The sequence below is a fragment of the Hyphomicrobium sp. MC8b genome, assembly GCF_905067615.1.
GTDB lineage: Bacteria > Pseudomonadota > Alphaproteobacteria > Rhizobiales > Hyphomicrobiaceae > Hyphomicrobium_B.
Genome location: NZ_LR898465.1, coordinates 2,547,918 through 2,603,965, shown reverse-complemented (window position 1 = coordinate 2,603,965; position 56,048 = coordinate 2,547,918). Strand labels below are relative to the sequence as shown.

Annotated in this window: 59 protein-coding genes (2 of these 59 cut by a window edge); 47 read left to right on the top strand and 12 right to left on the bottom strand. The window is 61.1% G+C overall.

From position 1 onward, the window contains the following. Both ACLB1Z_RS12480 and ACLB1Z_RS12475 read right to left on the bottom strand, forming a co-directional pair. Nucleotides 1–811: the 5' portion of a hypothetical protein gene (locus ACLB1Z_RS12480; RefSeq protein ID WP_409560151.1), read on the bottom strand. 263 nt of this gene lie to the left of the window's left edge; the window shows 811 of its 1,074 coding nt (coding positions 1–811); it begins with the start codon at nt 809–811; its stop codon lies beyond the left edge, outside the window. Further along, a complete protein-coding gene (locus ACLB1Z_RS12475) occupies nt 808–2,748 on the bottom strand; it encodes a vWA domain-containing protein (RefSeq protein WP_409560150.1) in 1,941 nt (646 codons plus the stop codon). The genes ACLB1Z_RS12480 and ACLB1Z_RS12475 overlap by 4 nt, the downstream gene beginning before the upstream one ends. Nucleotides 2,749–2,862: 114 nt before the next feature. Between ACLB1Z_RS12475 and ACLB1Z_RS12470 the strand changes: the two genes are divergently transcribed. Both ACLB1Z_RS12470 and ACLB1Z_RS12465 read left to right on the top strand, forming a co-directional pair. After that, complete coding sequence (locus ACLB1Z_RS12470) at nt 2,863–3,438, top strand: nitroreductase (RefSeq protein ID WP_409560149.1); 576 nt, start codon at nt 2,863–2,865, stop codon at nt 3,436–3,438. A gap of 287 nt (nt 3,439–3,725) precedes the next feature. Continuing rightward, complete coding sequence (locus tag ACLB1Z_RS12465; protein ID WP_409560148.1) at nt 3,726–4,229, top strand: hypothetical protein; 504 nt, start codon at nt 3,726–3,728, stop codon at nt 4,227–4,229. A gap of 3 nt (nt 4,230–4,232) precedes the next feature. Here ACLB1Z_RS12465 and ACLB1Z_RS12460 read toward each other — a convergent pair whose 3' ends face one another. Beyond that, entirely contained in the window at nt 4,233–5,015 is a 783-nt protein-coding gene (locus tag ACLB1Z_RS12460) for an NAD kinase (protein ID WP_409560147.1), read from the bottom strand. Between the two features lie 133 nt (nt 5,016–5,148). On the opposite strand from ACLB1Z_RS12460, the gene cutA reads away from it, so the two are divergent. Beyond that, nucleotides 5,149–5,475: a divalent-cation tolerance protein CutA gene (gene cutA / locus ACLB1Z_RS12455; RefSeq protein ID WP_409560146.1), complete on the top strand. Its 327-nt coding sequence runs from the start codon at nt 5,149–5,151 to the stop codon at nt 5,473–5,475. Between the two features lie 5 nt (nt 5,476–5,480). Here the strand turns inward: cutA and ACLB1Z_RS12450 are convergent, their stop codons facing one another. Then, nucleotides 5,481–6,620, bottom strand: coding sequence for a hypothetical protein (locus ACLB1Z_RS12450; protein ID WP_409560145.1), 1,140 nt, complete (start codon nt 6,618–6,620; stop codon nt 5,481–5,483). Between the two features lie 792 nt (nt 6,621–7,412). On the opposite strand from ACLB1Z_RS12450, the gene ACLB1Z_RS12445 reads away from it, so the two are divergent. From ACLB1Z_RS12445 to ACLB1Z_RS12435, 3 genes are all read left to right on the top strand, one after another. Beyond that, a complete protein-coding gene (locus ACLB1Z_RS12445; RefSeq protein ID WP_409560144.1) occupies nt 7,413–8,744 on the top strand; it encodes a hypothetical protein in 1,332 nt (443 codons plus the stop codon). An 84-nt stretch (nt 8,745–8,828) separates the two neighbouring features. Then, a complete protein-coding gene (locus tag ACLB1Z_RS12440) occupies nt 8,829–9,161 on the top strand; it encodes a hypothetical protein (RefSeq protein ID WP_409560143.1) in 333 nt (110 codons plus the stop codon). A 206-nt stretch (nt 9,162–9,367) separates the two neighbouring features. After that, on the top strand, nt 9,368–10,153 hold the full coding sequence (locus ACLB1Z_RS12435) for a pentapeptide repeat-containing protein (RefSeq protein ID WP_409560142.1): 786 nt from the start codon (nt 9,368–9,370) through the stop codon (nt 10,151–10,153). A gap of 510 nt (nt 10,154–10,663) precedes the next feature. Here the strand turns inward: ACLB1Z_RS12435 and ACLB1Z_RS12430 are convergent. From ACLB1Z_RS12430 to ACLB1Z_RS12420, 3 genes are all read right to left on the bottom strand, one after another. Then, nucleotides 10,664–11,248 carry a cytochrome P460 family protein gene (locus ACLB1Z_RS12430; protein WP_409560141.1) on the bottom strand — a complete coding sequence of 195 codons (585 nt, stop codon included), beginning with the start codon at nt 11,246–11,248 and terminating at the stop codon, nt 10,664–10,666. A gap of 164 nt (nt 11,249–11,412) precedes the next feature. After that, on the bottom strand, nt 11,413–11,724 hold the full coding sequence (locus tag ACLB1Z_RS12425; protein WP_409560140.1) for a YciI-like protein: 312 nt from the start codon (nt 11,722–11,724) through the stop codon (nt 11,413–11,415). A 55-nt stretch (nt 11,725–11,779) separates the two neighbouring features. After that, on the bottom strand, nt 11,780–13,951 hold the full coding sequence (locus ACLB1Z_RS12420; RefSeq protein ID WP_409560139.1) for a S9 family peptidase: 2,172 nt from the start codon (nt 13,949–13,951) through the stop codon (nt 11,780–11,782). Nucleotides 13,952–14,297: 346 nt separating this feature from the next. Here ACLB1Z_RS12420 and ACLB1Z_RS12415 point away from each other — a divergent pair, with 346 nt between their 5' ends. From ACLB1Z_RS12415 to ACLB1Z_RS12405, 3 genes are all read left to right on the top strand, one after another. Continuing rightward, nucleotides 14,298–14,705, top strand: a complete 408-nt coding sequence (locus tag ACLB1Z_RS12415; RefSeq protein WP_024275924.1) for a MucR family transcriptional regulator — start codon at nt 14,298–14,300, stop codon at nt 14,703–14,705. Between the two features lie 565 nt (nt 14,706–15,270). Next, nucleotides 15,271–15,708, top strand: coding sequence for a helix-turn-helix domain-containing protein (locus ACLB1Z_RS12410; protein ID WP_409560138.1), 438 nt, complete (start codon nt 15,271–15,273; stop codon nt 15,706–15,708). After that, nucleotides 15,699–16,268: a DUF6456 domain-containing protein gene (locus ACLB1Z_RS12405; protein ID WP_409560137.1), complete on the top strand. Its 570-nt coding sequence runs from the start codon at nt 15,699–15,701 to the stop codon at nt 16,266–16,268. Before ACLB1Z_RS12410 ends, ACLB1Z_RS12405 begins: the two co-directional genes overlap by 10 nt. 239 nt (nt 16,269–16,507) lie before the next feature. On the opposite strand, the gene ACLB1Z_RS12400 is transcribed toward ACLB1Z_RS12405, so the two are convergent. Further along, entirely contained in the window at nt 16,508–17,020 is a 513-nt protein-coding gene (locus ACLB1Z_RS12400) for a YcgN family cysteine cluster protein (protein WP_409560136.1), read from the bottom strand. Nucleotides 17,021–17,235: 215 nt separating this feature from the next. Here ACLB1Z_RS12400 and ACLB1Z_RS12395 point away from each other — a divergent pair, with 215 nt between their 5' ends. From ACLB1Z_RS12395 to ACLB1Z_RS12385, 3 genes are read left to right on the top strand one after another with little or no spacing between them, the layout of a single operon-like run. Beyond that, complete coding sequence (locus ACLB1Z_RS12395; protein WP_409560135.1) at nt 17,236–19,557, top strand: transglycosylase domain-containing protein; 2,322 nt, start codon at nt 17,236–17,238, stop codon at nt 19,555–19,557. A gap of 30 nt (nt 19,558–19,587) precedes the next feature. Beyond that, nucleotides 19,588–20,244 (top strand): DUF1214 domain-containing protein, encoded by a 657-nt coding sequence (locus ACLB1Z_RS12390; protein ID WP_409560134.1) that lies wholly within the window; start codon nt 19,588–19,590, stop codon nt 20,242–20,244. Next, a complete protein-coding gene (locus tag ACLB1Z_RS12385) occupies nt 20,241–20,798 on the top strand; it encodes a hypothetical protein (protein ID WP_409560133.1) in 558 nt (185 codons plus the stop codon). Before ACLB1Z_RS12390 ends, ACLB1Z_RS12385 begins: the two co-directional genes overlap by 4 nt. A gap of 231 nt (nt 20,799–21,029) precedes the next feature. Here the strand turns inward: ACLB1Z_RS12385 and ACLB1Z_RS12380 are convergent, their stop codons facing one another. The 3 genes from ACLB1Z_RS12380 to ACLB1Z_RS12370 form a co-directional block, all read right to left on the bottom strand. Further along, a complete protein-coding gene (locus ACLB1Z_RS12380; RefSeq protein WP_409560132.1) occupies nt 21,030–21,236 on the bottom strand; it encodes a hypothetical protein in 207 nt (68 codons plus the stop codon). Nucleotides 21,237–21,450: 214 nt separating this feature from the next. Continuing rightward, nucleotides 21,451–21,795, bottom strand: coding sequence for a DUF1491 family protein (locus ACLB1Z_RS12375; protein WP_013948021.1), 345 nt, complete (start codon nt 21,793–21,795; stop codon nt 21,451–21,453). Nucleotides 21,796–21,828: 33 nt separating this feature from the next. Then, nucleotides 21,829–22,560 carry a peptidoglycan-binding protein gene (locus tag ACLB1Z_RS12370; protein WP_409560131.1) on the bottom strand — a complete coding sequence of 244 codons (732 nt, stop codon included), beginning with the start codon at nt 22,558–22,560 and terminating at the stop codon, nt 21,829–21,831. Between the two features lie 257 nt (nt 22,561–22,817). On the opposite strand from ACLB1Z_RS12370, the gene ACLB1Z_RS12365 reads away from it, so the two are divergent. From ACLB1Z_RS12365 to ACLB1Z_RS12315, 11 genes are all read left to right on the top strand, one after another. Further along, on the top strand, nt 22,818–23,210 hold the full coding sequence (locus ACLB1Z_RS12365; RefSeq protein ID WP_409560130.1) for a DUF5330 domain-containing protein: 393 nt from the start codon (nt 22,818–22,820) through the stop codon (nt 23,208–23,210). Nucleotides 23,211–23,329: 119 nt separating this feature from the next. Then, entirely contained in the window at nt 23,330–23,761 is a 432-nt protein-coding gene (locus ACLB1Z_RS12360; RefSeq protein WP_409560129.1) for a SufE family protein, read from the top strand. Between the two features lie 254 nt (nt 23,762–24,015). Beyond that, on the top strand, nt 24,016–24,588 hold the full coding sequence (locus ACLB1Z_RS12355; protein ID WP_409560128.1) for a hypothetical protein: 573 nt from the start codon (nt 24,016–24,018) through the stop codon (nt 24,586–24,588). Then, on the top strand, nt 24,506–26,053 hold the full coding sequence (locus ACLB1Z_RS12350; RefSeq protein WP_409560127.1) for a DNA-packaging protein: 1,548 nt from the start codon (nt 24,506–24,508) through the stop codon (nt 26,051–26,053). Before ACLB1Z_RS12355 ends, ACLB1Z_RS12350 begins: the two co-directional genes overlap by 83 nt. A 166-nt stretch (nt 26,054–26,219) precedes the next feature. Beyond that, nucleotides 26,220–28,256, top strand: a complete 2,037-nt coding sequence (locus ACLB1Z_RS12345; protein WP_409560126.1) for a phage portal protein — start codon at nt 26,220–26,222, stop codon at nt 28,254–28,256. 366 nt (nt 28,257–28,622) lie between these two features. Then, the gene (locus ACLB1Z_RS12340) at nt 28,623–28,871 is read left to right on the top strand and encodes a hypothetical protein (RefSeq protein WP_409560125.1); all 249 of its coding nucleotides are present in this window, start codon (nt 28,623–28,625) and stop codon (nt 28,869–28,871) included. Next, on the top strand, nt 28,796–29,230 hold the full coding sequence (locus tag ACLB1Z_RS12335; RefSeq protein WP_409563272.1) for an RNase A-like domain-containing protein: 435 nt from the start codon (nt 28,796–28,798) through the stop codon (nt 29,228–29,230). Before ACLB1Z_RS12340 ends, ACLB1Z_RS12335 begins: the two co-directional genes overlap by 76 nt. 3 nt (nt 29,231–29,233) lie before the next feature. After that, nucleotides 29,234–29,557: a hypothetical protein gene (locus ACLB1Z_RS12330; protein ID WP_409560124.1), complete on the top strand. Its 324-nt coding sequence runs from the start codon at nt 29,234–29,236 to the stop codon at nt 29,555–29,557. Between the two features lie 87 nt (nt 29,558–29,644). Next, a complete protein-coding gene (locus ACLB1Z_RS12325; protein ID WP_409560123.1) occupies nt 29,645–29,890 on the top strand; it encodes a hypothetical protein in 246 nt (81 codons plus the stop codon). 53 nt (nt 29,891–29,943) lie between these two features. Next, nucleotides 29,944–30,648, top strand: coding sequence for an HK97 family phage prohead protease (locus tag ACLB1Z_RS12320; RefSeq protein WP_409560122.1), 705 nt, complete (start codon nt 29,944–29,946; stop codon nt 30,646–30,648). A gap of 204 nt (nt 30,649–30,852) precedes the next feature. Then, nucleotides 30,853–32,094 (top strand): phage major capsid protein, encoded by a 1,242-nt coding sequence (locus ACLB1Z_RS12315; RefSeq protein ID WP_409560121.1) that lies wholly within the window; start codon nt 30,853–30,855, stop codon nt 32,092–32,094. A gap of 156 nt (nt 32,095–32,250) precedes the next feature. On the opposite strand, the gene ACLB1Z_RS12310 is transcribed toward ACLB1Z_RS12315, so the two are convergent. After that, the gene (locus tag ACLB1Z_RS12310; RefSeq protein ID WP_409560120.1) at nt 32,251–32,373 is read right to left on the bottom strand and encodes a hypothetical protein; all 123 of its coding nucleotides are present in this window, start codon (nt 32,371–32,373) and stop codon (nt 32,251–32,253) included. A 204-nt stretch (nt 32,374–32,577) separates the two neighbouring features. On the opposite strand from ACLB1Z_RS12310, the gene ACLB1Z_RS12305 reads away from it, so the two are divergent. The 24 genes from ACLB1Z_RS12305 to ACLB1Z_RS12190 form a co-directional block, all read left to right on the top strand. Then, on the top strand, nt 32,578–33,153 hold the full coding sequence (locus tag ACLB1Z_RS12305) for a head-tail connector protein (protein ID WP_409560119.1): 576 nt from the start codon (nt 32,578–32,580) through the stop codon (nt 33,151–33,153). Continuing rightward, the gene (locus ACLB1Z_RS12300; RefSeq protein WP_409560118.1) at nt 33,150–33,482 is read left to right on the top strand and encodes a phage head closure protein; all 333 of its coding nucleotides are present in this window, start codon (nt 33,150–33,152) and stop codon (nt 33,480–33,482) included. The genes ACLB1Z_RS12305 and ACLB1Z_RS12300 overlap by 4 nt, the downstream gene beginning before the upstream one ends. 166 nt (nt 33,483–33,648) lie before the next feature. Next, entirely contained in the window at nt 33,649–34,056 is a 408-nt protein-coding gene (locus tag ACLB1Z_RS12295; RefSeq protein ID WP_409560117.1) for a DUF3168 domain-containing protein, read from the top strand. 124 nt (nt 34,057–34,180) lie between these two features. Beyond that, nucleotides 34,181–34,597 carry a phage major tail protein, TP901-1 family gene (locus tag ACLB1Z_RS12290; protein ID WP_409560116.1) on the top strand — a complete coding sequence of 139 codons (417 nt, stop codon included), beginning with the start codon at nt 34,181–34,183 and terminating at the stop codon, nt 34,595–34,597. Between the two features lie 91 nt (nt 34,598–34,688). Continuing rightward, on the top strand, nt 34,689–35,066 hold the full coding sequence (locus ACLB1Z_RS12285; RefSeq protein ID WP_409560115.1) for a gene transfer agent family protein: 378 nt from the start codon (nt 34,689–34,691) through the stop codon (nt 35,064–35,066). Beyond that, complete coding sequence (locus ACLB1Z_RS12280) at nt 35,066–35,254, top strand: phage tail assembly chaperone (protein ID WP_409560114.1); 189 nt, start codon at nt 35,066–35,068, stop codon at nt 35,252–35,254. Before ACLB1Z_RS12285 ends, ACLB1Z_RS12280 begins: the two co-directional genes overlap by 1 nt. After that, on the top strand, nt 35,241–35,831 hold the full coding sequence (locus ACLB1Z_RS12275) for a phage tail tape measure protein (RefSeq protein WP_013947998.1): 591 nt from the start codon (nt 35,241–35,243) through the stop codon (nt 35,829–35,831). The genes ACLB1Z_RS12280 and ACLB1Z_RS12275 overlap by 14 nt, the downstream gene beginning before the upstream one ends. 27 nt (nt 35,832–35,858) lie before the next feature. Then, nucleotides 35,859–36,497: a TIGR02217 family protein gene (locus ACLB1Z_RS12270; RefSeq protein ID WP_409560113.1), complete on the top strand. Its 639-nt coding sequence runs from the start codon at nt 35,859–35,861 to the stop codon at nt 36,495–36,497. Beyond that, nucleotides 36,494–37,354 carry a DUF2163 domain-containing protein gene (locus ACLB1Z_RS12265; protein WP_409560112.1) on the top strand — a complete coding sequence of 287 codons (861 nt, stop codon included), beginning with the start codon at nt 36,494–36,496 and terminating at the stop codon, nt 37,352–37,354. The genes ACLB1Z_RS12270 and ACLB1Z_RS12265 overlap by 4 nt, the downstream gene beginning before the upstream one ends. Nucleotides 37,355–37,437: 83 nt before the next feature. Further along, a complete protein-coding gene (locus ACLB1Z_RS12260) occupies nt 37,438–37,875 on the top strand; it encodes a DUF6950 family protein (RefSeq protein ID WP_409560111.1) in 438 nt (145 codons plus the stop codon). A 53-nt stretch (nt 37,876–37,928) separates the two neighbouring features. Continuing rightward, on the top strand, nt 37,929–41,879 hold the full coding sequence (locus tag ACLB1Z_RS12255) for a glycoside hydrolase/phage tail family protein (protein WP_409560110.1): 3,951 nt from the start codon (nt 37,929–37,931) through the stop codon (nt 41,877–41,879). Between the two features lie 153 nt (nt 41,880–42,032). Continuing rightward, nucleotides 42,033–43,340, top strand: coding sequence for a TIGR02594 family protein (locus ACLB1Z_RS12250; protein WP_409560109.1), 1,308 nt, complete (start codon nt 42,033–42,035; stop codon nt 43,338–43,340). Between the two features lie 90 nt (nt 43,341–43,430). Beyond that, nucleotides 43,431–43,721, top strand: a complete 291-nt coding sequence (locus ACLB1Z_RS12245; RefSeq protein WP_409560108.1) for a hypothetical protein — start codon at nt 43,431–43,433, stop codon at nt 43,719–43,721. Between the two features lie 81 nt (nt 43,722–43,802). Next, nucleotides 43,803–44,474: a response regulator transcription factor gene (locus ACLB1Z_RS12240; RefSeq protein ID WP_013947991.1), complete on the top strand. Its 672-nt coding sequence runs from the start codon at nt 43,803–43,805 to the stop codon at nt 44,472–44,474. After that, complete coding sequence (locus tag ACLB1Z_RS12235; protein WP_409560107.1) at nt 44,464–45,843, top strand: sensor histidine kinase; 1,380 nt, start codon at nt 44,464–44,466, stop codon at nt 45,841–45,843. Before ACLB1Z_RS12240 ends, ACLB1Z_RS12235 begins: the two co-directional genes overlap by 11 nt. A 160-nt stretch (nt 45,844–46,003) precedes the next feature. After that, nucleotides 46,004–46,495, top strand: a complete 492-nt coding sequence (locus tag ACLB1Z_RS12230) for an RT0821/Lpp0805 family surface protein (protein ID WP_013947989.1) — start codon at nt 46,004–46,006, stop codon at nt 46,493–46,495. Nucleotides 46,496–46,632: 137 nt separating this feature from the next. After that, on the top strand, nt 46,633–47,805 hold the full coding sequence (gene ccmI, locus ACLB1Z_RS12225) for a c-type cytochrome biogenesis protein CcmI (protein ID WP_409560106.1): 1,173 nt from the start codon (nt 46,633–46,635) through the stop codon (nt 47,803–47,805). A gap of 29 nt (nt 47,806–47,834) precedes the next feature. Then, nucleotides 47,835–48,305: a cytochrome c maturation protein CcmE gene (gene ccmE / locus ACLB1Z_RS12220; RefSeq protein WP_409560105.1), complete on the top strand. Its 471-nt coding sequence runs from the start codon at nt 47,835–47,837 to the stop codon at nt 48,303–48,305. Between the two features lie 12 nt (nt 48,306–48,317). Continuing rightward, on the top strand, nt 48,318–50,297 hold the full coding sequence (locus ACLB1Z_RS12215; protein WP_409560104.1) for a heme lyase CcmF/NrfE family subunit: 1,980 nt from the start codon (nt 48,318–48,320) through the stop codon (nt 50,295–50,297). Further along, nucleotides 50,297–50,776, top strand: coding sequence for a cytochrome c-type biogenesis protein (locus tag ACLB1Z_RS12210; RefSeq protein WP_409560103.1), 480 nt, complete (start codon nt 50,297–50,299; stop codon nt 50,774–50,776). Before ACLB1Z_RS12215 ends, ACLB1Z_RS12210 begins: the two co-directional genes overlap by 1 nt. Before the next feature lie 129 nt (nt 50,777–50,905). Next, nucleotides 50,906–52,492 carry a Do family serine endopeptidase gene (locus tag ACLB1Z_RS12205; RefSeq protein ID WP_409560102.1) on the top strand — a complete coding sequence of 529 codons (1,587 nt, stop codon included), beginning with the start codon at nt 50,906–50,908 and terminating at the stop codon, nt 52,490–52,492. Nucleotides 52,493–52,611: 119 nt separating this feature from the next. Then, nucleotides 52,612–53,292 (top strand): response regulator transcription factor, encoded by a 681-nt coding sequence (locus ACLB1Z_RS12200; RefSeq protein ID WP_029670984.1) that lies wholly within the window; start codon nt 52,612–52,614, stop codon nt 53,290–53,292. Next, nucleotides 53,276–54,721: an ATP-binding protein gene (locus tag ACLB1Z_RS12195; RefSeq protein WP_409560101.1), complete on the top strand. Its 1,446-nt coding sequence runs from the start codon at nt 53,276–53,278 to the stop codon at nt 54,719–54,721. The genes ACLB1Z_RS12200 and ACLB1Z_RS12195 overlap by 17 nt, the downstream gene beginning before the upstream one ends. A 4-nt stretch (nt 54,722–54,725) precedes the next feature. Beyond that, nucleotides 54,726–56,048, top strand: partial view of a bifunctional [glutamine synthetase] adenylyltransferase/[glutamine synthetase]-adenylyl-L-tyrosine phosphorylase gene (locus ACLB1Z_RS12190; RefSeq protein WP_409560100.1) — the 5' portion only. The gene runs 1,635 nt beyond the window's last position; 1,323 of the gene's 2,958 nt are visible here — the first part of the coding sequence; its start codon is at nt 54,726–54,728; the stop codon falls past the right edge of the window.

Below are 56,048 nucleotides of genomic sequence, written 5' to 3'. Positions count from 1 at the left end.
CCGTCGTCTGGATCGTCCAACGCGTGTCGGGCACCGCTTCGCCGCCCGCCCGCGTGACGAGCTTGAACGTCGCCTTGCCGCCCGTGTGCGTTACTGTCGTCTCCGTCAGCTTGCCCGCTTCGACGGTCACGTCCGCCTCGATCTTGGCGTTGGCGTCGCCGTAAATCGAGACAATCCGGTAGATGCCGGAATTGAGGCGAATGATCAGGTTCGGCTTGGCGCCGGTGATAACCGCAGAGTTGCCTTCGAACTCGTCGCGATCATCGGTGTAGATTGAATACGAGACCGCGCCGGGTGGCGCTGGCTTGCCGCCGATCATCGCCGCGACGCGAAGTCCGCCCGCATTCAGCACGAACGGCTCGAACGGCGGCCCGTCCGGCTTGATGACGATCTTTCGTGTCAGGTTCGCCCGCCCGAAGGCGGCGTTGACGGTGTATTCGCCGGGTGGAAGTTTCACGAGGGGGCTCGCCTCGCGGGATTCCAACACGAGTTTCGACTTGGTCGACCGCGGCACGGTCCGAAAAACCCGCCAGATGAGACCTTGCTCGATCTGCTGGCCATCGCCCGTCAGCAACGCAACGAGCCGGACGCCGCCTTTCGTCTTGCCGCGCTCAACCGTCGTTGTGTTTTGCCGTTTGCCGCCGACCGGTCCCCAGGGCGCAGGCGCTGGGCCGTCCGGAACGGGCTCCTGCGCAAACGATGCCGTCGCCGCAACGAACGACAACGCCATTGCCGCCAGCATAAGCACAGCGACGGCGCGCAACCGCTGGCGCAGCGATAATAGGTTTAGACTACGCAACGCTTCGGTCATCCGGGTCCAATCTCAATCTTCTGGCTCTGGCCCGCTCGGACCTCGAACGCAGCCTGTCCATGACTGTTACGCGCGTCGAAGCGCACGGTATATTTTCCCGGTGCCAGGATCGCGGTCGCCTGCGCGCCGGTCGCGCGCCAGATCGGCATGCCGTTTTCATCGGCGACTTCCCAGGTCAAATCGCCGAACGCGGGTACTGCGGCGGCTGTCGGCACGAAGTTGACCTGTCCCGACGCGATATCGATCACGGCTTTTGCAGGCTTGCCTGCGTCGAGCGTCACTTCCTTCGAGGCCGACAAGTGTGCGGTCGCAAGCGAAGCGCTGATCCGGTAGCGCCCCGGAGATAAACTGAGGTCAAGCGCCGGGCCGATGGCGCGTGCAATGCTGACGCGGTCGCCGTCGATGCGATCGACACGATAGAAAATGTTGTCGTCGGGCTTAGCCGGTACACCTGCAACGAGCGCCGTGATCTTGACCGGCACGAGAGCAATCGCAAGCGTCTCCGTGACCGTCTGCCCGGCGCCGATGGCGACGCGTTTGCTGGTGAGGCCGTTGCCGGCATTGGCGCCGATGTAGTAGGTGCCCTCGGGAAGCACGAAGGTCGCCTGCGGGCTGCGCGACCGCGCCACTTCGCGACGTCCGTCAGGACTTTCCGGATCGTCGGTCTCGACCGTGTAGAGCACGTCTTGGATCGCCCCGCCGTTCGCGCCGGTTGCCGACAGGTCGAGGCGTCCAGTCGAGAGCGCGACATCGAGCCGTTTGTCGTCTCCCGCAGCGAGATTGATCGTCTGCGATGAACGCGCCGCGCCATCGACGGCCGTCACGCCATATTCGGCAGGCTGCAGATAGAGATCGACCGTATCGCCACGCTTCAAGGCAACAGGCTGGCCGTTCGACGACACGCTCAAGGTCGCGGTGGGCGAGGGCGGGCCACTCTTGCTGCCCACAGCGCGCGCAACGAGATGCGCAGCGTCGAGCGGGACGATGATGCTCTGCGCTTCGCCGTCGGCAATCGTGATCGTGTGCCGGGCTTTGACGCCGCCAAGCTCGGCTTCGATGTCGTAATCGCCAGCCGACAGTTTGACTGAAATGTCTTTGCCGACGCCCTGGCCGAGCACTTTCGCGCCCCCGGCTTTGTAGATCCTCCACGTCACCGGTGCCGTGATGAGGGGGCGGCCCTCAGCCAATGCCGCAGAGGCGCGTAGCGATGCTCCGGCGGGCGGCGGCGGTGCTTTAGGCGCCAACGGTTTGCCTGCCGCGCCCGCAACGTCGGACGGCGCCAGAACCGCGAGCTTCACGGCTTCGTCGATGGCGGCATCGAGCCCGTTGGAATCTGCGATGTCGTAGAAGCGGCCGCCCGTCGCCTCTGCCATGCACGCCATGCGCGGGCGTTCGTTCGCGGAAAGTCCGATGCCGATCACCTGAATGACGACACCGGGTGACGACTTGGCGATGGCGCGCGCGGCTGCGCAGGAATCCTGGCGGCAGTTGTCGGCATTGTCGCCGACGATAACGATCTGCGCCGGCCGTGAGGAACCAATAGCGTCCACCGCCATGCGCAACGCCGCCGTCACCGGGCCTGGCCCTCTCGGGCTGAGCTTTGAGAGCGGATCGAGAACGCTCTGACGCGGGCTGTCGGGACCCGCAATCATCTCCACGTCGCTGCAATCACCGCGGCGGCGATGTCCGAACGAGATGAGGCCGACGCGGGTGGACGAGGGCTCGGCCAGAAGCGCGCCGAGCTTGTCACGCACGACGTCGATCTTCGGCCGGTTGGCGGGCGCCAGCCGGCCCCACATCGAACCCGATCCGTCGACGATCAGCATGGCCGTCGGCGCATCGGCACTCAGAGCGGGTCGCGCCGCGAGGCCGACGGCGGCAAGCACGGCAACCGCCACGAGCGGTGCGACGATCCTCGATATTTTCAGCCGCATCATTCCCCCACCACCTTAGCGCTTCGATCCTTATCCCGACTCTGACTGTAACGGGTGGCTTGTAACAGCTCGACGCCTCGTATAGCGAGACGGGCACGCAAAGGTACGGAACAACCCATGAATACCGCATTTTTTGAATTTCTTGCGGCAAGACGTTCGGTCAAGCCCGACCGGCTCGCCGCACCCGCCCCAACGGCCGAAGAACTCAACAAGATTCTGACGGTCGGGACACGCGTTCCTGATCATAAAAAGCTTTCGCCCTGGCGTTTCATCGTTTTTGAGGGCGATGCGCGCGCGTCGGCTGGGGAAATCTTCGCCAAGGCCTGCGAAAAGGAAGAGCGCGAGCCGCCGTCGCATGTCCGTCTCGACATGGAGCGGGCCAGATTCATGCGCTCGCCCATGGTCATAGCGGTCATTTCATCGGTGAAGCCGCGTCCCGGTGCGCCGGAGTGGGAGCAGGTGCTGTCGGTCGGTGCGCTCTGCTTCAATCTTTGCTTGGCGGCCAATGCGCTGGGCTTCGGCACCTCCTGGCTCAGCGAGTGGATCGCCTACAGCCCCACGGTCCGCGAAGCCTTCGGCCTGTCGGAGCACGAGAAAATCGCTGGTTTCATCTATGTCGGCACGCCGATGGAGAAGCCCGAGGAACGCGAGCGCCCCAAGCTCGAAGCCATCGTCAAGCATTGGCCGGCCTGACCTTGAATCTGAGCGGTATCAGTACCGCGGCATTAAGCCAGCATTAACCATGCCCTGCCAAGCTCTCGGCATACGTGTTGGCAAACTCGATTCGGGGAGCCGCGGGATCAGCACCGCCGGCCGGGAAATCGGGAAACGGCACTTCAGACCACATCATGGCCCTCCGCGCGTGCTCAAGCACCCGCTGGAGGGCCAGTTAGTTTCGGCCCGGCCCGAAACATACTTAATGAACTCTTAAGCTGTATAAGTGCAGGTTCGTTGACCGAAATGGTCACCGAAGGTCCGCCATGCTTTCAATTGTCGGCTTTTCCAGCACCCACACCACGGCCTTGCAGCTTCTCAAAAAAGCAAAAGGCGAGAATGACGGAGCGTCCGACCAAACGGATGGCGCGGCTGGCAGTTCGGATCCCTTCGCCGATCTCTTTGCGCCAAAGCTCGACGAGAATGACGGCAGTGACGAGGATGTCACCTATAAGCCTGACGCGACGCCTCTGACTACGGCGTCGGGCTCGGTTGTCGAGCCCTTGACCGATGAGGGCGGCTTCACGGATGCGATGGGGAATTCCCTGCCTGTCGCATACACCATCAAATGGCATGGCGTTGAAGTGGCGCGCATTTATAACTCGGGTGGTTCGATGGTCGCCAATGGCTTCGATCTCTCATCCTTGGGCTGGAATGGAGAGGATCTTCCCACCGACGAAAAAGACGCTGCGGGAAACGCACTCACCGGAATAGACTTGGCAAATAAGCGCTTCGAAAAACTCACCGAATTTTTCGCGACACAGGCTTGATGCCTAATACCTGAACTGCTCCGCCAGCACGCGTTCTTCCAGGCCGTGTTCGCGGTCGAACATCATGTAGAGTTCGATCGCGCGCGCCTGCTCGATGTCGACCTTGATGACATTGCGCGTCTCGAAGTGGTCGGCGACGGCGCTGACCGGCCGTTTCTCATGTTCAAGCACCGTGATCGTGATGCGCACCTTGCTCGGCACGATGGCGCCACGCCAACGCCGCGGGCGAAAGGGACTGATCGGCGTCACGGCCAGCAATTGAGATTTGATCGGCAGAATGGGACCGTGCGCCGAAAGGTTATAGGCCGTCGAACCCGCAGGCGTCGAAACCAGGATGCCGTCGCAGATCAGCTCTTCGAGCCGCATCTTGTCGTCGATGGCGACCTGCAACTTGGCGGCCTGATAGCGCTGCCGGAATAGCGAGATCTCATTGATCGCGAGGCTCTTGTGCGCTTTGCCGTTGGCGTCGGTCGCGATCATCGCCAGCGGATGGATGCGGCTCGTCTCGGCCGCGGACAGCCGCTCAAGCAGATCCTCTTCCCGGTAGTCGTTCATCAGGAAGCCAACCGAGCCTCGGTTCATGCCGTAGATCGGGATCTTGTCGTTGATGAAGCGGTGGAGCGTCTGCAACATGAAGCCGTCGCCGCCGAGCGCCACGATGACATCGGCTTCGGCAGGGTCGGTTTCGCCGTAGCGCTTGATCAGGGCCGCCTGGGCTTCGATCGCTTCGGGCACTTCGCTCGCGACGAAGGCGATGCGCTCGAATTTGTGCTTTTCTTTCGCCATCAAGGCCCTTCAGGTAAATGCTGTCGCGGTTGTAAGGCTGCGGACCAAGGCAGGGAAGCTCGCTCAAGTGCCGTCAAACGACAAGCCCCCCCATCTAGATCGTACAGTGCGGGATAGCGGAGAGTGCCGCCCGATGCCAGCCGATGGCGTCGTGATGATTTACGCGACGTTCCCGGATCGCGCCGCAGCCCTGGCTTTGGGCAAGGATCTGGTCGAGCGGCGACTGGCCGGCTGCGTTAACGTCCTGCCGTCGATGACGTCCGTCTACGTTTGGAAGGGCACCACCGAGACGGCGGAAGAAGCTGTCATGGTCGTCAAGCTCGCAGCCGAGGGTGCCGAACGCGCTGTTGCGCACATCGTTGCCAACCATCCCTACGAGACGCCCGCGGTGCTCGTCGTTCCCGTCACGGGCGGGAGCGACGCATACCTGAGGTGGGTCAGAGACGGCACCGAGATTTAAGACCGTCAATATACGCCGCCGAGCGACTGCATGAGATTGAAGCGTGTCGTGCCCGGACGCGGATCGCCATGGCGGCGCTTGCCTGAGTAAGCATAGGAATTATATCGCCGCCGTTTCTCGCTCTCGGCGCGGCGTGATTTCTTCACCTTGTGTGCGGGCGCGATGTCGCCGTCGCGCGTTACCGGGAGAGCGTCAGCCGCATCGGCGTCTTCGGAAACACTGTCGTCGTCCGGCTCATATTGCAGAGCGGCAAGCTTCGCTGACCCATTGGGCGTCACGGTAGCAGCCGGCAGCGCACCGGTGACGACGGAGGTCGAAGGCGCCATCACCTCTGGCGGAAGAGGCCCACCGATCGACATGCGCCCAGGCAAGGGATCAGGCCGCGGAGCAATGGCGACCTGCGGCAGCGGATCGGTGACGACCTGATTTCTCTGCCAAGGCAGCACCTCGCGCTCGGTCGGCTTTGACGCCACAGCGCGCTCGCCAGCGCGTCCGTCGGCAAGATGCGTGATCGTCAGCCAGCGTCCATCCTGTCGCTTCTGCCGTCTCTCGGCCTGCGCGATGACCGCAGCGGGTAAGCAACGGCCGTCCCCCTGCATGATCTGTCCGGAGGGGCAGTCGGCGGAGCACATCACGTCCTGATGGCTCTGTACCAGTGCAAGCAACACGTAGTCAGGCTGATTGTACGGCAGCACGGCGTTGGCGCGATCCAGGAATGCAGCCATGGCTCGCCGTGTCGATTGTGTCCAGCTGCCGTTGATTGTGCCGCGATAGCAGCCGACGCGCTGCAATTCGGTCTGCAGGTCGCGTGCCAGCTGAGTGCGGGTCGCAGGGTCTGACGAGCCCGAGGATCGCACCGGCGACACGACCGAACGTCCGGCCGCCACGACCGTCGTCCAGGTGCTGGGCTTCGGAAGCACGACCGTCGCGACCTCGTTCGCATTGGCGGCAACCGGTTTGCGCAACGACGGAGACGTGGGCGCAAACGTCGGGATGATGTCTCGCTCCCGATAGGTACGGTCGGGCGCGACGGAAATGCGCGTGACGGCGGCGAGGTCGTCGGAAGGATCTGAGAACGGAAAGAGGTACAGGCTTCCGAGCACGATACCGGCGGTGATCAGCAGCAGTGCACCGGGGCGTGACATGACGCGACTCCACCAACCTCACTGAACATCAGTCACGCGGTCGTCCGGAATACGATCGGGCCGGAACGATGAGCAGTCAGCCTCGCCCATGAAAATCGACGACGCTGCACATTCCAATGTGCAAGACCAACACGAGATGAGAATGCCTCAAGTCCGGGCGCTTGGTAAACGCACAATGCGTCATACCTTGTGACGGGCGCGACATGGGGCCGCCATGTACTCGCCATGCCAAGAACGATATCCGGCACACGCCCGCCACAATCGGAGGCTTGTGCGAAACTTGCGCAGCCGGTGCAAAACCTCTTGATAACCGGGACTTTTCAACCGCTGCCGGAAGCTCGTGGACACCGCCATATGACACCCGCGTCATAGTCGGCACGTGCTCCTACAATTCTGATTCTTCTATCGTTTTGGATTCACATCGCCTCCCGACTCAGCTACGGCTGAAAGAGAGGGGAGTTTAATTCGCGTAAGTTTTCCACTTTCGGTCCGAACCGGACGACAAAGTTTTCCACTCTGATTTCTTGCGGCGAAATCGTGGCGGAATCCTCCAGTCGGGCTTCGAATGTGGCGGCTCTGGTTTGCTTGATTGTGCGGTTTTCGCGTCGCTCGGCTGCCGATTTGTCATGGGGATGACATCGGAGCTCACAGCCGAACGAACGGAGATCATTCGCAATCTTGCTCGTTCGCGTACCGGAGCATGGTCGGCGGCACCCTCGGTCGCTGGGACCACAACGACGTGGCCGGTCTTTTTCAATTACCGACCGGCCTTCACAGGAGAGGGCAACCACGATGAGACACGTTTTAGGCGTGTTGGGGGTTCTCGCAGCAGGCGTATTGCTCGCCGTTTCCGCTGCGATGAACTGGCGTTTTGGCTTCAGTCTCGGACGAACCGAACTCGACGGCCAAATCTACGGAGCAGCATCCGCTGCTGCCGACTGCATGAAGGCTCTTGTACCGTTTTTCTTCTTTGCCGCAGTACGCAATCGAATTTGGTCGCAAGCGGCAGCGTCCGCCTTGGTCTGGACGGTCGTAACGACCTATTCCATGACCTCCGCACTCGGTCACGCGGCGTTGAACCGCTTCGATTCGACCGGGGAACGCGCTCAGGAAGCTCAAGTCTATCAGGACTTGAGGACCGAGCTGAAGCGCGCGGAAGAGCAAGCTGCCTGGATCCCTCAGCATCGTCCGTATGAAACGGTGCAGAGCGAGATCGATGGGCTGAAGCTCGACAAGGCATGGAAGTGGTCGAAAGGCTGTACAGAAGTCACGACCAACATGCGGCGCCAGCTCTGTCAGCAGGTGACGTCTCTTGAAGCCGAGCTTGCATCAGCGGCCTCGGCCAAGAAGGCCGACGCTCATATTGCCGAGCTCAAGTCGAAGATCGATGCGACCGCAGGTACGCCTGCGCTGTCGGAAGCCGACCCCCAAGCGAAGGTTTTGACCGAGCTTGCGAACGCGTTCTTCCCGAACGTGAAGATCGAGAACGTGCAGATGGCGTTGACGTTGTTCGTCGCCCTGCTGCTCGAGATCGGGTCTGGATTCGGCATGTACGTCGCATTCAGCCAGTGGCGACTTTATGATCGCCAGCCTAAGCCCGTCTCGCCGAAGGCGCTGACGGAAGTAAGCACCGCTGCGGCAGCGGTGGCGGTTCCGGTGCTCACACCGGTGACCGTGCAAACGAAAAAGCCGCGTTCTGGCGCCAACGACAACCGGTCGCTCGAGATCGCTCTCGAAACACCCGTTGCCCCGGCGCGCGCAATCGAAGCTCCGCCCGCAGAAGTGCATCAGGCAGAGCCGACGGTTGTCGAAAGCAAGGTCGTGGCGCCGGTTGCGCGCCTCGTCCCCGAGAACAACACCGAACGTTTCTACAAGGAGAATGTCGAGGTCCGTGATGGATCAAGTGTAACGGCTACTGAACTCTATGAAGACTATTGCTCTTGGTGTGACTCTAAGAACAAGGAGCCTGCAGCACTTCCGAGCTTTGCACGTGAATTCGCCGAGCTTGGCGTGAAAAAGGAGAAGGTAGCCGGACGAGTCCGGTACATCGGTATCGCACTAAAATCCGACACGGCACTCGAGGAGGTTACGAAATCGCTGACCTTCGGCACGGTCGCAGCCTAAGCGCTGCCTCCTAGAAACGAAAGGCCCGCTTCGGCGGGCCTTTTTTGTTTTTATAGAGGCCTTGATCACGGAGATGCATTCAACATGCCGTCACGCACAGATAAGCTGGAGAACGAGGCAAGAGAGCGTCGTTGGGTCCAGACCCGAAAACTACAGCTTCACGCGAGCGAACTCGAGAACTTAGCCAAGATGCTCTGGGACGAGGATAGCCAGAATGGATGGAATGTTCGCTACCTCCAAAGTCCCCAGCTGACGGCATTGATTACTATCGGGGGACGCGAGTTCGCTCGATTCGTTCGAGACGAAAACGGACTCATTGGTATATTTGTCGATGACGAACCGCACCGCTTTGAAAATAAGGAAGCTGCTTTTGACGAAGCCGTCCGACGCCGCCTTACGCGGGACGAGCTTCATTAACAGAGCTGATCCTTACAAACGAAAGGCCCGCTTCGGCGGGCCTTTTTTGTTTTTGGGGGAGCAAACGCACCGATTACTTGCTCAGGATCCGGCAGCCCATCATTAACATTCGGTTCGGTCGTCCCAATCTAATCAGCGTGACTTTGGTCACATACGCCGGCGCCATATTCGGCTTTCTTGCGAAATGCAGATCCTGGAGAACTGACATGAAGCGAGCATTGGCAGTCCTAAGTTTCTTGATTTTAGGCGCCCCCGCAGTTGCCGCGCAAAGCATGACCGACATGGTCGATTTCAGCTCCGACGACTATACGAAGGCCGAGATGAGCCGAGCGGACATCAGTGCTGCTCTCGCTAAGCTGAAAGCAGGGGAAAAGCTCGACCTCTCGGGAAAGGCGCTGAACGGACTGGATTTGTCGAAGATGGATTTGCGCCGCGTGAATCTGCAGGCCGCTCGCCTGATGCGCACCAACCTCTCGAACTCAAATCTCGACGGCGTGAACCTCGATTCTGCTTGGTCGTTGAACTCTAATTGGAGCGGCGCGCAGCTACGAGGCGCAAGCCTATTTCAAACCCAGCTCCAAGGCGCAAACCTGCAAGGCGCGGATTTTTCCGGCGCTAACGTCGCGGCAGATTTCAGTAAAGCGAATTTGCAGAACGCGAACTTCGATAAAGCCAACTTGGCGCCAAACGAGGCCAATCAGTCGATGGGACTGATGCGCGGCACATTCCGCAATTCAACGCTCGACGGCGCGTCGTTCCGCGGCGCGAACATGCGTCGCGTGCTGATCGAATTTTCTTCGCTGAAAGGCGCGGATATGACGGACGCCAACTTGGATGACGCCGAACTCGGCGGATCGAATTTCGATGGAGCGGACGTAAAAGGCGCTAATCTCTTGGACGCCGATTTCACGTCCGCCAACGTCAACGGCATCAAGAACCTTAAGCAGGCCCGCAACGCGGACAAGGCAAAAGGACTTGCCGTCGTTGAGTGAAACGACTGTCTTCTGGAGCGACGCATCATTGAGAAAGACCCGCGCTTCGCGGGCTTTTTTATGTGCAAACGCTGACAAACAAGCCCATAGCATTCGAGCGAATTCCTCTTACGGACGGGTTCGGCAATTATGCTTTTCTTATTTGGTGGGATCGGCAGGGATCTCGTTTCCCTATGATCGCAGCCTCATATCTCCGCGGTGAGCGAGGCTGCGAACGGCTGACACCCGTCAAATGCTGCATCGCAAGCGAATGTGCTCTTTGGAGGAGCATCAAATGGAAACGCATGGTCTTTTCAGAATTCACAACGGTTGGAAATGTCTCACGACGCAGGACAGCGTCAGGATTAAGTTCCCCGATGGGCAGGAAACAGAGGTTCCGGAGGACGAATATCGCGCGGCCGGATATTCCCCCGCTTTCGACACGCTACTTTGGCGAGAGACATCAGCGGATAAAAGCTCCGCAGTCCGGCCAATCAATGACCCCAGCCTCAAGTAAGAGGCGACACAGCACTATCTCTTCGGATACGCCGTGAAAATATAATCCTTCGCCTGCACGATCGTATGGCAGGTGAATCCGCACTTGGCGTCGTTCTCTTGGGGCGGCGTGTCGGAAGCCGTCGCGGGCGAGAAAGTATCGGTGGCCGGATCGTAGTTGAACGCCGCGTAGCCCCAGCCGCCGCTGTCGGCGAAGCGCTTACTGTCCTTCTCGATGAAGTCGACGTTTTGCAGTTTGCCCGGTACCGTCGCAGGACTAGGTGAGTCCTTGCTCTGCGTCGGCTTCCAATGGATCTTCGCGATCTTCGAGCCTTCGGGGAACGGCTTGCCGTTTTCGGGAATACCTGACCGGTAGGCTTCGATCATCACCGGGTTGGCGAGGATGACCGCCATCGCGCTTTCCGTCTGGCTGACGGCCACGGTTTGCCAGTCTTCGTAGCCTTTGAAGTCGGCGAAGGCGAGGCCGCCGGGAACTTTCAGGCTGTACTTGTCAGGCGCAGCGCGGACATATCCGCCGGCGGCGGCAAGCAGCACCGCGATCATCGCGAACGCGCTAAGTAGCTTTTTCTTTGAGGAAATAGCCGTCGAAATACGCAACATGCACCAGCCTCCAGATCAGGCCGGGAAATATTCCGGACCTGTACGCACGGAAGGAACGTCAGTCTCGATTGCAGGAATATATTCAGGATACGGAGCTTAGCGGCTCTCGCGATTTTGTCGAGAGACCTGCACACGCGCTGTCATAAAAGTGCAAGAGACGAAGCTCAGTCCGATTTGGCCGCCTTCACGGGATGGGCTGCATCTTTCCCGATGACCGTCGTCCATTCCCGCACCCGCCACCGTGTGACGAGGCCTTTGGTGACGTACGGGTCGGCTTTGGCAAAATTCTCCGCCACGGCAGGCGAGCTTCCCGAGAAGAGCAGCATACCGCCATCCGCAGGACCGGCAAACGCGCCGCCGAGAAGGAGTTCGCTCCGCTCGACAGCCGCTCTTGCCAGGACCAGATGCTCGTCGCGAAGGGCCCCGCGTCGTTCCAAGTAGTCCTGAACGTAATCGTAAAAAAGAACGTAGTGCATGATCGCCCCGTCTCGTTTCATCTCGTCGGGGCGACGCAGCCCGCCGGCTCGTTCCTTACACTCCGAGCCCCGCCACCTCCAGCGCGAACGAGAAGTTGAAGGCCGTATCCTTCAAGCCGTCGAAGCGGCCCGACGCGCCGCCATGCCCTGCGCCCATGTTCGTCTTCAACAGCACTAGATTGGCGCTCGTGTTGAGCGCGCGCATCTTGGCGATCCACTTCGCCGGCTCCCAATACGTCACGCGCGGATCGGTTAGACCTGCGAGTGCGAGGATGTGTGGATAGTCCTTCGCTTCGACATTATCGTAAGGCGAATAACTGCGGATGTAGTCAAAGTCGTCCTTGCTCGTCAGTGGATTTCCCCACTCCGGCCATTCCGGCGGCGTCAGCGGCAAATCCTTGTCGAGCATCGTATTCAAGACATCGACGAACGGCACGTCCGCTATGATCGCAAGGAAAAGGTCGGGCGCCATGTTGGCGATCGCGCCCATCAGCATGCCGCCAGCAGAGCCGCCGTTGGCGACGATCCGCCCGCGCGTCGTGAAGCCTTCCGACACGAGATGCTCGCCCGCCGCGATGAAGTCGGTGAACGTGTTCTTCTTCTTCTTGAGCTTGCCGTCGGTGTACCAGCGATAGCCCTTATCCTTGCCGCCGCGAATGTGAGCGATGGCGAAAATAAAACCGCGATCGACGAGCGACAGTCGCGCCGTCGAGAACGCAGCCGGCATTGCGATGCCATAGGCGCCATAACCGTAAAGGAACAGCGGTGCCGAACCATCGAGCGGCGTCGTCTTTTTGTAGAGCAGCGTGACCGGAACGAGCGCGCCGTCCTTTGCAGGCGCGAGCAGGCGGCGCGTCACGTAGTCGGCTGGATTATGTCCGCTCGGAATTTCCTGGCGTTTGCGCAGCGTGCGTTCGCGCGTGGCCATATCGTAGTCATAGGTTTCCGCAGGCGTCGTCAGCGACGAATAGGTGAAGCGGATGCGCGTGGTGTCGAATTCATACCCTGAACTCATGCCGAGCGCATAAGCCTCTTCAGCGAACGCAATGCTGTGCTCGCCGCTGAGATCGAAGAAACCGTCGGCGCTGCCGCCCGCCTTGATCGGCGTCACGACGATACGCGGCAGGCTTTCCTCACGTTCGAGCCGCGTCACGAAATTCTGGAACACGCTGACGTCGAGGATCAATCGCCCCGGTTTGTGCGGGACGATCTCGCGCCAGTTGGCTTCTTCGGGCGCGGCAACGGGCACAATCACCACGCGGAAATCTTCCGCATCGTTCGAGTTCGTCGCGATGATGAGGTTCTTGCCGTGATGCTCGACGCTGTACTGGTGCCCGACACGGCGTGGGGTCACCATCCTCGGACCGGCCGCGGGATTGTCGGCGTCGATCAGATGCACTTCGCTCGTATCGTGATCGTGAATGTCGATGAGGATGAATTTCTGCGACTGCGTTGACGACAGTCCGACGAAGAAGCCTGAATCCTTTTCCTCATAGACGAGCTTGTCTTCGGAAACCGGTGTGCCGAGCACGTGGCTGTAGACGAACAGCGGTCGCTGATGCTCGTCGACCTTGATGTAGAAAAGCGTGCGCCCATCGCTCGACCATTCGAGGCTGCCGTGGGAATCCGGAATTTCGTCGGCGAGATTTTGGCCCGTCGCCAGGTCGCGGATGCGGATCGTGTAGAGCTCCGAGCCCTTGTCGTCGGTCGCGTAGGCGAGCAGCTTGTGATCGTTCGTGTGCGCCGTTGCGCCGAGGTCCCAATAGCTCTTGCCTTCGGCTTCCGCATTGCCGTCGAGCAGGACCTGCGCATCGCCTTGCGAGCCGCCGCGCGGAATCCGGCAAAGCTGCGCATACTGGCCGCCTTTGACGAAACGCGGGAAGTATTCGAACGGCCCGTCCGGTTGCGGCACATGGCTGTCGTCTTCCTTGAGACGTGCCTTCATTTCTTTGAACAGCGTCTCCTGTAGAGGCTCGGTGTGCGCCATCATCGCCTTGGTGTAGGCGTTCTCGGCGTCGAGATGATCGCGGATGTGCCCAGCCAACTCCTGCGGCTGCCGCATCACTTCCTGCCAGTTGTCGGCCCGGATCCACGCGTAATCGTCGGTAAGGGTAACGCCATGATAGGTCGAGACAACAGGCAGACGGTGCGCCACCGGCGGGGAGGGCGGCGCCGTCTCTTCGGCAAGGGCGGTCGTGTCGGAGCTGCCAGTCGTCGGACCAGTCATCGGGCTACAAACCTTTCGATGCTTGAGTGAAGATCGGGGGGATGGTTCTCGGCCGCCCGCGGGCGCACGTCAACGCGGCTCCAGTCACCGAGTAATGATCAAATGCAGATGCCCCCACATCAAGAATTAGTAATGTCGTAATCTAATTCTGCACCGCGATTGACAATGAATGCGACCTGTAGTCAAAGCTTTCGCAAGTGAATTCCAGTTGATCTCGTCGGCTGCATTCGCGTTACTGGGGTTTCCGGCGGACTTCGTCGATTAAATCGGAAAACGGCGGGGTGTCGACATGGACGGGCGGTCCGGGCAGGTTTTTCGACCGGCAGAGGAAGCGGAAGATGAGCACATGGACAGTTCTGCCCAGCCTGAGCTTGTGACGATCACGGCGACGATCGTCGCTGCGTACGTCAGCAACAATTCGATCGCCTCGACCGAGCTTCCGAACCTTATCGCCGAAACGCACGCCGCGCTGAGCCGCGCCGCCGGGCGGACGGTGCCGCAGGACCGCGAAGAGTCAAAACCGAAGATCGCCGTCAAGAAGTCCGTCATGCCGGACTTCATCATCTGTCTCGAAGACGGCAAGAAGTTCAAATCGCTGAAGCGGCATTTGCGGACGCACTACAACTTGTCGCCGGAAGAATACCGCGAGAAGTGGGGGCTGCCGCCCGACTATCCGATGGTCGCGCCGAATTACGCCAACGCCCGCTCGCAGCTTGCGAAGAAAATGGGCCTCGGCACCCGTCGCGAAAGATAATCTGGCAACGGATCAAATTCCTCACGCCGCACCGCTGAACTCACCGGTGAATAAGCTTGGCGAGCGCGTCGCGTTCGTGCTTTAACAATCTGGCGAGACGGGAGTGCCGCGTCAGATCGTAGGCGCGGTCTCCGGCAATGCCGCGGCAGCGCTCTTTCCGCAATTCCCGTTCGATGATGGCGATAATTTTTCGCCGACCCTGATCCGTGCGATCGCCAATTTCCTTCGGCCAAACGGGCAAAAGTTGCAAAGCATCCGGCGCGTAGTTGGACTCTGGCTTGCGAAAGACGGAGCGCCCCGCATCGCCGGACGTCGTCTTGTGTCGATTTGATACGCAGTTGTGCATGACTGGCGACTGTGAGGCCGCCGACGAACGCGGGGATAACTTTCCCAAGTGTCGCCGCCGATAAGGTGAACGTAAGCGCTCGAAAAAAACTTATCCCCGCTGTATCGGGCGCCCGTATTCTGCTCGGCGATGACACAACCGAGACGAATGGCCAGACATGTTCACTCATCCGCGACGGGCGTTAACGTCCGTACGACTGTCAGACCATGGGAAGAAGGGATGACACGGGCCTCGCTTTTGTCGGCCCTGAAGACGCGACAGCGTCTTGTGGCCGATCGCCAAACGGCGGACGACCTGCGCCACCGCCAGACGCGCGTTGCAATTGACTTGGCGATTTCCAACGTCTTCGGCGTTGATGCAGACCTTCTCTGGAGTGGAACACGCGGCGTTCGAGACATCGCCGAGGCGCGTCAGGTCGCGATGTACCTCGCGCATGTTTGCTGCCGCATGTCGCTGACGGAAGTCGGCACGATGTTCGGCCGCGATCGCACCACCGTCGCGCATGCCTGCCTTAAAGTCGAGTGCCGCCGCGACGATCCGAATTTCGATCGCGCGCTGGATGTTTTGGGCTGGGCGTTGCCGACGCTCGTCCAGCGCGACGTAACCACCAATCGGATCAGTCCCCGCGAGGAGATCGAGGAACATCAATGGCTGTAGGAAACACGCGCCGCAACGCAGTCAACGCGCAAGAGGGAAGTGCTACGCCGACGCGCAACCTTGCCGAAAGTCCGCTGGCGTGGCTTGCTCGGCGCAAGGATAAGGACGGACAGCCGATGCTGACCGACGCCGAATTCGACGCTGGCGAAAAGCTCCGCGCGGACTTCTGGTTCGCTCAAATGACGCCGCGCACGACCGCAAACTGGTCGCTTCTGCTTTCAGGCGGCGGTGGCGGCAAGGGCGCGCCGGACATCGGTCCCGACATCCGCGATGCCGTTGTCGCGGCGAAGGAGCGTGTGAAGCGCGCGCTGGCGGCCGTCGGTCCTGATCTCGCCGGAGTTCTGATCGATGTCTGCTGTCACTTGAAAGGTCTTGAAGCCAGCGAGAAGGCAAGCGGCTGGCCGCAACGCTCGGGCAAGATCATCCTGCAGATTGCACTTCGTCAGTTGGCGCGCCATTACGGAATGCTGCCGCCACCGACCACTGCCCACGCCGACCGTCCCGTCCGCGTCCGCCACTGGGGCGCGAGCGACTACCGCCCTGAGATCGATCCTCGGTGAACCTGCCTCCTCGGAACAAGCCCAAGGGCATCATGTCGATATCTTGCGCGCGCTCCCTCGCCATCGTCATGCCGACGGAGGTCGGCACCCAGGCAAGCATCATCGCAACGAATGTTTGGTGCCTGGCTGGATCCCGGCCTCCGCCGGGATGACGGTGGTTAGATGTCTCCATTTGCCATGCGGAGCCGACTAGCAAACTCTATCCTCCGGCCGAGCCCGAGGGATGACGTCGTGCTCGCTTACTTCGCGGATTTGCCCGCCTTCCGGCCCTTACCTGAGCGAGGCGGCTCCGCCGCTTCGTCCGGTAGATCGGGAATGATGTACTTCCAGTAGTTTTCCTGCTTCACGCGCCGCTCGCTCATGGCGAAACTGCGGACCGAGATCCCCGCCTGATGCACCGTCTCGTCCGTGCCGGAGACCAGCGGATGCCACCACGGCAGGTCGCCGCCCTCACCGACGATTCGGTAAGCGCACGACTTCGGCAGCCACGACAGCTCGCGCGCACGCGGAATGTCGATGGCCAGGCAGTCCGGCATTTTCTCGAAGCGGTTGGGGTAGTCCTTGCAGCGGCAAGTGCGGACGTCGAGCATGCTGCAGGCGAGCCGCGTCAGATAAATCTGCGCCGTGTCTTCGTCTTCGAGCTTGACGAGACAACAGCGCCCGCAGCCGTCGCACAGCGCCTCCCACTCGTCGCGACTCATCTCTTCGAGCGTTTTTGTGCGCCAGAACGGTGGATCGTTGCCGTCCAACATCAGGTCTCGCTCTTCCCTTCTGGCTTGAGCCGGGATAACCACAATTTTGTCGACTTGCGACGTCTAACGTCGGCAAACTCGCTTTGCGGCGCGTCCGGCGGATGCGTCGCAATTGCTGTTGCAAATAAAATTCTTGCAGTAAAGGGCTTAAGCCCGCGTCTCGCGCGTGACAAGAGCGACTTGATACGATCGACGCCGGCAAGGGATGGCGCTTCTTGAACGACTGGTTTCACAAGCAGGGCGGACGGGATCGCTTTATCGATTGGCTCGCCATTGATTCGAAGCTCAATTCGTCGCTCGGGGATGCCTGGTCGCGCATCAAGGACTATTGGAACGCTGGCTCGAGCTTTTTCGCGCGCTTTCAGCTTGTCGGCTGGCGGCGGCTGCTGAACGAATTTGCGTCCGAAAGCCTGACGATGCTGTTTGGCGGCTTCGTCGTGCTTTATGGCTTGGCGCTGCCCGCCTTCCAGGAGTTCGACGAAAGCAAGTTTTCGACCGGGCGCTATGCAGTGACGTTCCTCGACGTCAATGGCAATGAGATCGGTCGCCGCGGCATCCTGCACAATGACTCCGTGCCGCTCAGCGAAATACCGGATGTGCTCATTAAGGCGACGCTCGCAACCGAAGACCGGCGCTTCTTTGAGCATTACGGCATCGACGTCTTGGGCACGCTGCGCGCGTTGGTCACCAACGTGCAGGCCAACGAGGTGGTGCAAGGCGGCTCGACCTTGACGCAGCAGCTCGCAAAAAACCTGTTCCTGTCGTCAGAACGATCCGTCCAACGCAAGATCAAAGAGCTGTTTTTGTCGTTCCTGCTCGAAAGCCGGTACTCGAAGAAGCAGATCCTGAAACTCTATTTCGACCGCGCCTATCTGGGCGGCGGCACCTTCGGTGTCGAAGCCGCCTCGCAGTACTATTTCGGCAAGTCCGTCCGCGACATCAACATGGCCGAAGCTGCGGTGCTGGCCGGCCTCTTCAAGGCGCCGACGAAATATTCGCCGTTGGTCGATCTGGCGGCGTCGCGGGCACGAACCAATCAGGTGCTCGATAATCTCGTCGAGGCTGGATACTACACCGCAGGGCAGGTGCACGCCGCGCGCATGAACCCGGCCAAAATCGTCGAGGCACGGGCGACGAGCAGTCCGGACTGGTTCCTCGATTGGGCTTATGAGGAAGTGCAACGCCTCGCCGAAGGCAAGAACCAATACGTACTGACGGCGCGGACGACGGTCGATCCCACGCTGCAACGTCAGGCACAGGAAGCGCTCAACGCGGCACTCCGCAAGGACGGCAAGGCCGACCGCTTTGACTCCGGCGCCATCGTCGTGATGGAAACCGACGGAAAGGTCCGCGCTCTCATCGGTGGCCCCGATTATGGTGAGAGCCAGTTCAACCGCGCGACCCACGCGAAACGTCAGCCGGGATCGTCGTTCAAGGTCTATGTCTACGCGACGGCCATGGAGAATGGTTTCACGCCGGATACGATTGTACGTGATGCCTCGCGGTCGTGCGGAAACTGGTCGCCGTCGAACTATGGCGGCGGTGGTGGATCGGGCGCACGCATCCCGCTGTGGAGTGCGCTGGCTCGCTCACTCAACACCGTTGCAACTGAGTTGTCGTTCGTCGTCGGCCGCGACAAGGTTGTCGAAATGACCAAGCGGCTCGGCATCGAAGGCGTCAAGAAGACCTGCTCGATGGCGCTGGGGGACGGTGGCCTGACCGTGCTTGAGCATACAGGCGGCTTTGCGACGTTCGCCAACGGCGGCAAGCTCGCCAAGCCCTATGGCATTCTCGACATCACGACATCGAAGGGTGATCTTCTCTATTCGCGCGAGCGCGACGAGCCTCCGGCGCCGCAGGTGATCTCGCGGCACGTTGCAGAAGAGATGAACGTCATGCTCAACCGCGTCGTGACCCAGGGCACGGGCGGCATGGCCAATCTTGATTTCACCAACGTCGCTGGCAAGACCGGCACGTCCACTGGACCGAAAGATGCGTGGTTCATGGGCTTCACCGGCAAGTACGTAGCTGGCGTATGGATCGGCAATGACGATAACCGGCCGATGCGCACTGGCGTAACCGGCGGACATCAGGCGGCGCCGCTCTGGCATGATGTCATGACGGTGGCGCACACCGACATGAACATTCCGACGATCCCCGGCCTCGCACCGCATCCGCGGCAGGTCGAAGAACAGCAACGGCTCGCCGAACTCAGAGCACAGCAGGTGGCCGCCGGATTGGAACCTGCACAGACCGACGCGTCCAAGCCGCAGAGCATCATGCCGCCAAAGACACGCGAGGTCTTGAAGGTCCTGACATCGGCGCTGCGCAAGGCAAACGACGAGGGACCGGCGCCCGCACCGGGCAGCGGCGGCGCTTCGCATTTGCCGCTTCCGGTCGATCCGAAAGACATGCCGCAGCCCGCGACCAAGCCGGATCGGCGCGCGACCTTGTTCGGTACCTCGCCGGATGGTCTGTCGCCACCAATTGCAGCTAGCGGCTCCGGCGCGAGGAACCCGGCCACAGCAGTGCCCTGACGGCGGATGCGATAGGAAAGCAAAACGAACGTGGCATCGATCGGACTTGAACCTGCGGCTGCCCCATCGAGACTGAGCGTCTTGCGCGCGATCGTCGGCATTATCGTACGTGCCGTGACGGTCGTGCTCGTTGTCATGCTCGCGATCGGCGCCGGTCTATGGTCAAGCCGCTATATGATTGCGCGGGGCTCACCGCTGTCTGTCGCGACGTATGGACCATGGCAGCAATGGCCGCGCATCGGCCGAGAAAGCGCCGATCCCTACACCAAGGCGCACATGATCTCGACCGGCAAGCTTCGGATCTCGTCCGACAGCGCAGGTGTGTTCGAAGCGCGAACGGATTCAGAAGGCGCGCGGCTGCACTCGTCGTGCAATTACGTCGTCACCGGCGCGAACATGCACGGGCTCTGGTGGAGCATCGGCGTGTTCGACACGCGCGGCAATCTTATCGCCAACGATGCCGATCGTTACGAGTTTACCGCCGACACCATCGCCCCCAATCCGAACGGCTCCTTCGTCGTTACGCTCGGACGTGACGCGCGTCCCGGCAACTGGCTGCCGACAAGCGGCGCGGGCCGTCTCGTGCTGGTGTTCACGGTGCTCGATCCCGCGACCGGCCTGTCATCGGAAGAACGCGCCGAACGCAATAAAGATTTGCCGATCATCAAGCGCGAGGGCTGCTCATGAGGTTGTTGCGCAGCTTCGATTGGCGATTGCTCATCATCTTCTTCCTCGTCGCCGGGATCGTGCATCTCGTCATGACGTTCCTCGCTGTCAACGACACACGCGCCTCCGCCTATACGCGGCTCGCCCATGCCTATCCCAAGAACAAGATGACGATTGCGGACGCCATTGCGCCCCGGCGGCAACCGCTGCCGTTCCTGGCACCTGACGCGCGCTATGCATTCTGTCCGTTCGAAACGAAGAACGGCACGATGCGCGTGAAAGCCCTGTTGCCCGATCTCGGCTGGACGATCGGCGTCTATGCGCCCGACGGCACGAACCTCTACTTCGCCGCTGCATCTGCGGATCGCGAGACGACGATCGACCTGTCTATCATTTCGTCAGAGGATCGCTTTCAGGGATTACCGGTGACGAACCCTGCGAACATCGACCCGCAGCAGACGATTGCCGCCGCGAAGGGCCTCGTCGTCGTTCGTGCTCCCGACAAAGGTGAACCCTACCGCGCCGACGAACTCGCGGTGCTCGCCAAAGCCGCCTGCAAACTCGGCGGCGCATGAGTTTGTCATAGACGGCCACTCAGCGGCCGTGACAGTGGAGGGCGGGGGCGTACACGCCGCCCGTCATTCTCGGCGTCATGCCGGAGGATCGATTTCACTTCTAGCCTCTGCGCGATGAAACCGCGGACCGGCTTTACCCACATCACGATCGCGCAGGAAGCCATCCACGAGAGCAATCCCGCGCAAAAGCCGGGCGGGCGATGCGTCAACGCGCAAGAGAACGCGTGTGCATCAGCTTTCGAGTTCCGGCTCGTTGCGGTGACGCTGCGCTTTGCGTTGGTCGTCCGCATCTTCTTGGCCGGTCCGCTCGTAGATATCCCGCTCGTACCGGACACCGGGAAACAGAACGATTTCTGCAGATGCTGCCGCCCCGCACACTGACAGCATCGATGCTGCCGTGGGCCTCGGCGCGGACTTGAATTCCAGTATTGTCGCCATGGACAATCCCCCGAAGACGCGAGCATCGCTCGCATCGTGCGGCACTTCCCCGCCATGAAGGCTCCCGCCACGGGACTTAAATCGCGATACCAATGTGGCGAGTATGCGCTGCGGCCGCCAGAATCATCGCATCAGATGAATTACAGTCGTCGAGAAGTTAAGAGCTTGTAAACGGCGGAAATGTCCGTGCCATTCTGCGCGCGGCGCGCTGTGGCTATTTCATCAATTCATCGCCGAGGAAGTTGCGGCCCTCGCGGTCTTCGATCTCGACAACCCAGATGTCGCTGTCGAACCCGGCCTCGCGATTGAGCATGGCTTCGGCCTCGGCTTCGGGCACGAACTCGCTTTTGAAGCGTGGCACCCACCGGCGGTCGAAGTCGGCATCGTCGAGGCCCGCTGGCGCTGGCGAGAAGACGGCAGCGGAGCCGTCGGCCCGCACCACCTTGATGAAAATCGCCCCGGCGTCGTCGTCACCATGGCGTGCGATCACACCCATCGCGCCGTTGTACTGACAGCGACGCAAATAGGCTTTGACCCAGATTTCAGATTTAAGACGCATGCGGCCATGTTAGCAAAAGATCGCGGGCGGGCTCTAGCGGCTTGAAGCTTTGGCGATGGCGTCACGCCGCGCCTTGGGCTCGCTTTTCAGGCGGAGCAGGCGGCTTTCCATCGGCCCCGAAATGCGGCCCGTGATTTTCAGCTTCTGATCCGTCTCGAATTCGCGGATGGCGCGCGCGAGTTCCGGCGTCAGCGCCGGACCGGGCACGCCGGTCTGATAGCCGAGGCCCGCGAGCTGCTGCTTGACGGTCCGCACGAGGCTCTCGGCATCGGGCGTCATCGTCTTGCCGGGACGCGCCGAGCTTTGCGACAACGACGACGACCCGAGGATCAACTGGCTCAGCAACTGATCGCTCGGCTCGCTCGTCAGGACGAGGCCGTTGTCATATTCGTAGGCGAAGATGGCGGCGCGGGTCACGAGACCCAGAATGCCGTCGGCCGGGCCTGGCTCGTAGTTGATGTTGTTCAGCTCGCGCTGCACGCCCTTCGTGATCTCGGCGCGAGCTGCGTCGTCGCTGGTGCTGAGCGGGGCGGGCGGCAGAACGCCGTCTGCAGACTGCGTCGGCGCGCCGGGGCCAGGGTCCGTCGGTCCTAGAATGATGCCGGGACCGTCGACCCACGCCGTACGGTCGGTGGTGATGCCGCCGGTTTCGATGCCGTTGTTCGTCTTGGCGCCGGTATTCTGGAAAACGAGCATATTCAGCGCTACGCTCGTAGTCGCCAGCAGCGACACGATGGCTGCAAGCTTTCGGTCCCTCTCGGTCATGTGCCTACGTTCCCTCGTTCCCCCGAGAACGATTATCGGGGCCAGCCGTTAAGACCTCCTTAACTGTCGCTTAAAGCGGTTTCAGACTCGTTAAAACCGCCGCCCGCATTCGAAGCAAATGCGGTTCAAATTGTGCGGCGCAGGCTAGCTTAACCTTGATGCGGAGCTGGTATCGATGAGGGTGAGGGGAAAAGCCCTCGTCCAATCCGCTTCCCGTGCCGGGCGTGTCCTGGCCGTCAGACGCGAAGGTTTGTGTTATGGGTTTGTTACGTCTAGCCACTGTCGCCGCAATCGGCATCGCGCTGCTTCCTTCCGACAAGGAACAGCAGCAACATCTGTATGAGCGCGCCGGAGCGACAGCTGAATGGGTCGTCACCTTCTGCGACCGCAACGCCACCGTATGCACCAAGAGCGCCGAGCTGTGGACCCAGTTCGTTGCCAAGGCGCAGTTCGGCGCTCAGCTCGCCTATGAGATGGCGAAAGAGCATTACGCCGGCGACGGCATGAACACGGCGAGCTTGAAGCTCGACGATACCAAGACCGGTGGCCGCCTCGCTCCGGCCGTCCTGGAACGCGACAGCGGCACTCTGACGCCGCTCGACAAACAGCCCGACTGGCGCGGCAAATCCGCGAACCGCAACGGTATTTGACGGCTAAGCGGCGCACCGCGCCGCCTGCACTCCGGCTGTCGCCCTTGCCCTTTCCCTGTCCGGCCCCCTATGTGTAGGAAATGGTCCGACGTGGTCGGGATCGAAGCCGGGATTTCTCCATGACGCTTGACGACATCCGCGCCGATTTCGCGCTCCTCGACGATTGGGAGGACCGTTATCGCTATGTCATCGAGCTTGGCAGGGCGCTGCCGCCATTCCCGGAGGAGCTTCGGACCGAGGCGAACAAGGTGCGCGGCTGCGCTAGTCAGGTCTGGCTGGCGACGCGGCGGATCGGTGACGCGGGAAAGCCAAGCGCTGGCGATAAGCTCGAAATGCAAGGCATGAGCGACGCCCACATCGTGCAGGGGCTCGTCGCGCTGCTGTTCATCATCTACGGTGGCAAGACGCTCGATGAAATTCTGAAGACCGACGCCGAAGGCATTTTCGCGAGCTTGGGCCTCAAAGAACATTTGACGCCGCAACGCTCCAACGGCCTCGCTTCGATGGTGAAGCGCATCCGCGCCGACGCTGCCGAAATGCTCGCGGCTTAAAATTCGTTGCGTCTAACGCCTTATAAAAATTTCGCCAAACTTATCCCCGCTCTACCCGTGCGGATTATACTGTCTGGTTGATTTCGATTTATGAATATTAGTATTTGTTTTCAACGTCTTATATGATTTTGTCGATTGACAGCGCGACGCTTCTCAGGCATCATTTCTGTATAACGCGGAAAGTGTGAGAGCAGGCTTCGGCCCTGCCACGTGCACATCGCGGTTCCCTGAAAATTCGAAAAGGTCTCCGGCGCATGGCAGCAAGCCCGCGCGCTGCGACCTCCGCGCGTCGAGCATTCCGCTCGATCGCGGAGAGCCGCTCGGCGCAAAAAATTCCAGCTGCTCGGCGGACGGTTTCGAGCGACGTCGCGATGAAGAAGGCGGCCGTTGCCGATGCCGCGGAAACGAAACCGCTGAAGATCTCGAAACCCAAAAAGACGACCGAACGTCCCGCCACTCCGACGGAAGATGACACAGCCCCGCGCCTTGCGGCCGGCTCCCCGCAGGGGAGTCGCAAGGCGCCTACTAAGAAATCCCTCGTTCAGCGCGTCTACAACACGATCGACGGCGAGTTGACGAAACTCGAAAAGCAGAAGGGGCTGACGTCCCAGGATCGCGAGCGCGCATCGCGGGCTCTGTCGCAGATGGTCAACGCATTGGAGAAAGCCGTTGAGATGCAACGCGAGATGACGAAACGGAAAACGACGGGAGCAGGCGGAGCAAGGACCAAGGAGGCGCTCGCGCATGCGGAAGACCTACGCCGCGAAATTGCGGAACGTCTTGAGCGCCTCAATCGCAAGCGGGCGCCTAGCCGACGATCTGAATGAGCTGACCCGCGCCGAATTGGAATTCATCGCCCACGACTGGGAAATCTGGGCGCGAGACGATCAGCTTGCGCCCTCTTTGATGGCGCCCTGCGACTCTGCTCCGCAGAGCCGGCCGCAGGGCGCGGACTTGTTGGACGAGCCTCGCGCAACATCGAGCACACCCGGCGGCCGGCTCCCCGCAGGGGAGTCGCCGGGTGTAATCAATAAAGCCTGGCGCGTGTGGCTGCTCCTCGGCGGCCGCGGCTCGGGCAAGACCCGCGCTGGCGCCGAGTGGGTGAGGAGTCTTGCTTGCGGTGGCGAAGCAGTTGCGTCCGCGGCCTCTCGGAACGCGAGTTCGAAGAACGATCCCACAAGCCCGTGCTCGGCGGCCGGCTCGCGGAACGCGAGTCGCCGAGCACAACAAATAAGAATAGCGCTGGTTGGAAAAACCTTGGCCGACGTCCGCAACGTGATGATCGAAGGCCAGTCCGGTCTGCTCGCGATCCACCCCGCGCATGAGCGGCCGGAGTTCGAACCGTCGAAGCGGCGTCTGACATGGCCGTCGGGCGCAATCGCCGAATTGTTCTCGGCCGACGAAGCCGAAGCGCTGCGCGGTCCGCAGTTCACGGCCGCGTGGTGCGATGAGCTTGCGAAGTGGCGCGGCGCGGAAAGGGCCTGGGACATGCTGCAATTCGCACTCCGTCTCGGCGACGCTCCGCGCGTCTGCGTGACGACGACGCCTCGCAATACCAAGCTACTGAAACAGATCATTGCCGACGAGGCGACCGTGACCGTCAATCTGGCAACCGCCGACAATGCGACGAACCTCGCACCGTCGTTCCTCGCGGAGATGACGCGGCGCTATGCGGGCTCGGCCATCGGTCGGCAAGAGTTGCTGGGCGAGATCGTCGAGGACGCAAGCGATGGTCTCTGGCGGCGGCATTGGATCGAGGAGGCGCGCGTCGAAGCGGCGCCCGAAATGCAGCGCATCGTTGTCGCGCTCGATCCGCCGGTCACGGCGACGGCGTCATCGGACGCCTGCGGAATTGTCGTCGCGGGATTGGGCGTCGATAAGCGCGCCTACGTTCTCGCCGATCGCACGATCCAAGGCCGCACGCCGGAAGTCTGGGCGCACGCGGCGCTGGGCGCGTTCGACGATTATGAAGCTGACCGCATGGTCGCCGAAGTGAACCAAGGCGGCGATCTCGTCATCTCGGTCTTGCAGCGGTTTCGAGAGAATTTCCCCGTCGTGAAGGTTCGCGCCACGCGGGGAAAATGGGTTCGCGCCGAGCCGGTCGCGGCGCTCTACGCGGAAGGCCGAGTGGCACACGTCGGACGCTTCGATGCGCTCGAAGATCAGATGTGTTCCTTCGGCGCCGACGGCACGATGCGCGGCCGCAGCCCAGACCGCGCCGACGCGCTCGTCTGGGCGATTACCGATTTGCTGTTGAGCGACACGATGAAGCCCTCAGTGCGGATGCTTTAGCACCACCACCGTCATGCCGACGAAGAGCCTGCCCCGGCGAAGGCCGGGGTCGGCACCCAGTCAACGATCCACATCTGCTGTATCGCGGGATGGCTGGATCCCGGCCTCCGCCGGGATGACGGTCGAAGTGGGACAAACGCTTTCCTTAAATTTCAAAGGACAGTTCATGTCGCTGATCGACACGTTCGCGAGAATGTTCTCGTCGCGCGCAAGCTCTTCGATTGCGCTCGGCGACTCTCCTTCGTCGAGCCGGCCGCCGAGCGAGATTGATGTTGGACGTGCGTCGCTCAACCAATCCGCGCCTTCCGGCCGGCTCCGCGAAGTGAAGGCGCCCGGTCAGTTCGAAGACTATTTCAACAAGTCCGTGCCCGGCGGCCGGCTCGCGGAACGCGAGTCGCCGGGCACCATCAAAAGCTCAGCTCCAGACACGAACAACAAGGGTTCCTCCGTGGGTCCCCTCATCGCCTATCACACCCTCGGCGAGCCCGTGTGGGCGCCGCGCGACTACGCCGCCTTCGCCCGCGAAGGCTTCATGCAGAATGCCATCGTCTATCGCTGCGTGCGCATGATAGCGGAGGCCGCCGCCTCGATCCCGTTGCTCCTCTACGAGGGCACGACCGAGATTGAGGATCATCCGCTGATCGGGCTGCTCCGGCGGCCGAGCCTCGATCACACCGTGACCGATTTCCTCGAAGCGTGGTACGGCTTCCTGCTCGTGTCAGGCAACGTCTACGCCGAAGCCGTCGCGCTCGACGGTGAACTGCGCGAGCTGCACATCCTGCGCCCCGACCGCATGAAGGTGATCCCCGGCCTCGATGGCTGGCCCGAAGGCTACGAATACACCGTCTGCGGACAATCCGTCCGTTTCATCGACGACGCCGTCGAAGGCGTGCGCCCGATTCTGCACCTGAAGCTCTTCCACCCGATCAACGATCACTACGGCATGAGCCCCATCGAGGCCGCCGCCACCGCGATCGACATTCACAACACGGCATCGAGCTGGAACAAGGCGCTGCTGGACAATTCCGCCCGGCCATCCGGCGCGCTCGTCTATGCGGCGTCGAACGGCCAGATGACGGACGAGCAGTTCACGCGCCTCAAAGGCGAGCTCGAGACGAACTTTCAAGGCGCGCGCGCCGCCGGACGTCCGCTGCTCTTGGAAGGCGGCCTCGACTGGAAGCCGCTCTCGCTGTCGCCGAAGGACATGGACTTCATCGAGGCGAAGAACGCCGCCGCGCGTGAGATCGCGCTCGCGATCGGCGTGCCGCCGATGCTGCTCGGGATTCCGGGCGACAACACGTACTCCAATTATCAGGAAGCCCAGCGTGCCTTCTGGCGGCAAACCGTTCTGCCCCTTGTGAACCGCACGGCAAGAGCGCTTGCGAGCTGGCTGGCACCGGCGTTTGAAACATCGAGCGCACCGAGCGGCTGGCTCCGCGGAGCGGAGTCGCTCGGCGCAAATGAAAACTACGGCCGGCCGCGCGGCACGGGCTTGTTGCTAGAGCTTCGCCCCGATTTAGATCAGATCGAAGCCCTCGCGCCCGAACGCGACGCGCTCTGGAAACGCCTCGAAGCAGCGAGCTTCCTGACGATCGACGAGAAACGCGCGGCGGCGGGGTACGCGCTCGGCGGCCGGCTCGACGAAGGAGAGTCGCCGAGCGCCAAATATAGAGACGACCAACCGCGCGTCCCTGCAGGCCAAACGGGCGGCGGCCAATGGACAGATGGGGGCGGCGGCGGTCAAGGCACCGTACTGCTTGCACAAAATGATCCCTCTTCAGGATATCCGATTGATTTGCGTGAAGAGGAGAGGCTCGGCGGACATGCGATCGTTGAACACGTCGGAGCTAATCCGAAGTATCTAGTTGAGAGAGTTCAAAATGAAGCGGAAAAGGCTATCGATAGCGGTAACGACTTTCGCGGATTTGCAGTGGGTTCTTTTACTTCAATGCAAGCTGCAACCAAGCTTGTGAATTCCGTGGTCTCCAATAACCCCGAGACGTTGGAACAAGTCGTGGCCGGTAAGCTTCCAATCGGTGTTCTGTCGAGCTGGTTCTCGCAGCCCACGGGTTACGAAGCGTATCTTCCTAGATACAATGCTCAGCCATACATGCGGGATACCTACGGCGTGCAGGTCATCATATTGCGTGATAAACGCGCGACTAAGGGATTTCGTGTGCAATCTGCATATCCCGTGAAATAGGGAATTTTTATCGTGGTCGACTTACCCGAACTCGTTATGAACATTTATTGCAAAGGTCTGGTTGGAGGTTTTCCATGCCGCGGCAAAGAAGAATATCTCGAAGACCGAGACTTTCTAGATAAGCTAACGGCACGAGAGTATCATGATTATGAGAGACCCGTGCCCGATCCTACGCAGGACACATATGTCTTGGACGAGCAGCAGTACGATGCGTACCTGGATTTCCGAAAGAGCAGGAGAGAGCGTAGCCTAGGGTAAAGTGCGCGGAATTTTTTGAAGCGCTCGCCCCCGAACGCGACGCGCTCTGGAAACGTCTCGAAGCCGCAAGCTTCCTCACCACCGACGAAAAGCGAGCGGCGGCGGGGTATGATGCGAGTTCTGATAGTTCGCCTTCGCTCAAATATCGCGATGATCAACCACGTGTCCCCGCAGGCCAAACGGGCGGCGGCCAATGGACGGATGATGGTGGCAGCATCAGCGGCACCTCCGACGGCCGCGTTCGCCTCGCGCAAGCCGATGGTGGAAGATCAGGATATCCAATCGACATACTTCAAGAGGATGCGGTCGGCGGCCACACTTACGCGGAACATGTCGGAAAGCCAGAAGGATATTTAAAAGCAAGAATTACGGGCAGCCGCCCCAGTGTTCCTTACATTTTTGGAGTCGGTGAAAAGCGAGCGGGCTCGTTTTCATCCCTGGAAGCCGCTAATAAGCTTGTTAACTCGACCATGGCCGACCCAGAAAATGCGGCAAAAATAGATATGTTTCGCGAGGGAAAATATCGGTTTCTGCTCCCGGAGTTGCGTATCTTTAAAACCTTTTCCTCGCCAACTGGAATTGAGGCCTATGCTCCTGACGATAGGACGCCGCCAATAATGAGAACCACATCTGGAGTAACGGTGAGACTCATAAGGACCGGTAGGGTACCGCGCGGCTACTACGTCGATTCAGCGTGGCCAATGAATGAGGACTGACACGTGCAAATCGATATGCCGATAGAATTTCGTAAGGCTTGCCGGAATCTGGGGCAAGATCTTGCAGGCAAGGTCAGAGCGATGAACCCTGCTGACGCGACTAATCTACTCGTTCAAACCGCGACGATAGGGATTGATAAAAATGAAGCGCACGCGATACGCGCTTTCGTCAGCGATTTATTGAGTAAGGGGCTGACCTCGGAGCAACTGATAGAATTTTGGCGGAAAACTCCAGCGGATATTTATTTCTATGATGGTGAACAAGTCGAAAGATTTCTACGCTCGCTGGACGCCAGCCTCTCACGGCCACCTTATCGAGAGTCCTAATCTAACGCGACGCGCTCTGGAAACGCCTCGAAGCCGCGAGCTTCCTCACCACCGACGAAAAACGCGCGACAGCGGGAGAATAGTTCGTTGTCAGACAGAGACCGGGCCATATTTCAGCTCTACAACGAGACGAGCGGCGTCCGTTTTGCGTTGGAGGTGACAGCCAAAGATCGCATAGCGGCGGTCGAAGGCTTCATCCAGAAATGGCGCGTTCCTGCTTCCGCAGCCGGTCGCCCGCGGCCGGACATTCGTTTTTATGTCGTGACCGACGAGCGGCTTGAATCGCTCAGCAAATTCATGAAGCAGCTCGACGCCAAAGCGGCAAAAAAATAAACCGTCGATCCGGCGAAATTCTCCTATCCGCAATCGCAACGAACGGTGTGCTCATGCATTCGACCGAACCCTTCCTGCTGCCCGCTTCGCTGGCGAAGCGCAGCCGCGCGTTGCCTTTCGAGGCGAAGTCGCTCGACGACGGTGTGTTCGAAGGCTACGCCAGCCTCTTCAATCGCGAGGACTTGGGCCACGACGTCATTGCGCCGGGGGCTTTTCGCGAAAGTCTTCTCAATCGCGGCGCCGCGCGCATCAAGATGCTGTTTCAGCATGATCCCGCCGAGCCGATCGGTGTCTGGGATGAGATCCGCGAAGATGCGCGCGGGCTTTACGTCCGCGGCCGCCTGACGACGGCTGTCGCGAAAGCGCGCGAAGTACTGGCGCTGATGCGCGCCGGCGCGCTCGACGGGCTATCGATCGGCTTCAAGGCGGTAAAGGCGCGACGCGATGCGTCAACCGGCGTGCGTCGCTTGGAGAAAGTCGATCTCTGGGAAATTTCCGTCGTCACCTTTCCGATGCTGCCCGGCGCGCGCGTCGAAAGCGTGAAGACGCGGCCGTTCGCGGTGACCGCGCCGACGATGCGAGAATTCGAGCGCTGGCTCACGCGCGATGCTGGGCTGACGCGAACGGAAGCCCGCGCGGTTCTTCGCTCAGGGTTTCCTGGTCTCAAGGCTTTGCGGGATGCGAGCCGGACCTTCGACGACGATGCCGTGCTCGCCTCTCGCTTCCGCGACGCCGCGCGGCTGATGCTCCATGCGTAACTCCTAATTTCCGTCATCCCGGCGCAGGCCGGGATCCAGTCAGAGCGCGGCCCCTGCGAAAAACGATCCCGGCGAACCTTCCGTCGCGAATGATCGCGCAACGCATGTGTTGACGTTTGTCTGGGCCCCGGCCTTCGCCGGGGTGACGGAGTTGGATGCGAACGACGGCATAAACTTCGACCTTCTACTTGATAGGAAAACGACATGACCGACACGACCACCCTCGAAACGAAGGGGGCGGGCGGGGAAACCGCGCGCGCCTTCGAAGAATTTCTCGAAGCCTTCGAAGCCTTCAAGGAAACGAACGACCAGCGCCTTGCTGACATTGAGCAGCGCGGCACATCCGATACGCTCATCGCAGAGAAACTCGCGCGCATTGAAGAGACGCTCGACTCTGCGAAGCGCGTCTCTGACAACCTCGCGCTGAAAGCTGCGCGTCCGCATCTCGCGGGCGGAAATATGCCGTCCACGTCGCAGCTTGCGCACAAGGCAGCCTTCGACGGTTACGTCCGTCGCGGTGATGCTTCGCGTCTCGCGCGCATCGAAGAGAAAGCGCTGTCTGCCGGTTCGGGCGCCGACGGCGGATACCTCGTGCCTGCTGAAACGGAAGCAGCCGTCAACAGCGCGCTCAAAGCCATCTCGCCGATGCGTGCTATCTCGGGCATCCGCCAGGTGTCGGGCTCCGTCTATAACCGACCGTTCGCGACCACCGGCGTCGGCACAGGCTGGTCGGCTGAAACGGCATCGCGCACCCAGACGACAACGCCGACGCTCGCCAACCTGCAGTTCCCGACGATGGAGCTTTACGCGATGCCAGCTGCATCGCAGACGTTGCTTGATGACAGCATTGCCAACATCGACGAGTGGTTGGCGGAAGAAGTCCGCATCGCGTTTGCCGAGCAGGAAGGTTCAGCCTTCGTCTCAGGCGACGGTACCAACAAACCGAAAGGCTTTCTAGCCTACGACACGGTCGCGAATGCATCGTGGGCTTGGGGCAAGATCGGCTTCGTCGCCAGTGGCGCTGCGGGTGCATTCCCGGCGAGCAATCCCGGCGACAAGATCCTCGATCTTGTTTACGCGGCAAAGGCACCTTATCGCGCCAACGGCACCTTCATGATGAGCCGCGCGACGGTTTCTGCCGTTCGCAAGCTGAAGGACGGCCAGGGCAACTATCTCTGGCAGCCTGCGAATGCACCGGGCGAATGGCCGTCGTTGCTAGGCTATCCCGTCGCCGAGAGCGAGGACATGCCGGACATTGCCGCTGACGCGACGGCGATTGCGTTCGGTGATTTCTCGCGCGGCTATCTCATCGTCGATCGCGCCGGCATCCGCGTGCTGCGCGACCCCTACAGCGCCAAACCCTACGTGCTGTTCTACACGACGAAGCGCGTCGGCGGCGGCGTGCAAGACTTCGACGCGATCAAGCTGCTGAAGTTCAGCGCTTGATTGAAAGCGCTTGGCGACAGCGTTCTGCGCGCTGGCCGCCAAGCGCATCCGATGGCGCGTAGTCCTCGTAACGCACAGGACGATGGTGATCGGTCGAAATTATTACGGTTCGACCAACAACACCGTCATCCCGGCGAAGGCCGGGATCCATGCAAGTCAGCGATCATAACGATTGCCGAAGCGTGTCTGAGTGCCGACCTTCGTCGGCATGACGGAACGTTTGAAGCGGAACGACAGCTTCGACATTCGACGTGACGAAGGGAAAACTTCTTCCCGCACGGGTTCCCCTCCCGCCCGTGCGGGATGCGTGCGGAGCCGCGACTTCCCCCTGGTCGCGGTTCCGCATTTTCAATTGTGCCTTACGACGCCGCTACGCGGAGCCGGCTGTAAGGCACGGCCTTGTTGGAAAAGAACGGCAAAGCATCCATGCGCTCGGCGGCCGGATCGCGAGTCGCAGAGCGCAATCAAATAAGGAACATCTTCATGTCACTCGTGATGACGAGCCCGCCAGCCGCGGAGCCGGTGACCGTGGCCGACATCAAAGCGCATCTGCGCATCGACGAGAGCGACGAAGACATCCTGCTCGCGAGCCTGCTGCTGACATCGCGGATGCACATCGAAACCGCGCTATCTTTGGCGCTTATCACGCAGTCGTGGACGTTGCGTCTCGATCGTTGGCCACGCGGCCGAAGTTTGGAGTTGCCGCTGGCGCCGCTGCGTGCCGTAGATGAAGTTCGCGTGAAAGACGCAAGCGCCGCGGCGAACATTGTCTCTGCGGAAAGTTATCTTGTCGATCTCGCTGCGCGTCCGGCGCGCCTCGTATGGAACAATGTCGTGCCGCCTGCGCCGCAAGTTCCTGCGGGCGGGATCGAGATCGATCTCAGCGCAGGTTTTGGAGCCGACGGCGAAAGCGTTCCGGCTCCGCTGAAGCACGCCATCCTCATGCTTGCGGCCCATTGGTACGAGCACCGCGATCCGAGCGAGATTGGCACGAACGGCGCCCGCATTCCCGATGCCGTCTCAAGTCTCATCAATCCGTTCCGGACAATCAGGCTATGAAAGCACCTGTGAGAGTTGGCGATCTGCGCCATCGCGTCATCATCGAAAGCGCGGTACGAACCAGCGACGGCGCAGGCGGTTCAACGACCGAGTGGAACACCGTCGCTGAAGTCTGGGCCGCGATCTGGTCGCGCACTGCGGATGAAAGTTTCACGCTCGATCGCGTGGCGGGAACGGCGTCGCATGACATCTGGATCCGTCATCGCAGCGACGTGACGCCCGCCATGCGCTTCCGCTGCGGTGCGCGAATCTTCGATATTCTCGGCGCGATTGACGTCGAAGACCGAAACGCGTGGCTGAAGTGCCCTTGCTCGGAACGCGACCTATGAAAATTCAATCAAGCATCGTCGGCATCGGCCAAACGGCCGAAGTGCGCGCCGACGCACGCATTCGTCAAGCGTTGGCCGAACGCGAGACTGAGCACACGCAACGGCCGCGACGCGCGCCTCAGGCAGGAGAGCGGTCGCCAACCTCATCAGCTCAAGGAGGCAAGTGATGTCAAGCGCCGCCCTTGCGCTCCAGCAGGCCATCTTCGCGAAGTTGACGACGGACGCTGCGACTACCGCAGCTCTTGGTGGGCCGCGCGTCTATGACGACGTTCCGACGCGTGCGGAGTTTCCTTTTATGACGTTCGGCCAATCGACAGAGCGCGATTGGTCGACCGGAACGGACGAAGGCTACGAGCACACGGTGACGCTGCATATCTGGTCGCGCGGCTACGGGCGAAAGGAAGCGCAAGCTCTGATCGCCGCGGCGCGTGACGCACTTCACGATCAAGCGCTCTCGCTAGCGGGACATCGCTTGATCAATCTGCGTCATGATTATTCCGAAGTCCGCCGCGACCGCGACGGCGAAACCTTCCACGGCATCGCGCGCTTTCGCGCTGTAACGGAAGTGGAATGATCTTCCTCGTCATTCTCGAACGGATAAGCGCAGCGCTGCCGTTCGAGAACCCGTCAAGCCCCGTGCCCGGCGGCCGGCTCCGCGAAGCGGAGTCGCCGGGCGCCAACCAAAGAGTCCCCCTCCTATGACAGCACAAAAAGGCAAGGACCTTCTCTTGAAGGTCGATACGACCGGCGCGGGCGTTTTCACAACGGTCGCGGGTCTTCGCGCACGAGCGCTTTCGATCAGCGCCGAGACGGTCGAGATCACCAACACCGAAAGCGCCGGTCAATGGCGCGAGCTTCTGAGCGGCGCGGGCGTGAAGTCGGCGCGCATCACCGGTTCCGGCGTGTTCAAGGATGCGGCATCGGACGCCACGATCCGCGACTACGCCTTCAACGGCACGGTGCGCGACTGGCAGGTGATCGTTCCCGACTTCGGCACTATAGCGGGTGCATTCCAGATCACCTCGCTCGAATTTTCCGGCCGCCATGATGCCGAGTTGACATTCGATCTCACGCTCGAAAGCGCAGGCGAATTGAGCTTCACGGCGTCAGCATAATCGAAAATCCACGATGAACGAAGCTCAAAGCCCGCGCGTTGCGGTCGGCTCCGCGAAGCGAGGTCGCAACACGCCAACAAAAGAGTCCATCATGATCAACAAACACCGAGGCGAAATCGAAGCGATGTTAGACGGCCAGCCGTATCGGCTGGTGCTGACGCTTGGTGCGCTTGCCGAACTGGAAAGCGCATTCGGCGATGAGGACATGCTGGCGCTCGCGGCGCGCTTCGAGAAGGGGCGCCTCTCTGCGCGCGACTGCACCAAGATCATCACCGCGGGGCTTCGCTGGGCCGGATGTGCGATCAGCGAAGACGACGTCAACGCCATGCAAGTCGCAGGTGGTGCTGCGGGCTATGTCGATATTGTTGCCCGATTGCTGCGCGCGACGTTCGGCGGCGACGAGAACACCAAAGACACAAGGGGCGAGGGCGGCAGCGCAGCACGCGTCCCTTTCGTTGGGACAAGGTGATGGAGCTTGGCCTTGGCGCACTCGGGCTAGATCCGCGCGCGTTCTGGAAACTGACGCCGCTGGAGTTGCAAGCGGCGCTTCGCGGGCGGTTCGGAAGTCCGGCCGACTCCGATGCGCCGTCGCGCCGCCATCTTCACGATCTCATGCAACGCTTTCCGGATGAAGGGGCGCAACATGGCAACGACTGACGAACCGCTCGAAACGTGGAGCGTGAAAATCACGGCCGATACTAGCGATCTGCAAACGGCACTGACGTCGACGACGCGCCTCGGGCGACAGTTTTCGACGACGCTGGTTTCGGCTTTCGACGACATCGCGGTCAAAGGCAAGAATGTCGGCGACGTTTTTAAGTCGCTTGCGCTCAACGTCTCGAACCTGGCGTTGAAATCTGCCTTGCAACCGTTGACGACCGGGTTAGCGTCGGTGTTTCAAAGCGCGATCTCCGGCGTATTGCCGTTCGCCAAAGGCGGCGTGATCCAGCAGGGCACACCGGTGCCGTTCGCGAGCGGTGGCGTGATCGCAAGTCCGATCTCGTTTCCTCTCGCGGGCGGCGCGACGGGGCTCGCGGGCGAAAGAGGGCCCGAGGCCATCATGCCTCTGACGCGTGGCTCTGATGGCCGTCTCGGCGTCGCGATGGCGGGCGGTGGCGGCCAGAACGTGACGATCAATATCACCACGCCAGACGCCCAAAGCTTCAATCGCTCGCAATCGCAGATCGCCGCGATGATCGCCCGCGCCGCGGCTGCCGGGCAGCGGAATCTCTAACATTCACTTCGTAATCGATGGTTCGCCATGTCCTTTCACGACGTCCGATTTCCAACGGCGATCTCGCGCAACGCGCAGGGCGGGCCGGAACGGCGCACTGACGTTGTCGTGCTTGGCTCCGGCTATGAAGAACGCAACAGTCGCTGGGCCGATAGCCGCCGCAGTTATAATGCGGGATACGGCGTAAAATCGCTCGACGACTTGCACCAGATCATCGCGTTCTTTGAGGAGCGGCGCGGACGTCTGCACGGCTTCCGCTGGCGCGATCCGATGGATTGGAAATCCTGCGCGCCGAATGCTGCGCCATCCCCGTTCGATCAGATCATCGGCACGGGAGACGGCACTCAGGCCGCGTTCCAGTTGACGAAAGTCTACGGCAATGCCTTCGCGCCCTGGACGCCAGACATAAAAAAGCCCGTCGCGGGAGCCGTGACGGTCGCCGTATCCGGTGTGCAGAAGACGGATGGAACCGATTACGCCGTCGATTCCGCGACAGGTGTCGTGACATTTCTCGCAGGCCACGTTCCGGCGGCAGGAGAAAGCGTGACGGCAGGTTTTGAATTCGACGTGCCGGTGCGTTTCGATACCGACAAACTAGAAATCAATCTCTCCGGCTTTACGTCCGGCGCTATTCCGAACATTCCGATCGTGGAGGTGCGGCTGTGAAATCGCTGTCGCCGGAATTCGCCGCGCATCTCGCGTCCGGCGCGACGACGCTATGCTGGTGCTGGCGTATCGCGCGCCGCGACGGCACCGTGCTTGGCTTCACCGATCACGATAACCCAATCGCATTCGACAGCACGACCTACGAAGCCGCGAGTGGATTCACGGCAAGTGACATCACCGACGGCCTCGGATTGTCGGTCGATAACCTGGAAGTCACAGGCGCACTGTCGTCTGCGACGCTGACTGACGCCGACCTCGCAGCCGGACGTTACGACGATGCCCGCATCGCGATTTATCGCGTCAATTGGGCCGATCCCGAACAGCGCGCGCTGATGCGCTCCGGCAGCATCGGGGAGGTGCGGCGAACGGGTTCGACATTCACCGCCGAGCTGCGCGGCCTCGCGCATTATCTGCAGCAGCCGACGGGAAGGCTTATTCAGCAAACCTGCGATGCCGATCTCGGCGATGCGCGCTGTACGGTCGATCTGACGTCCCCGGCCTTTCGAGGTGCTGGCACGATCCTCGCGGTTAAATCGGCGCGCCGCTTCACGGTGTCAGGATTGGACGGCTTTGCGACGCGCTTTTTCTCGCGCGGGCTTTTGACGTTCACGTCCGGCGTATCGTCAGGTCTGAAGATCGAAGTCAAGGCACACACGAAGTTCGCGGCTTCTGTCGAGATCGAGCTTTGGGCTGAAGCCGAAGGGCCGCCTGCGAGTGGGGATGCGTTCTTCATCACTGCCGGCTGCGACAAGCGCTTCGACACCTGCAAATCGCGCTTTGCGAACACGATCAACTTCCGCGGTTTTCCCTCGATCCCAGGCAACAAGTTTCTCACGCAGATTGGCGGCGCGAGCTGAAAGACACCTTTGCGTCCACAGCTAGTCGCAGCCGAAGGACGGCGAATTTCATGCGTCACCCCTTACGTGCCGGAAATGATTCCATGAATGTACTGACCAGAGACGGTATCGTCGTGACGGCGCGTCGCTGGATCGGCACGCCGTATCATCATCAAGCCAGCGTCTGCGGTATCGGCGCCGATTGCCTTGGGTTGGTGCGCGGTGTTTGGCGCGATCTATACGGCAATGATGCCGAAGCGCCGCCGGTTTACAGTCGCGACTGGGCGGAGACGAGCGGCTGCGAAGCAATGCTCGAAGCGGCCGAGCGCCATCTTAAGCGCGTGCCGATTGCAGAAGCCCGTGGCGGTGACGTCGTCGTTTTTCGTTTGCGTGAAGGTTGCGTCGCGAAGCATGCCGGCATCCTGACAAGCGCCTGGACGATGGTTCACGCCATGGAGGGCGCAGCTGCCATTGAGATCACGCTGACCCCGTGGTGGCGACGGCGCATCGCCGGAATGTTTCAATTTCCCGGCGTAGTTTGAGTGAATGCTTGCATCATGCTCGAACGACATCAGCACGATTTGAAAGGCTAATCATGGCAACGCTCGCTCTCGCTGCTGTCGGCGCCGCAGTCGGCAGCAGCGTGCTTCCGGCTGGCGTCAGCGCGCTCGGCGTAACGCTATCCGGCGCAGCAATCGGATCGCAGGTCGGCGCGTTTGCGGGCTCCTATGTCGATAGCGTTCTCTTTGCGCCATCGGGCCAAACGCGCGCAGTCGATGGTCCGCGCCTGACCGATCTCCGCGTCACCGCATCGACCGAAGGCGCGCCGTTGCCGCGGCTCTATGGGGGCGCGCGCGTCGGCGGCCAGATTATCTGGGCGACGGATCTCGAAGAAGAAATCGTAACGACGACGGAAGCAGCCGGTGTCGGCAAGGGCGGCTCAAGCGGCAACAAAACCCGCGTCGCACAATACAACTATTACGCCAACTTTGCGGTAGCATTGGGGGAGGGCGTGGTCACGCGTATCGGCCGTATCTGGGTTGACGAGCAGGAACTCGATCTCGTGCGCACCACATACCGGTTGCACACCGGCACCGAAACGCAAGCAGTCGATAGCCTCATCGCGGCGCGCGAAGGCGCAGACAACGCACCCGCATATCGCGGCGTAGCCTACGTCGTGTTCGAGCATTTCCCGCTTGTCGACTACGGCAATCGCGTGCCTCAACTGTCGTTCGAAGTCTATCGCAGCGTGTCCGATGCCGATAACGACGTGCGCGGCGTTGTTCTCATTCCAGGCTCCGGTGAATTCGTCTATGCGACCGAACCGGTGCGCCAGATATTCGACGATGGCGTTTCGCAGCCGGAAAACGTGCATCAGCTTTTGGGTGCAACCGATTGGCAGGTGGCGCTCGATCAACTCGAAACTCAGCTTCCGAATGCGAAATCCGTTTCGTTTGTCGTCAGCTGGTTCGGCACCGATCTGCGCGCAGGCGAATGCCGGATCAAGCCCGGCGTCGAGACGCGCCATAAATCGACCGCGCCCCTGAACTGGTCTGTCGCGGGAGTGATGCGCGACACGGCGTATTTGATTTCAACGCGTGATGGCAATGCCGCTTATGGCGGTACGCCATCCGATGAGACCGTCATCGCCGCAATCGCGGATATGAAAGCGCGCGGTCTCAATGTTACGCTGACGCCTTTTGTTCTGATGGATGTGCCTGCGGAAAACGCGTTGCCCAATCCCTACGGCGGAGCGAGCCAACCCGTCTATCCTTGGCGCGGACGCATCACGTGCCATCCCGCGCCGGGACAATCAGGTTCGCCCGACAAGACAGCCGCCGCCGCAACTCAGATTGCGTCATTCGTCGGCACGGCAGCCGTGTCGGATTTCTCTGTGTCGGGCACAACGGTGCATTATTCCGGCCCCGCCGAATGGTCGTATCGGCGCATGGTTTTGCATCAGGCATATCTTGCCAAAGCAGCAGGCGGCGTCGAAGCGTTTGTTATCGGTACGGAATTGCGCGGCTTGACGTGGGTGCGTTCGGCCGCCGGAACGTATCCTTTCGTGACGGCACTCGTCGCGCTTGCCGCGGATGTGAAGTCCATTCTCGGCTCGAGGACAAAAGTTCTCTACGCTGCCGATTGGACGGAATACTTCGGTCATCAGCCAGGCGACGGTTCGGGTGATGTTTATTTTCATCTCGATCCGCTCTGGTCGTCGCCCAACATCGACGCCATCGGCATCGATATCTATTGGCCGCTCGCGGATTGGCGCGACGGCCGCGACCATCTCGATGCGATTGCCGGCGCGAGATCGATCTATGATCCGACGTATCTGCGTGGCAATGTGCATGGCGGCGAGGGGTTCGATTGGTATTACGCCTCCGATGCCGATCGCGATGCGCAGGTTCGCACGCCGATCACCGACGGCGACAGCAAGCCGTGGGTGTTCCGCTTCAAGGACATTCTCTCGTGGTGGAATAACCAGCACTTCAATCGGCCCGGCGGCGTCGAAAGCGCGACGGCCACGGCATGGGCGCCGCAATCGAAACCGTTCTGGTTCATGGAGATTGGTTGCCCGGCCGTCGATAAGGGTGCGAACCAGCCGAACGTCTTCGTCGATCCGAAAAGTTCGGAGTCGGCGTATCCCTATTATTCGCGCGGCTTTCGCGATGACCTGATGCAGGCACGCCATCGCCAGGTCTTGCGCGATGCCTTCGACTGGACGAAACCCGGGTACGTTGCTGGTCTCAATCCCGTCTCTTCGGTGACGGGCGCGCGGATGGTCGATCTCGACCATATCCACGTCTACTGCTGGGACGCGCGGCCGTTTCCCGCTTTTCCCGATGCCACCACCTATTGGGGCGACGGCGCGAATTGGGAGCACGGCCACTGGGTCAACGGCCGCCTCGGTGGCGCCGCGCTGAATGAAGTCGTATCCGCGATCCTCACCGAACAGGGTTTCACCGAGTTCGACGCTTCCGGTTTGACAGGCACGGTGCCCGGCTACGTTATCGATCGGACGATGGCTGCGCGCGATGCGATCCAGCCGCTGGAACTTGCATATTTCTTCGACAGCGTGGAGAGCAGCGGCGGCATCGTATTCCGTCACCGCGGCCGCGCCGAACCCGCCATGTCGCTAGACCCCGACGACCTCGTCGAAGAAAACGTTGGAGACGCACTCTACGAATTGACGCGCGCGCAGGAAACGGACCTCCCGGCCTCAGCCAAGGTCCGCTACATCACCGACGTCGACGATTATCCGCAAGCCGTCGCCGAAGCGCGGCGATTGACAGGCGCGAGCGGTCGCGTGGCGGAAGCCGATTTGCCGATCGTTCTTGACGATGGGCTCGCGACGTCAATTGCCGAAAGCTGGCTCTACGAAACCTGGGCGACGCGCGAATCCGCAACGTTCAAACTGCCACCGTCTACGCTCGCACTGGAACCGGGCGATATTGTTTCAGCCGACATCGGCGGTCGAATCCGTTTGTTACGATTGACCGATGTCTCTGAGCACGGCATCCGCTATATTCAGGCGTTGAGCATCGATCCGAGCATTTACGATCAGATCGACGTTCCGGCGCGCACGGCAACGCCGCCGCCGCTTGTGCAGATCGGCCCGCCCGCAGTCGCGCTGATGGACTTGCCGCAGTGGAACGCGAGCTTCGATGCCTCGTCGGGATACGCAGCGACGATGCAGAAGCCGTGGCCCGAGAGCGTGGCTTTGTTCGCGTCGCCACAGGAAACGGGTTACCAGTTGAAAGCAGTGGCGACGGCGGCGGCAACGCTCGGCTTGACGCTCGACGATGTTCCACCGGGGCCCGAGGGCCGCATCGATCGCAGCGCATCGTTTCGTGTCCGTCTGACGAACGGCGCGCTATCGTCCGTCGATCTCATCGCGATGCTCGCAGGCGCTAACCTTGGGGTACTTCGTAACGCCGACGGCGATTGGGAGATCATTCAATTCCAGATCGCGGAGTTGGTCGATGCGCAAACCTATCGCTTGAGCGGTTTGCTGCGAGGGCAGTTCGGCACCGAAAGCGCGATGACGGAAGCGCTCGCGAGCGGAGCGCAGTTCGTACTGCTCGACGGTGCGGTGGCGCGCGTTCCGCTGCAGGAAAGCGAGCGCAAGCTGACGCTCAATTGGCGTTACGGTCCAGGCAATCGCAACATCGGTGACGCGTCCTACGTCACCGTACCATTTATGTATCAAGGGTTGGGATTGCGGCCCTTGTCGCCCGTGCATGTCAAAGGCACGCGCGTTTCAGGCGACATTCGTTTGTCGTGGATCCGGCGCTCACGGACGGGTGGCGACAACTGGGAACTGCCCGAAGTGCCGCTCGGCGAGGAGAGCGAAACCTACGAGATCGATATTCTCGACGGCATCACAGTGAAACGCACACTGACGGCTTCGACGCCAAACATCATCTACACCGCATCCGATCAGATCACCGACTTCGGCAGCGTTCAATCAAGCGTTGTCGTCAAAATCTATCAGACCAACGTCCTCTTCGGTCGCGGTGCGGCGCGCTCTGCGGCCGTTTAGGCAGAGCCGTAAATCATCAGATCATCATCCCGGCGCAGGCCGGGATCCAGACAACCATCCACGATTGCTCTGCAGAGGCTTGTCTGGGTGCCGACCTCCGTCGGCATGACGGAGATTCTGTAAGCGTCGTCGAGGAAATTTCGAGGAACGATAATGGACCAACCGGCGTGGCTTGCGGCTGCGTGGGCCGAACTTGGCGTGCGTGAAATTCCCGGCGATGCGAACGCGCCGGAGATCCTGCGCTATTTCCGCGACGCTGGTGACGATGACGTCAAAACGGAAACGACGCCATGGTGCGCGGCGTTCGCCGGTGCCATGCTGGAGCGCGCTGGCGTTTCCAACACGGGCTCACTGCTCGCGCGTTCCTATCTCGACTGGGGCGTGCCGCTCGACGATGCGCGGCTCGGTGCCATCGCTGTTTTCTCGCGCGGCGATGACCCGACTGCCGGGCACATCGGCTTCGTCATCGGCGAGGCGGCGGGGAAGCTCTATCTCCTCGGCGGCAATCAAAGCGATGCCGTGACGGTCGCGAGTTTCGATAAATCGCGACTGCTCGGTTTGCGTTGGCCGCAAGACGAAAGCGAAATTCCAACGGCAGACGGCAGCATCTTCGCCAAGGCGCTCGCTCACGTCCTCGAAATGGAAGGAGGATTTTCCGACGACGCCTACGATCCCGGCGGCCCGACGAACAAGGGCATCACGCTCGAAGTCTATGCAGGTTTCAAAGGTCAGACGCTCGATGCCACGTCGCGCGACCGGTTGATCGCAGAACTGAAATCCATTCCCGACGCAACCGTCGCCACCATTTATCGCCGTCGCTATTTCGACCCCGCCGATTGCAGCGCGTTCACCCCGCCGCTGGCGCTCATGCATTTCGACGCTGCGGTCAATCACGGCGTCGGCACCGCGATCCGCATGCTGCAGCAGTCTGTCGGCGTAACGGTCGACGGTGAGATCGGTCCCGAGACGCTCGGCGCCATCGGCGCGCGCAACGTCGTCGATCTCATCGAAGTCTATGCCGACATCCGCCGCGCTCGCTATCGCGCTCTGCCGCACTTCTGGCGGTTCGGCCGAGGTTGGCTGAAACGCGTCGATGCAACGTTGACCCTCGGCAAATCGTGGGCAGCCACTGACGGCATCATCCGCGGACTGATGGAGCCCGCACAAAACGCAAAAGGAGAGACGACAATGAGCGACACATCGACCACGGTCACGACCGACGACAGCGCCAAATGGTGGGCGCAATCAAAGACCCTCTGGGGAACTGTGATCACGGCAGCGGCGACTGTGCTGCCGCTTCTGGCCCCCGCCATCGGGGTCTCGCTGCCGGCCGATGTCATTCAGACTTTCGGCGACCAAGCCATAACGGCGGCCCAGGCCGTTACCGGTCTCGTCGGCACTGCGCTCGCTATTTATGGCCGGTTTACGGCCTCTTCGGTCCTCAGCATCCGCAAAAGTTAATTGCAAATTGGGAGGGGAGGACGAACTCCAGTATTCATCGGCCATTCAACAGGCTAATCTTAACTGGTCTGATTTTTCCGGAAGAGACGTATGGTCGGTTTGGGAAAAGCGGCGGCGTTCGGGGCTGCGGCAGTCTTGCTGCCGTGGAGTACCGCCTGCGCTCTCGACTGCATGACCGACTGGGGTATGGCCGGACAAATCGTACGCCGGCAAAATCTGATAACGGTAGAGGAGGTTTCCCGGTCGCTGGCGGCCGACGGAGTGGGCGTACTCGTCAAGACGACGCTGTGCCGCTCGGACGACGGATATTTTTATCGCCTTGTCATCAGAAGTCCGACGGGACAGTTGAAGACGGCCGTTATGAATGCCAAGAGCCGCTAGCCGGTTCGTTGTTGCGGATGGAAGGCGCGGCCAGCGCGTTCTGTAATCCGCGGCATTCCGTAGGAGGGGAGGGATACGCCCGTGCGTGCACTTGTGGTCGAGGACGACAAAGATCTGAACCGTCAGCTTTCCTCAGCGCTATCGGACGCCGGCTTCGCCGTAGACACAGCCGCTGACGGCGAAGAGGGCTATTTCCTCGGCGATACCGAACCTTACGATATTGTCATTCTCGATATCGGCCTGCCGAAGATCGACGGCATTTCCGTGCTGGAGCAGTGGCGCCGCAGCGACCGCAAGATGCCGGTCATCATCCTGACCGCACGAGACCGCTGGAGCGACAAGGTGGCCGGCATGGACGCCGGCGCCGACGATTATCTGGCAAAACCCTTCCACATGGAAGAGCTTCTGGCCCGCGTCCGCGCTCAGGTGCGCCGTGCTTCCGGTCATGCCAAATCCGAGATCGAGTGCGGTCCGATCCGGCTCGACACCAAGTCGGCGCGCGTGACCTGCGAAGGCAATCCGGTCAAGTTGACGTCGCACGAATTCCGCTTATTGGCTTATCTGATGCACCATAACGGCCGCGTCGTCTCGCGCACCGAGCTGGTGGAGCATCTCTACGATCAGGATTTTGATCGCGATTCGAACACGATCGAAGTATTTATCGGCCGTTTGCGGAAGAAGATTCCAGGCGATGTTATCCAGACGGTCCGCGGTCTTGGATACCGCATGAGCCAAGGACCGGATGAGGCTTAATTCACTTGCGCTGCGCCTCTTTGCGACCTCGGCAGCGTGGACACTTCTGGCGCTGCCGCTGGCCGGCTACATCATTTACGCGCTTTACCGCGAAGATGTGCAGCTGAGCTTTGACGCTCAGCTGAAAAAGCTTCTGACGCAGATCACCATCGATAGCATGAGCACGATGGGCGACCAGCCCGTCATTCCGCCGAACCTCTACGAGCCGCTTTTCGAAGTCACGCAATCCGGCTGGTATTGGCAGATCCGGCCAATCGACGGCGCGCCGGGGCGAACGCTCGTATCGCCCTCGCTTGCGACTGCCGTGCTGCCGTCTCCCTATGATCGCAAATTCCCCACCGACGATACCGGCACGCGCTGGATGAACGTACCCGGCCCGACCGGCACGACGATCCGCATTCTAGAATTCATCGACTCTCCCGGTCACGATCCCGATAAGACGAAGTATTCGATCATCGTTGCGGGTCCGATGGACTGGTTCGAGGCGACCGTCGCCAAGTTTCGAACGCGTCTGACGAGCGCGCTGGCGCTTGTCGGATTGGGCCTATTGGCCGCGACGGTTTTTCAGGTCCGCTTCGGCTTATTGCCGCTGCGCCGTGTCGAGAAAAGTCTGGCAAGTATTCGCTCGGGTCAAGCCGAGCGTCTCGAAGGCAACCTTCCTGCCGAGATCGAACCGCTGCAAGTCGAGCTCAACGCGCTGATCGAATCCAACCAGGACATCATCGATCGCGCGCGCACCCAGGTCGGCAATCTGGCACACGCGCTCAAGACTCCGCTCGCGGTCATCACCAACGAAGCGCATGAAGACGACAGCCAGTTTGGCAGCAAGGTCGCCGAGCAGGCGCGCTTGATGCGCGATCAGATCAGCCATTATCTCGACCGCGCGCGCATCGCTGCGCGGACGAACACTATCGGCCGCGTCACGCCGGTCGACACAACCGCCGGTCCGTTGATCCGCGCCCTCGAACGGATTCACCAGGACAAAGGCATATCGATCGACTTTGCAGTTCAGCCAGGCGCCAAATTCCAGGGCGAGAAGCAAGACCTGGAAGAGATGCTGGGCAATCTGCTGGATAATGCGTGCAAGTGGGGAAAGACGCGCGTCTACCTTGCCGCGACCGTCAATAGCCAAGACACCACGATGCGCCGGAAACTTCGAATCACGGTCGAAGACGATGGACCGGGATTATCTGCAGAACAGCGCGCGAAAATCGGCAAACGCGGTTTACGTCTCGATGAGACGAAGCCCGGCTCGGGCCTTGGATTGTCCATCGTCAGCGATCTGGCCTCATCATATCGCGGAAAACTGCGCCTCGACGCATCCGAGCACGGCGGTTTGAAAGCTGTTCTCGATCTTCCTGCCGCCTAAAGTTCAATTGGCGCGCATGTGGCGGCGCAGCATCGAACTGCGGTGGGGATTTGCCCGAATTGTGGTGGATTTCCGCCTTGTCGAAGGCACAATATCGGTCTAGCCAAGTCCAGGGACTATGCGCCGATGGGGAAAAGCGGCGCGAGGGGATGAACCGATAATGGGGTTTACCATGCGCATCGCGCGCTTTTCGCTGCCGCTGCTGGCGACGATCGCCATGCTGGGGGGCTGCAGCAACGGCAACGGCGGGGTCGATAATACAAATACCGGTCTCGTCATAGGCAGCATCACCGGCGGCCTTCTCGGCAATTCCGTAGGCAAGGGCGACGGTAAAGTCGCAACTACGATCGCCGGCGCCGTCGTTGGTGGCATTGTCGGCAGCCAGATCGGCAAAAGCCTGGATGAACGCGATAGGCGCTATGCCCAGGAAGCCGAATACGACGCGCTTGAGCGTGGCCAATCGGGCGTATCGCGCGAATGGCGTGATCCCGACACCGGTAACTATGGCGAAATCGTGCCGAGCCGCCCCTACAAACGTGGTGTTGCCGACTGCCGCGATTACACCCATACGGTCTACATCGACGGCAAGCCGAAGCAGATGCGGGGAACCGCCTGCCGGAGTGCTGACGGTCAGTGGCAGTCTGTGGGCTGACGCACTGCAGCAAAACACGGGAAACATTTCCATAATTTAACCGGTCCGCGACAGATGGGCTGCCGCGAGCTTTGACTGCTTGCCTGGACCGGCGCGCGATCCTATTCCCTCCACAAAAGCTCGAGGATCGCGCGGCGATGGTTTTTTGGATTTTAGTGGCTGTACTCGTGGCGGGCGTCACGCTGGCCATCGTAAGGCCGCTGATGCGCCCCGCCGAGCCGGCCGGTGCTACCGCTGACGCCGATGTTGCGGTCTACAAGGATCAGCTGAAAGAAATCACGGCCGACGAGGCGCGCGGCACCCTGGGCGCCGCCGAAGCTGAAAGCGCCCGCGCCGAGATCGCACGCCGCTTGCTGCGCGTGACGCAGGACAATCCCAAATCCACGACGGCCGCTGAGGCGGCTATGCGCAATCGATTTATCGTTCCCGTCTCGATTCTGACGTGCATCGCCTTGCCGGTCGTCAGCCTCGCGCTTTATCTCGACTATGGCAAACCGGGCATGCCGGCTCAACCGCTCAGCGAACGGTTGACCGAAGCCAATGCGACCAGTACCCCGAACGATCTGATCGCCAAGGTGGAGCAGCGTCTTCGCGAGCATCCCGAAGACGGCAGGGGCTGGGATGTCATTGCCCCCGTTTACTATGCGATGGGCCGTTATTCTGACGCCGCTGATGCCTATCAGAAAGCCATCCGATTGATCGGCGAAGACCCGAAGCGCTTGCAAGGGTTTGCGAACGCTCGGATCCGGATGGAAAATGGCATCGTGCCCGACGATGCGCGCAAAGCGCTGCAGCGCATTCTCGTGCTCAATCCGAACGCCATAGAACCGAAGATCTGGCTGGCGCTTGCGAAGGAGCAGGACGGTCATCTGACCGAAGCCGCGGCTGACTATAAAGATCTGATCTCGAAAGCACCTGCCGATGCTCCGTGGCGTCCGGTTCTGGTGGAGCGTCTGGCGAAGCTCGATCCGCAGAGCGCTGCCGCTTTCGCAAACGATAAGAGCGCCGTGAAAGCGCCCGCGGCGGCGTCCGGCATGCCGTCCGGTCCCGAAGCCGGCGCCGTTATGAATATGAAGCCCGAGGACCGCCAGGCCTTCATCACGCAAATGGTCGATAATCTCGCGGCACGACTTAAGACGGATGGCAGCGACGCAAACGGATGGGTCAAGCTCATCCGCGCGTATCAGGTTCTCGGGCGTCATGACGACGCCGTGAAAGCGCTAAACGATGCCCGCGTTTCTCTAAAGGGCAATCAAGGAGGACTGGCCCAGGTCGAAGATCTGGCCCGTCAGCTAGGCCTCGGAAGTTGATGGCAACGTAAGATCCGCTCAGGGTTCTCATGACACGCAAGCAAAAGCGCGGACTATTGATCGGAGGCGGCGTCGCGACACTCGCGATTGCGCTGATCCTCGTGCTCTTCGCTCTGAAAGACAGCATCGTCTTTTTTCATACGCCGAGCGATATCGTCGAAAAGCACGTTCCGCCCGGACAGCGCATTCGCCTTGGTGGCCTCGTCGAGAAGGGCTCCGTCATTCGCGGCCAGGGCACGACGATCAAATTCAAGGTCACAGATACACTGAAGGATATCCCGGTGACATTCACGGGCGTCCTGCCGGACCTGTTCCGGGAAGGACAGGGTGTCGTGACTGAAGGCGTCCTCGACGGCCACGGCGGCTTCAAGGCCGACACGGTGCTGGCCAAGCATGATGAAAATTACATGCCACGCGATGTCGCGAAGGCGCTAGAAGCAAAAGGCGTGAAACTCGGCGCCAGCGCTCACCCCGATCAGATGAAGGCAGAGATGCCTTAGAAGGATAATGCCGTGATCGTCGAACTCGGACATTTCGCTCTCATTCTCGCACTGCTGGTTGCCGTTGTGCAGGTCGTCATTCCGGCCTTCGGCGCGGCAATCAAAGACGAGCGCATGATGCGCGTTGCCGAACCCGCCGCCATATCGCAGCTCTTGCTGATCGCGGTCGCGTTCTTCGCTCTGATGCACGCTTACGTGACGTCCGACTTTTCCGTGCTGAACGTTGCCGAGAATTCGCATTCGACGAAGCCGCTGATCTACAAAATGGCGGGCGTCTGGGGCAATCACGAAGGTTCGATGCTGCTCTGGGTGCTGATCCTGGCGCTGTTCGGCGCGGCCGTCGCGCTGTTCGGCAACAATCTGCCGCCGACGTTGAAGGCCCGCGTTCTCTCCGTACAGGCGTCGATCGCCGTCGCGTTCCTGCTCTTCTCGCTGCTGACGTCGAACCCGTTCGTTCGTCTCGATCCGGCGCCGTCGGACGGCAACGGCCTGAACCCGATCCTGCAAGACCCGGCGCTCGCGTTCCACCCGCCGTTCCTCTACACGGGTTACGTCGGCTTCTCGATCGCATTCTCATTTGCAATCGCCGCTCTGATTGAGGGCCGCATCGACGCTGCCTGGGCGCGCTGGGTGCGTCCGTGGACGCTCGCCGCCTGGATGTTCCTGACGATCGGCATCTCAATGGGGTCCTGGTGGGCCTATTATGAACTCGGCTGGGGCGGCTGGTGGTTCTGGGACCCTGTCGAAAACGCTTCCTTCATGCCGTGGCTCGCCGGAACGGCGCTGCTCCATTCCGCGCTCGTGATGGAAAAGCGCGAAGCGCTCAAGATCTGGACGGTGCTGCTTGCGATCCTGACGTTCTCGCTGTCGCTTATGGGCACCTTCATCGTCCGTTCCGGCGTGCTGACGTCCGTGCATTCGTTCGCCGTTGATCCGGCGCGCGGCGTCTTCATCCTCGCCATTCTGGTGTTCTTCACCGGCGGCGGCCTTGCGCTCTTCGCCTTGCGTGCAAAGGATATGCAGGCTGGCGGTCTTTTCCAGCCGATCAGCCGCGAAGGCTCGCTCGTTCTGAACAATCTGCTGCTCGTCACGGCGACGGCGACGGTGCTCGTCGGTACGCTGTATCCGATGGCGCTCGAAGGCCTGACGGGCGAGAAGATCTCGGTTGGGCCGCCGTTCTTCAACATGACGTTCGGCCCGCTGATGATCCCGCTGCTGATCGCGCTGCCGTTCGGACCGATGCTCGCCTGGAAGCGCGGCGATCTGCTCGGCGCCATGCAGCGCTTGGCCTTTGCCTTCCTCGCGGCGCTCGTCACGATTGTCGCCGTCTTTGCCGTCGAGCATCGCGGGCCTTGGCTCGCGCCGTTCGGCATTGCGCTGGGTGTCTACGTGATGGTCGGCGCCATCGTCGAATGGGCAAACCGCGTGAAGCTCGGTTCCGCTGGGCGCGATGAAGTCATGCGTCGCGCATCAAACCTGCCGCGCTCGGCCTACGGCACGCTGTTCGCGCACTTCGGCATCGGCATGCTGATGGTCGGCATCGTCGCGACCAGCGCCTACCGCGAAGAGCACATCCTGGCGATGAAGCCGGGCGACAAGGTCATGGTTGATGGATATGAGGTGACATTCACCAAGGTCGAACGCGGCCGCGGCCCGAACTACACCGAGGACATCGCCGACTTTAACGTCAAGCGTAACGGCGAGACCATCGCGACGCTCCAGCCGGCGAAGCGCCTCTACGATGCGCCGCCGCAGCCAACGACGGAAGCCGGCATTCATGCGGCGTGGCGTGGCGACCTTTACGTCGTCATCGGTGATGGCCAGCCGGGCGGCGGTTACGCCGTGCGCGCCTACTTCAACCCGCTCGTCCGGTTCATCTGGCTCGGCGCGCTGTTCATGTTCCTGGGCGGCGGCATCTCGCTGTCCGACCGGCGACTGCGTGTCGGCGCTCCGTCGCGTCCGCGCCCCATCGTTGCGGTTCCGGCGGAGTGATGAGTGTGCGGCGGCCCTTGGCAATTCTGGCGCTGGCAATTTGGGCGGCACTTGCGGCAGCTCCCGCGGCGTTCGCCGTTCAGCCGGGCGAAATGCTCTCTGATCCGGCGCTGGAAAAGCGCGCGCGCAACATCTCGGCCGAACTGCGCTGTCTCGTCTGTCAGAACCAGTCCATCGACGACAGCGACGCGCCGTTGGCAGGAGACCTACGCCGCCTCGTGCGCGAGCGGATCATGGCGCATGACAGCGATCAGCAAGTGCTCGACTATATCGTCGCGCGTTACGGCGAATTCGTCCTGCTGAAACCCCGGTTCGAGCTATCGACCCTGCTTCTATGGCTAACGCCGATCTTCGTCCTCCTTGCCGGCATCGTGTTGATGATCCGCGCCACCCGGCCGGCCGCTCCGACCACCGGCACGCCGTTGACGGAACAGGAAAAAGCCAAGCTTAATGAGATCCTTGCGGCCAAGGATCCGTAAGCCGTTTTGCGCCCCGGCGAGGCGTTAGATTACCAACAGTTAACGTCCCTGACATGCTGCCGTAACCCCGGTTCCGCTAGGCGTCATAGTAAGGCTCGCGAAGCCTGCCTTTCAGCTGGAGACCCTGGGATGCGATTTCCGCACCGCTTGTCGACGACGTTTTCTTCAAAATTGACTTCAAAGTTTGCCCCGGCATCGGTCGCGATGCTGGCTGTTACAGCGGTGGGATTTGGACTGGCGGTGCCGTCTCACCCTGTGCGCGCCGAGTCCGGCGCCCAGACAATTCAAACGCCATTCGGCCGCGCGCCGCTCTCCTTTGCCGACATCGTCGACAAGGTGAAGCCGGCGGTCGTTTCCGTTTCCGTCATCAACGACGGCGGCGCCTCGAAGCTTGCTTCGAACGAGAAGGGCGATAAGGACAAGAAGAATTTTTCGCTTCCCGATCTGCCGCCCGATCATCCGCTGCACGACTTCTTCAAGAACCTGCCGAAGGAATTCGGCCAGGAAGCTCGCCCGAAGATCGTCCAGGGCCAGGGCTCCGGCTTCGTCATCACGCCGGATGGTTACGTCGTCACGAACAATCACGTCATCGACGGCGCCACCAAGATCCAGGTGAGCTTCGACAACGACGAGACGAAGTATGATGCGAAGCTGATCGGCACCGACCCGCGCACCGACATCGCGCTCATCAAGATCGAAAGCAAGAAGACCTTCCCGACGATAAAGCTTTCCACCAAACCGCCGCGCGTCGGCGATTGGGCGTTGGCTGTCGGCAATCCGTTCGGTCTGGGCGGCACGGTCACCGCAGGTATCGTGTCGGCGCTCGCACGCGATATCGGCTCCGGCCCCTATGATTACCTGCAGATCGACGCCGCTGTGAACCGCGGTAACTCGGGCGGCCCGACCGTCAACCTCGATGGCGACGTTATCGGTGTTAACACAGCGATCTTCTCTCCGTCGGGCGGCAACGTCGGCATCGCCTTCGCTGTTCCTGCGAACACGGTCGCCGAAGTCGTCAAGCAGTTAAAGGCCGACGGCTCGGTGAGCCGCGGCTGGCTCGGCGTCAAGATCCAGAACGTCGACGAAGACACTGCCGCCAGCATCGGACTTTCCGAGGCGCACGGCGCGTTCGTCAGCGAAGTGACGCCGAACGGCCCGGCTTCGAAATCCGGCATCAAAACTCAGGATGCGATCCTGCAGGTTAACGGCGAGAAGATCGCCGACAGCCGCGACCTTGCTCGCAAGATCGCCGAACTGGCGCCGAACTCGAACGTCGACGTTAAGGTGTGGCGCAACAATGCCGAAGAGACGATCAAGGTGAAGCTCGGCCTGTTCCCGAAGAACGCCGAAGCGGCGATGAATGGCGACAACAATGACGACAACAACGGCAACAGCAACGACGACGACGCTAAGTCGGTCGACCTGAGCCAGCTCGGCATCACGTTGATGCCGGCACGTACCGGCAAGGACGCTCAAGGCAAGGATACGCAGGGCGTTGCCATTGCTGAAGTCGATCCGACGTCGGATGCGGCGGAGAAAGGCCTGAAGCCGGGCGATGTCATTCTTGAGGTCTCTGGCCAGGCTGTGTCCTCTCCCGACGACGTCATCTCCGGCATCAAGAAGGCGCAGGACCTGAAGCGCACCGCGGTTCTCCTGCACGTCAAATCGGCCGACCAAAAGCGCTTTGTCGCTGTTCAGTTGACCAAAAAAGGTTGAGGTAGCGCGCTATGACGAACTCGAGCAGCTCCGTCAACCAAACGGCGGGGCTGCCTCGACGTTTGGGGGACATCCGGTTAAACAGTGAGCGGAGAGAAGACGAAGGTCGGACACAAACCATGCGCGTGCTGGTAATAGAAGACGATAAAGAAACCGCGCTTTTCCTGCAGAAATCCCTGAAAGAGAACGGTCATACGGCTGATCTGGCTCATGATGGCGAAGCGGGCCTATCGATGGCGACCGACGGCGCCTATGACGTATTGATCGTCGACCGGATGTTGCCGCTGCTCGATGGCCTTTCGCTGATCAAGTCCCTTCGAACGGAGGGCAATCGAACCCCTGTGCTTATTCTGTCGGCGCTTGGCGAGGTCGATGACCGGGTGAAGGGCCTGCGTGCGGGCGGTGACGACTATCTGACAAAGCCCTACGCTTATTCCGAGCTTCTGGCTCGCGTCGAGATTCTCGGGCGTCGGACGGCGCCGGAAGAGCAGCAAACCCGCTATTCCGTCGGTGACCTCGTGCTCGACCGGCTTTCCCATCGCGTAACGCGCGGCGGCGAACACATCCTGCTGCAGCCGCGTGAGTACCGTCTGCTTGAGTATCTAATGCAGCACGCCGGGCAGGTCGTGACCCGCACCATGCTCCTGGAGCACGTCTGGGACTATCACTTCGATCCGCAAACCAACGTGATCGATGTCCATGTTTCGCGGCTTCGGGCGAAGATCGACAAGAACTTCGACAAGCCGCTGCTGCACACGGTCAGGGGCGCAGGATACACCATTCGTGACGGCCCGGTTTGATCGCGTCGCAAAAGCGGCATCGACGACAACCTTCGGATTGAGCGCGTTGGCCGTAGCGTTCTTTTTGTTCGCTGCGGCAATCGTTGTCGGCTTCCTGTTCTGGCAGACGAACAAGCTCTTTACCGATCAAGTCCTAGCGACCCTGTCGGCCGAGTCCCGCATCTTGTCTTCCGAGTTGAAGGTTGGCGGCCAGATGAAACTGGTCGAGACCGTCACGGCGTTGTCGCGGCCGCAAGGGACGGGGCTCTATTATCTCGCTGACAGCACTGGGGCGAAGATCGCAGGCAATCTCAATCGCATTCCGCCGGAGCTGGAAGCCGATAGTCCTGGCGGTGTATTCAATTACCAGCCGACGGACGACGAAGGGCCGTCGCATCTCGCCGTGGCCATTCCTGTCGATCTCGGCCCTAATCTCCACCTCCTCATCGGCCGCGATGTCGAAGATCAGCGCGCATTCGCGAATTCGATCCGCTTTGTCTTTCTGCTCGGCTTCGGCGCCCTTTCGATCATCGGACTTCTGGGCGGACTGGCTGTCAGTCGCCTCATCGTCAACCGCATGGATCAGATCACGGCCGCAAGCCGCCAGATCATGGAAGGCGATCTCTCGCGGCGCATTCCGACGACGGGCCGGGGAGGCGAACTCGACGCGCTTGCAAACAATCTCAACGAGATGCTGGAACGCATCGAGGGCCTGATGAATGGTCTGCGCGAAGTCTCAGACAACATCGCCCACGATCTCAAAACGCCGCTTAATCGCATGCGCAACGCCGCCGAAGCCGCTCTTCGCGATCCGCGTGGCGAAGAGGCCTATCGCGAGGGCCTTGAACGCACGATCGAAAAGGCTGATGACCTCATCAAGACCTTCAACGCGCTGTTGTTGATCGCACGGCTGGAAGCCGGTCCGCTCGAAGACAGCACCGAAACGTTCGATCTGGGACATTTCGTTGCCGACGTCAGTGAACTTTACGCTCCCGCCGCCGAAGAGGCAGGCTTCAATCTGACGATCGACGTCGAGCAGAATGTGTTCGTCCGCGGTAACCGGCAACTGATCGGCCAGGCCATCGCCAATCTCATCGACAACGCCATCAAGTATTCCCGTGGTGGCGAGCCTGGAAGCGCCATCACCGTGCGCGCCTATCGCCTTGATGGCCGGCCCGTGATCTCGGTCGGCGATCATGGCCCCGGCATCGACGAAATCGACCGCGAGCGCGTGCTGAGACGCTTCGTGCGGCTGGAAGCGAGCCGCACCAAACCGGGTACCGGCTTAGGGCTTAGCCTCGTTGCAGCGGTTGCTCGCCTCCACCATGGCGAAATCCGGCTTGAGGATAACCAACCGGGCCTGAAGGTCGTGCTTCTCCTGTCGCAAAGGTGCCTCGTTGCAGTGCCCGATCAGGAGGGTGACGCGGCACCCGGGCTTGCGGCACAATGAGGGGATGGATCAGTCTCTTCCCCCAAGCTTCGCCGAACGTATATCCGAATCGCCGAAGAGCCCCGCTGACGGTCGCGGCGCCGAACGCTTCCAATCCCTGAAGGCGGAAGCCGTGGCAGCCTGCCCGCTACTCGCGGAACTTCTTCTCAATTCCGATGTCGAAAATCTGCTGACGGGCGTCTTCGAAGGTTCGCCGTATCTGACGACGCTCGCGAACCGCGATCTGGCGCGCCTCGCACGTATTTTGTCCGAGCCTCCGGCCGCGCGCTTTCAAAGCCTTACCGACGAACTCGTCGCGGCAATGCAGGCGGCCTCGGACCTAGGCTCCGCCAAACGCGCGCTTCGCATCTACAAGTCAGAGGTCGCGCTGCTGACGGCACTGGCCGATCTTGCAGGCGTCTGGCCGGTGATGACGGTCACCCGGACGCTGTCGGACTGCGCCGACACCGCTGTCGGGACAGCTGTCCGCTTTCTGTTTCGCTTGGCGTCGGCGCGCGGGCAGTGGCAGCCGCTCGAAGCGGAAAGTCCCGAACGCGACTCCGGCTACTTCGTGCTGGCCATGGGCAAGCTCGGTGCCTTCGAACTCAACTACTCAAGCGACGTCGATCTGACGGTCTTCTTCGATCGCGACAAGGCGCGGCTCGTGGGCGACGGCGACGTGCAATCGTTCTTCGTCCGGTTGACGCGCGATCTCGTGCTGCTGCTCGATGAGCGCACACCGGATGGATATGTCTTCCGCACGGACCTGCGCCTTCGGCCCGACGCCGGGGCGACGCAAATCGCACTCTCGACCGTTGCGGCCCATGGCTACTACGAGACCGTCGGCCAGAATTGGGAGCGCGCCGCGATGATCAAGGCCCGGCCGATTGCCGGAGACCTCGAAGCCGGTGCCGAATTCCTCTCCGAGCTGTCGCCCTTCGTCTGGCGCAAGTATCTCGATTTCGCGGCGATCGCCGATATCCACGCCATGAAGCGCCAGATCCACGCGCATAAGGCGATCGGACCGATCTCGGTCGCCGGACAGAACTTGAAGCTCGGCCGCGGCGGCATTCGCGAAATCGAATTTTTTGCGCAAACACAGCAATTGATCGCAGGGGGCCGCCAGCCCGATTTGCGCGTCAGCAGCACGCTGGACGCACTGGCAGCGCTTGAACGGCGCGGCTGGGTGAAGGCTGACGTTCGCGCCGATCTTGATGATGCCTATCGCTATCTCCGCCGTCTGGAGCACCGCGTGCAGATGGTCGCCGATGAGCAAAGCCACGAAGTTCCGGGAGAGCCTGCAGCGCTTGAGTCTTTTGCGCATTTCGCGGGATATGCCGATGTGGCG

Coding starts and splice junctions, on each gene's coding strand:
- ACLB1Z_RS12475 (WP_409560150.1), bottom strand. CDS start 2,748: ATGATGCGGCTGAAAATATCGAGGATCGTCGCACCGCTCGTGGCGGTT.
- ACLB1Z_RS12470 (WP_409560149.1), top strand. CDS start 2,863: ATGAATACCGCATTTTTTGAATTTCTTGCGGCAAGACGTTCGGTCAAG.
- ACLB1Z_RS12465 (WP_409560148.1), top strand. CDS start 3,726: ATGCTTTCAATTGTCGGCTTTTCCAGCACCCACACCACGGCCTTGCAG.
- ACLB1Z_RS12460 (WP_409560147.1), bottom strand. CDS start 5,015: ATGGCGAAAGAAAAGCACAAATTCGAGCGCATCGCCTTCGTCGCGAGC.
- cutA (WP_409560146.1), top strand. CDS start 5,149: ATGCCAGCCGATGGCGTCGTGATGATTTACGCGACGTTCCCGGATCGC.
- ACLB1Z_RS12450 (WP_409560145.1), bottom strand. CDS start 6,620: ATGTCACGCCCCGGTGCACTGCTGCTGATCACCGCCGGTATCGTGCTC.
- ACLB1Z_RS12445 (WP_409560144.1), top strand. CDS start 7,413: ATGAGACACGTTTTAGGCGTGTTGGGGGTTCTCGCAGCAGGCGTATTG.
- ACLB1Z_RS12440 (WP_409560143.1), top strand. CDS start 8,829: ATGCCGTCACGCACAGATAAGCTGGAGAACGAGGCAAGAGAGCGTCGT.
- ACLB1Z_RS12435 (WP_409560142.1), top strand. CDS start 9,368: ATGAAGCGAGCATTGGCAGTCCTAAGTTTCTTGATTTTAGGCGCCCCC.
- ACLB1Z_RS12430 (WP_409560141.1), bottom strand. CDS start 11,248: ATGTTGCGTATTTCGACGGCTATTTCCTCAAAGAAAAAGCTACTTAGC.
- ACLB1Z_RS12425 (WP_409560140.1), bottom strand. CDS start 11,724: ATGCACTACGTTCTTTTTTACGATTACGTTCAGGACTACTTGGAACGA.
- ACLB1Z_RS12420 (WP_409560139.1), bottom strand. CDS start 13,951: ATGACTGGTCCGACGACTGGCAGCTCCGACACGACCGCCCTTGCCGAA.
- ACLB1Z_RS12415 (WP_024275924.1), top strand. CDS start 14,298: ATGGACAGTTCTGCCCAGCCTGAGCTTGTGACGATCACGGCGACGATC.
- ACLB1Z_RS12410 (WP_409560138.1), top strand. CDS start 15,271: ATGACACGGGCCTCGCTTTTGTCGGCCCTGAAGACGCGACAGCGTCTT.
- ACLB1Z_RS12405 (WP_409560137.1), top strand. CDS start 15,699: ATGGCTGTAGGAAACACGCGCCGCAACGCAGTCAACGCGCAAGAGGGA.
- ACLB1Z_RS12400 (WP_409560136.1), bottom strand. CDS start 17,020: ATGTTGGACGGCAACGATCCACCGTTCTGGCGCACAAAAACGCTCGAA.
- ACLB1Z_RS12385 (WP_409560133.1), top strand. CDS start 20,241: ATGAGGTTGTTGCGCAGCTTCGATTGGCGATTGCTCATCATCTTCTTC.
- ACLB1Z_RS12380 (WP_409560132.1), bottom strand. CDS start 21,236: ATGGCGACAATACTGGAATTCAAGTCCGCGCCGAGGCCCACGGCAGCA.
- ACLB1Z_RS12375 (WP_013948021.1), bottom strand. CDS start 21,795: ATGCGTCTTAAATCTGAAATCTGGGTCAAAGCCTATTTGCGTCGCTGT.
- ACLB1Z_RS12370 (WP_409560131.1), bottom strand. CDS start 22,560: ATGACCGAGAGGGACCGAAAGCTTGCAGCCATCGTGTCGCTGCTGGCG.
- ACLB1Z_RS12365 (WP_409560130.1), top strand. CDS start 22,818: ATGGGTTTGTTACGTCTAGCCACTGTCGCCGCAATCGGCATCGCGCTG.
- ACLB1Z_RS12360 (WP_409560129.1), top strand. CDS start 23,330: ATGACGCTTGACGACATCCGCGCCGATTTCGCGCTCCTCGACGATTGG.
- ACLB1Z_RS12355 (WP_409560128.1), top strand. CDS start 24,016: ATGGCAGCAAGCCCGCGCGCTGCGACCTCCGCGCGTCGAGCATTCCGC.
- ACLB1Z_RS12350 (WP_409560127.1), top strand. CDS start 24,506: ATGCGGAAGACCTACGCCGCGAAATTGCGGAACGTCTTGAGCGCCTCA.
- ACLB1Z_RS12345 (WP_409560126.1), top strand. CDS start 26,220: ATGTCGCTGATCGACACGTTCGCGAGAATGTTCTCGTCGCGCGCAAGC.
- ACLB1Z_RS12340 (WP_409560125.1), top strand. CDS start 28,623: ATGATGCGAGTTCTGATAGTTCGCCTTCGCTCAAATATCGCGATGATC.
- ACLB1Z_RS12320 (WP_409560122.1), top strand. CDS start 29,944: ATGCATTCGACCGAACCCTTCCTGCTGCCCGCTTCGCTGGCGAAGCGC.
- ACLB1Z_RS12315 (WP_409560121.1), top strand. CDS start 30,853: ATGACCGACACGACCACCCTCGAAACGAAGGGGGCGGGCGGGGAAACC.
- ACLB1Z_RS12305 (WP_409560119.1), top strand. CDS start 32,578: ATGTCACTCGTGATGACGAGCCCGCCAGCCGCGGAGCCGGTGACCGTG.
- ACLB1Z_RS12300 (WP_409560118.1), top strand. CDS start 33,150: ATGAAAGCACCTGTGAGAGTTGGCGATCTGCGCCATCGCGTCATCATC.
- ACLB1Z_RS12295 (WP_409560117.1), top strand. CDS start 33,649: ATGTCAAGCGCCGCCCTTGCGCTCCAGCAGGCCATCTTCGCGAAGTTG.
- ACLB1Z_RS12290 (WP_409560116.1), top strand. CDS start 34,181: ATGACAGCACAAAAAGGCAAGGACCTTCTCTTGAAGGTCGATACGACC.
- ACLB1Z_RS12285 (WP_409560115.1), top strand. CDS start 34,689: ATGATCAACAAACACCGAGGCGAAATCGAAGCGATGTTAGACGGCCAG.
- ACLB1Z_RS12280 (WP_409560114.1), top strand. CDS start 35,066: ATGGAGCTTGGCCTTGGCGCACTCGGGCTAGATCCGCGCGCGTTCTGG.
- ACLB1Z_RS12275 (WP_013947998.1), top strand. CDS start 35,241: ATGGCAACGACTGACGAACCGCTCGAAACGTGGAGCGTGAAAATCACG.
- ACLB1Z_RS12270 (WP_409560113.1), top strand. CDS start 35,859: ATGTCCTTTCACGACGTCCGATTTCCAACGGCGATCTCGCGCAACGCG.
- ACLB1Z_RS12260 (WP_409560111.1), top strand. CDS start 37,438: ATGAATGTACTGACCAGAGACGGTATCGTCGTGACGGCGCGTCGCTGG.
- ACLB1Z_RS12255 (WP_409560110.1), top strand. CDS start 37,929: ATGGCAACGCTCGCTCTCGCTGCTGTCGGCGCCGCAGTCGGCAGCAGC.
- ACLB1Z_RS12250 (WP_409560109.1), top strand. CDS start 42,033: ATGGACCAACCGGCGTGGCTTGCGGCTGCGTGGGCCGAACTTGGCGTG.
- ACLB1Z_RS12245 (WP_409560108.1), top strand. CDS start 43,431: ATGGTCGGTTTGGGAAAAGCGGCGGCGTTCGGGGCTGCGGCAGTCTTG.
- ACLB1Z_RS12235 (WP_409560107.1), top strand. CDS start 44,464: ATGAGGCTTAATTCACTTGCGCTGCGCCTCTTTGCGACCTCGGCAGCG.
- ACLB1Z_RS12230 (WP_013947989.1), top strand. CDS start 46,004: ATGGGGTTTACCATGCGCATCGCGCGCTTTTCGCTGCCGCTGCTGGCG.
- ccmI (WP_409560106.1), top strand. CDS start 46,633: ATGGTTTTTTGGATTTTAGTGGCTGTACTCGTGGCGGGCGTCACGCTG.
- ccmE (WP_409560105.1), top strand. CDS start 47,835: ATGACACGCAAGCAAAAGCGCGGACTATTGATCGGAGGCGGCGTCGCG.
- ACLB1Z_RS12210 (WP_409560103.1), top strand. CDS start 50,297: ATGAGTGTGCGGCGGCCCTTGGCAATTCTGGCGCTGGCAATTTGGGCG.
- ACLB1Z_RS12205 (WP_409560102.1), top strand. CDS start 50,906: ATGCGATTTCCGCACCGCTTGTCGACGACGTTTTCTTCAAAATTGACT.
- ACLB1Z_RS12200 (WP_029670984.1), top strand. CDS start 52,612: ATGCGCGTGCTGGTAATAGAAGACGATAAAGAAACCGCGCTTTTCCTG.